Origin of the sequence: Alcanivorax sediminis (assembly GCF_009601165.1) — a bacterium.
GTDB lineage: Bacteria > Pseudomonadota > Gammaproteobacteria > Pseudomonadales > Alcanivoracaceae > Alcanivorax > Alcanivorax sediminis.
The window spans coordinates 2,118,814-2,176,484 of record NZ_WIRE01000001.1 but is presented as its reverse complement, the minus strand read 5'-3'; the positions used below and the strand labels follow the sequence as shown (position 1 = coordinate 2,176,484).

The following is a 57,671-nucleotide window of genomic DNA, read 5'->3' as shown; positions in this document are numbered from 1 at the left end:
CGGGACGCCAACGGTACCGTGCAGCAGTTGCACAGCCCTTTTGTTGAGGACGCTATTCGGCGACAGGAGAAGGCGGCATCGCGGCATGGCTGGAAGGAAGGAACCACGTTTGGTGTCCGCGCCGGTGGTGGCATGCGGAACTTTGATCCCGCCAAGGAGAAGCCGTTCCTCAGCAGTTCGCTGGCCTTCGATCACAATGGAGATCTGCTCTACTTCCTGAAGGATGATACGGTGGGCGGACTGTTCAGGCTGGAGCAGGCGTCCGGCAAGGAGCTGCGGCTGATCCTCAAGCAGCGGCTTGATCTGGCTGATATCACCCTCTCTCCGGATGGCGAAAAGATTGCTGTGTCATCCACTCAGCCTAACGCCACGACCAACATCGCCCTGCTGGACAGCGATGGCGACAACTACCGGGAAGTCACCGGCGGAGACACCCTGGATTCCAACCCCGCATGGGTACCGGATGATCCCAATGCGTTACTGTTCCAGTCTATCGGGTTGGCACGTAACCAGGACGGCTACATTGTGGCCCATGGTAATGCCAGCATTCAGATGCTGGATATGGCATCACGGAGCGTGACGCCTATTCTGGAAGACCGGGACACAGATTATCTGAAGCCTCGTGTCGCCCCCAATGGCGACCTGCTGTTCATCCGCCGGCCGTTCGAACAACCCAGCTATGGCTATTCCGATTCGGCACTGGATACCGTGCTACTGCCCTTCCGCCTGTTGCGGGCCCTGTTCCATTACCTGAATTTCTTCTCGCTGATGTACAGCCGCAAACCGCTGACCAGCGCAGACAATCCGGCGCAGCAAGCCGATGTGAAAGAGATACTGCTGCAGGGAAAGCGGGTGGATGCAGAGAAAGCATTACGCGAAGGCGGCAAGGTACATGGCATCCCCTCACTGGTGCCTGCCAATTGGGAACTGGTCGCCAAGACCCGCTATGGCGATGTGCAGGTATTGGCCAATCATGTGTGTGATTTCGACGTATTCGATGATGGCACCATCATCTACTCCAATGGCCAGGCTGTGTTCTCCGTTCACCATGATGGCACTCAGGGGCTGGTCTTTTCAGGGGAGCTGGTGGCGCAGGTGGTGGCTGGCTGACGGCATCGACACCCTCCTCGACTCTTGAATATGGGGGCAGGTGGATTGTATTTTCACATTAAAAAATAGATACAGGCAAAATACATGTATGGATTATGTATACCTTATACCCTTTAAAGAAAAAATTACTATAGAGACCTTCGAGCAGCGATAGCTACAAGCAGGCTTTGACAGAATTTGCCAACAATACCTTGGCGCCCCAAATATGGAGTGACGACATCATACCAATATCGCCACTCCTGAAAGGATTGCAATGCAAACCTCAAGGGGGGTTTGGGAAGTGTTTATTCATCCAATACATAAACCCATTTTTGTCGAACAATTTCTATTACTGAATAGAGCCTAGTTAGCCACAGGCCTGTCTTCGTCCGTAACTGCGCCATCGTCGTTAACGACTACGGTCTTGCCAGGCTGACATTGTCGACGGTTGTTTGGAGTAATACTACCGTCATCTGCATTAGCTGCAGTCAGGACATCGACATCCCAGACTACTGTCATTGATATTCCATCAATTTCACTCACAAAATTAGTAAACGTTGTAGAGTCCGACTCGTTGAGCCCATCAGGCGAGCTAAATAAACTAAACGAATAGGGTGAAGATGTTTTATTACCAGATTTCGCCGGACTTGTTGGTCCGGTTTCCAGATGTGCAACAGCAGTCTGGGCTTGAACAACAAACTCCTGTCCTGGTTTGAGAATGGTAAACACAGGTCCATACTTCTGAACACCTGATCGACCCGCGCTCTTATTCTGAGAGTAAAGGAATTCTGAGCTAATCGCCGCATCAGTGGGTTTTATATTCAGATCGACAGTCACGTCATTCACATCATTATTTGCACCTGACAAAGTGGTTTCAAGTGTAAATGTGACACCGACACAAACATCATTGGTTTCCAAGGGGTTCAACCCGAGGATCTGCTCTTCTTTATCTGAGAAGACATACTGATCCTCGTCTGTGTTGAATTTATTCGGATCAGTCCCCAAACCTTTTTCAAAGCCATCTGACAATTGATCATTGTCGACGTCATCGAAATTGGGATCAGATGAAACTCTGTATGGTTCGCTACCTACAACAGTAACAAGCCAGCCAAGAATCTCTTCATTATCAGAGAAAACATCATTATCGCTATCCCAGTCGAGAGGATTAGTAACAGGATCCACTTCAGTCTCTTGTTGGTCAGGCCGCCCATCTTTGTCAGTATCGGCCAGCCTGGGATGAGTCAGAATAGAGAACTCCTCGAAGTCGTTAAGGCCGTCGCCATCTGTATCTACGACCGTGGGCTCAGAAGTCGGTAATTGACCAAACTTTTGGCATCCTTGTGAATCAGGAAGAGAAGGGTCACAGACAGACTCAAAGTTATCTGCAGCTACTCTGGCGGTCACAATCCAGCCATTGTTTTCTTCAAAACCCAAAAGCCCGTCCCCGTCAAAGTCACCTATGTCGTCAATATCTTTCACATTGGGGTTTGCGTAAATTGGTAACTCGGTACCATCAGGCACACCGTCGCCATCCGTATCTCTGTCAAGTGGATTAGTGAAGCAGAATACGGCTCTTTTTTCTGGGAAATCACTTAGCGAAAAACCGGCAGCAATAATTTCACTATCCTGCGCATCACGGCATGTAGATATATCATCTGGATTATCATCCAGAAGACCTTCAGTATCGCGCAAGAAACTTACAAAACCTGAAATTTCTTCAAAATCGCCGATACCGTCATTGTCGGTATCCTGACTTGATGGATCAGTAACATATTGATTGGCTGTTCCGTACTCAAGGTGATCCTCTATGCCATCATTATCTGTGTCTGAGGTGTTACAGCTTGAAAATGCTTCGTATGATGGCCCTTCCTCTAGGTTGATAATCCATCGATTAAAGACCGTCTCACTCTCATCTTCATCTTCATCAATAAAGACATAGGAAGGCTCACTGATCCCATTAACCTCTTTCGTGCCAAACACTTCAAAATAGTCTGGCAGTGAGTCTCCATCACTATCTTTTGAAGCATCATCACATGCATGTAGGGATTCAAGTCGAGCAGGTATTTCATCAAGATCCTCATCTTTCACAAGGCCAAAAAGCACACCTGTGCTTGGAGACAACTCCTGGTCGTTGACCTTAACGCTTTGGCCATCACCAAACGAAAGACCTCCATTAAGGATAAGACCGCTCTTTGTTAGAACCATCCAGCTTTTATAAAGGCTTGGATCATTCTTGAAATTTCGAATGCGCGTTATTCTTTCCACGCCACCACTACCAGGAATAATCTCAGTGGCGTAGCTATTGAACCACTCCGATTCAGGCGCATCATTAGCCGCCTCGTAGCGCGTCAGACCGATGACATCTTGCATGATGGTATGAAATTGAACTCCTATGTTCTTTCCATCAAGGTCAAAGGATATAGGACTTACATTGTCGCCATCCTTGATGCCATATGCGTAACGAACCTCTTCCTCGCTTATCCCCTTGTTCAATGCAATTTTCGGGGCAACCACACTAATCGGCTGACCAAAACTGCTTGCAATTCTGTAGGATTCGACAGGGTCCACCCCTCCATAGTCGAACGTTATGGTAGTCGTTCTATCGGTGACATCTTGAGAGCTATACGCAAAGTTCCGTCCATTCTCATCTTCGACATTATAATTTGATATTTTGAAAACAACCCCGCTCGGATCTCGCATCAACCTCTCAACTTGGCCTGGAAATATATCCTTTGCGGTGAAAATGATAGGACCAATTTCTCCTCTTAAGGGTCCGAGGTTATATTCGCTATTAGATGAAGCTGGAACCAGCGTTGCCACAGGCACATAAGTGCCGGGATCATTTGGATCATCTACCAACGCAGACACTTCAATATCTCTCAAAGTGAAGGCCACATCAGAAACAGATGAAAGATAAACAAGGGTACTAATCCTTGCTGCTTCGACAGACCTTGTCAGTGAGGTATTTTCAGTCACTTCACGTGAGGAGGTTAGTGACTTGTTATATTCTTGTTGAGTAGATTTCGCAGTTTCATCTGACCAGGAAGACGACCAACTATGCTCATAGCCAGCAGTCAGCTGGAATTCGGTGGAAAATTTGGTCCCAATTCCCACACCAATGCCAACTGTAGCGTCAAACCCGGTTTTAGCAGATATGCCTGCAGAAACTTTGTCACCTATCTCGGAAGTACGTGTGTTAGTTCTTGAATTACTTTGTGAAAGAGTACTGGAGAACGTTTCTTGTGTTGATGTGACGCTGCCTTGTGAGTCCGTTTCCGAAAATCTGACGTCAAGCTCTAACCCAATACTCTCTACCCTGAATCTAGGCTGCGGAAGGTCGGACAATCTCGGATTTCGGTTTGCGAGAATCACTTCATCCTCGTCCCCAATTTGATCTCCATCGGTATCTGACAGCAGTGGAGAAGTTTTAAAGAATGTCACTTCTGCTCCATCAGACAAGCCATCCTGGTCGCTATCCTGGCTAGTGGGGCTACTAAAGACACCGTTAAACTCATGCGCATCCGACAACCCATCTGAATCCGAATCAAATCTTCTTGGATCAGTCAGTAGATTTCGTTCTACAAGATCACTCAGGCCATCTCCATCAGTGTCCGGGTTGAATGGATCACTACTCACCTCTCGGATATCAAACTCACCACTTGTATTTTTTACCCTCACCAACCAACCAAGTTGCTCATCATTATCTGCCAGCCCATCACCATCAGAATCAGTCACCTCACCAATTCCTGGGGGCGAACCAGCGAAAACAGCTGTATTGGCGGAAACAAATCCTTGCCCATTGATTGGCTCTACCTGTAGAGCCAATCCTTGGCGATCTGTTACATCCACGACAACTACTCGATAAGTCACTTCATTTTGAGACAGGGTGCTTACTATTACCGACGACCTATCAGAACCAACGAACGTAGCGCCAGTAATCTTCAAATAGCCCACTTCACCATTAACTGTTTCTTGAACAATTGAATAATTGTTTATATCAATTGCACTGTTCGACATTGCTTTGCTGAAACTGATCTTGACACTGACGTTGCTAGTTGAGATCGCACCGGTTACAACAGGAGAGACCTTAGGTTCTTCAGGAGGTGGGGCGACATTGACATCATCACCCCCGCAACCTGCAAGGAACGCCATCACTAATAAAAAAACTACTGACAATCGAATCGCCGAAAACATGATAATTGCCTCATTTCACACTCAGGTGCCAGATTTCAAGCAGCAACGCTGACGCTTGAGACCAGGTTCGCTTTTGTCATTAATGTGTTTAGCCCGGATGGCTTTTTGAGTAGCGCCTAACAAGATCGCCGCACGCCTGCGGGTTGTTCAAATAGCGCTCCAGGCCAACCAGAACGATATCTGCTCTCCTGAGCTCACTTTCGGTGTCTACCGGGTCGTAGTAGGATGTCAGCCCCCATTCTCCATATCCGTCTGCAGTGATTCTGCTTAACGAAAATCCTTGTTTGGCGAGATAATCACGAACGGCACGAGCTCTTACTATCGAAAGTGAATAGTTGTAGGTTTCCGATCCATCCCGGTCGGCCTGCGCTCGTATCTCGACGTGAATATCATCAGGTAACTCTTTGAGCTGACTGGCCAGGTCCTCCAGCCTCTCCCTTGACTCTTCATTCAACGCGACAGAAGCCTTAGCAAACTGAATGCCATCAAAATAGATTTCAAAATCTTCGCACTGGTGATTATCGGATAGAGGGACAACGGGATCTGACTCGTCGTTGGGATGTGTCGGCTCATTACCAAACTGAAAATACTTAACAATTCCCAGTGTCATAAATTGAATATCGTTATTAATGAAGGTGTAGTTCGCTCGAACATGCAATGTTTTGTAAGGAAGCCAGTGCATCGATGCACCGAGATAGACGTCTTGCTCGTTTTCGTCGTCCATATCTACATAGTATCGATAGCTGTAACTGGTTTCTGCTAGTCCAGCACTCAAACCAAAATCCAGGTTTGGTCGATAACCAATGGAGTAAGTCGTACCAAGGCCATAGGTTTCCAGCTCTACCATTCCGCGTGTACCACGATCAGGCAAACCCACTACCTCGGCATCACCCAGATCGTGCCAAAAGAACTCTGCAGCCCAAGGCGAAGAAAACTGATACCCTGCTAAAAGACCTTGAGAGAATTCAGAGTTTTTCTTGGACTGATATTCAGCATCATCCAGTTCGATATTGAGAAAAGATATGCCGGCTCTGTACCCCACGTAGAAGCTCTTTTCAGGTGAAGAAGAGTAAGATTGCGATTCGGCAGTGCCCACGAAAAACACCCCAGCCATTAAAACCACCAACCTCTTCGAGGCGAAATCTCCCCCCATACTTTTACCTCGTGTCTTTGCACGGAAAACCAAAAACATCCGTACCGATAACGGTTGAGATAAACTAGATGGAGTCGTTCTGCAGAGCTATAGCAAGTAAAAATTCATGCCTAAAAAATGACATTGTATATTTAAATAAAAACACACCGGTTACAAAATAATCGCACCATCCTCGTACGCGCCGATTGCCCCAATTACGAGCGCGCCCTTATCCTCTTATTTTTCATAAACTTTTTTCTAATATTTTTTCCTAAAATAAAGAAGCTTGAAAAAAATTTGAACAACGTTCAACTCTGTTGCTAATTAGCCGTCCTCCAGACTCTTAAAACCTATACTCGATTTACAGCAATAAAAAAAGCGAACCCCCGAAGAGGTTCGCTTTACTCATCATGATCCACGAACTTCGTGCTGACGGATCAGCCCCGCTTGGGCACTGGCCGATAGGGGTGCAGCCAGCTCAGGAACGCATCGACACCCCGGGTCTGGATCCAGACTTTGCCTTCACCACTAAAGCGACATACGAAGCCCTCGCCGGAGAAGAACAGGGATTTATAGCCACCCACCTTGGACACCTTGTATTCCAGACCTTCAGTGAAGGCGACGATGTTGCCGGTATCCACCACATAGTCGCCCTTCACGTCGATCTCGATCATGGCACCGTAGGTGTTGAACCAAAGGTCGCCCGTACCCTGGGCACGAATAAGGAACAGGCTTTCACCGGAGAAGAAGCCCTTGGTAAGACCCTGCCACTTGCTCTCTACGGCAACCTCCGGTCCTGAAGCCACAAAGGCTGAGTTCTGCAGGTAGATGGTGTCCTCGTTCAGGTAAACGTGGCCCATATCACCGGGAGCTGCGGGTGCAATGCCAATTTCTCCCGGCCCTCCAGGAGAGGTGAACTCATTGATAAAAATGGATTCACCGGTCATCAACCGACCCAGGCCGCCGCGCATGCGCGTCTTCATTTCCAGATGGGCATCCATGGTCGCCATGGCGGAGGCCTCGACCTTGATCATCTGGTTGGCGGGCACCGTGACGGTAAGAAAACTGAAGTCCGGGCGCCCTTCAATCCGGAAGGCGTAGCCGGGGTGATCCTTGTCGCTTTCAATCACCGCAGTATCCGCCACCGCTGCTTCCCCAGGAGGATTCGCAGCCACAGGCGCCTCATTGACCGGCGCAGGCGCAGGTGCCGGCTCCGCGACAGGCTGGCTTGCAGACTGCTCAAAGGTGACGCCGATACCCAAATTCTGCAGCGCGGCTCGAAACTTTTCTGCCACGTCCGGAGATACATTCTTGCGAATAACAACCGGGGCGCTTCGCAGCACTTTTGATGCCTTTTCTTCTTCCGTCTTGAACAACGCCGCAAACCCGGAGATGGCCTGTTGCAGCGCGGTTTCATCGAAATCATGGTGAATGCGAATATTCACTGTCTCATTCATGTCATGTCTCCTATGCGCGACGCTGCTTGAGGCCTGGCGACATGGCCCAGCCGAAACTGCCCGGGTTATGGGACTGGCACCACACCGTTCCCTTGCCCTTGAATTTACACACCATGCCTTCCCCACCCAGGAAAGACTGCAGCCAGCTGCTACCCGCTTTGGTGATGCTGAAATCCAGTGTTTCATTGAAGGCCACGATATGACCGGTATCGACAATGTATTCACCGTCCACTTCCACCGGATAAATCGCACCAAACGAGCTGACGACCAGCTTGCCGCTACCTTTCAGGTTCAGCCAGAAGACGCTTTCACCGGACAGGACAGACTTGAAACCTTGCCATCCCAGATCGATCTCGACCCCGGAATCGCAGCACAGAAACGAACCGCCCTGCACAATCAGGCTCTCGTTATCCAGTTCGTATTCCATCATGTCACCTGACAAAGTGGTGCCCATGATGACTTCACCCTGGCCTGCAGGTACAGAGAAGTGATTCAGGAACAGTGACTCACCTGCCACCATGCGTTTCACAGCTTTCAGTAAACCGCCCTTGCCACGCTTGTGGGTGGTGGTTTCGATGCCCATGTTGCCGCTCATGGCAATCATGGCACCGGCCTCTGCGGTGCAACTTTCGCCTTCTTTCAGGGTAATACGTGCCGCGGCATTGCCGGGGCGATGCAACAATTCAATCTCCATGATTGCCTCCGGTTAACGCAGCTTGGGGTTCACCCAGCTGGTAATGCCACTGATAGAACGCGTCTGAATCACCACACGCCCCTTGCCCTGTACCCGCGTGACCAGCCCTTCGCCACTGAAGAAGCTGGAGAACAGACCCGCCGCCAATTGCAGTTTGAGCTTGATGGTCGGGTCATACGCCACCAGGTGGCTGGTATCGACGATGAACTCGCCATCCACTTCCCGTTCCAGCAACGCACCGTAGGCGCCGTACCAGACTTTGCCGTTGCCTTTTACTTCGAGACGAAACAGGCCTTCACGGGCAATCCAGGAAATGAAGCCCGCCCAGCGCAGCCCCAGTGAAACGGTTTCCTCACAGGCAAGAAACGCCCCCGGCTGAAGGAACAGGCTGTCGCCATTCAATTCATGGCAGCGCACCTCCCCTGGAGTGGGCTGCACGATGGTGAGCCTGGCCGGGCTGTCAGCATTATTGGTAAAGCGGCTGACAAACAAGGTCTCCCCACCGAGAAACTTGCGCAGCAGGCCCCGCAGCAGGCCGCCGTTAAAAATCGCTTTCAGATCAAGGCGGGCATCCATGCTGGACATGGCATCGGATTCGGTGATCACGCTTTCACCGGGTTCCAGATCCATATCGATGTAGGAGAACGCCGCGCCCCCTTTGATTTCACTTTTCATTCAACTCTCCCCCGAGTTACGTTCCGTGTCTTCATTCAGGTCATCCTTTTCCATATCGTCGTTATCATCCCGTGGCATGGCCGCCACGGCTTCCCTTACCTGCTGTTGCAGGGCCAGGAATTCTTTTTCCAGAGTGAGGTACCGACCATCTGAACCCGCAATCATGTCCTGCATGTTTTCAATGCGCTCTTGCGTGGCCGGGTGGCTGCTCAGCAACGGCATGATATTTTCCATTACCGCCTTGCTGTCCTCATCCTCAATCTCCTCAAGACGTGCCTGTTCTTCTTCAATGATTTTTTCAAAGAATGACACCAGCCCGTTCGGGTTGATGTCTGCCTCTTCCAGTAACGCAAAGCCATGCTCATCCGCTGCGGTTTCAAAACCACGGGAATAACTCTGCGACAACAGCGCCGGGGTGGCCGCCGCGATCATGGCCATAATGCCGTTCACATCCCCCACCAGGGCTTGCACGGTCAGAACCAGGCCCGCACGGGCCATCACCTGCCTGACGCCATGCTGTTCGGTCACGTGAGCAATTTCATGGGCAAGCACACCCAATACTTCATCGGCACTCTCGGCACGCTGCAGCAACCCGGAGTTCAAAACGATGTAGCCGCCCGGTAATGCAAAGGCATTAAGCTCGGCATCATTGGCAATGTAGACATGGAATTCATAGCGGTCGTTATCTGCATGCTTCAGCAGGGGCGCAACCAGTGCGTCCAACGACTCGTTGATGGCCTCCGACTCAATCATCGACTGGCCGATCTTGTACTGGGCCAGGGCGCTTTCCCCGAGCGACTCTTCCCATTCGGCAGGCAGCGTTGGCGCGATCCAGCCCGTCACCGTGTCCATATACAGCACCAGCAACAAGGGCACCGCGATAATCAGACCCACCACTGAGCCCAGCACACTCCAATTGAAGATGCGCAGACGTCGGGCTCCCGCGACCTGACGCGACAATGATTTGTGTTGTTGGAAGTGGGGATTTTTGAGGACTGAGCGATCGGCAGTGTAGAGCTGCCAGTCGGGATAATCCGGATGCTCGAAGAACACCAGCCGGTCACTGGCGCCTCCCAGGCGGGCCTTCACTCCACTCAGAGGGAGCGCCACTGAAGCGGAATCATTGGTAAAGCGCACGGTACTGGCATCGATAAGAATCTGGCCAGACGCCCTGCCCTTGGCGAAACCATCATGAAAAGCGTGGCCATCGACCTGCTGTCTTGTCACAGCTTCCTCCCTGAAGCGCAAAAAGAACGACAGTGATGACACTCAAGGTGGCGCCACCGCGTAAAAGAATGGGCTCCAGTTATAGAGAAAACTGCATAGAAGGTAAACCTTTGGCACTATAATCCCAGTAAGAATTATGCATGATCTCCCGCAACACTCTCTCCATGTGCATCTCCGCAATTTAGCCGTTTTTTTGGCCCCATTTCCCACTCTTGTTTGCAGCGGGAAGCAGTGGTTGGCGACTAGACCTATGGCCCTCACAATCAATGTTGATGCCCAATGGAGATGAAACCTCGCAGCTGCTTTTTTTCAGTTCTTGATGCCAACGCCGGGCTATATAGCGGCTAGCTCTAAGTGAGGGCAAAGGGCATTGATTTCGGCAAGCCTTACCTACGAGGGATTAGGCATGAAGATTCAGATGACAATCATGCCAAGCTGGACAGCTGACTAAACTGGCTGTGACCGGCACGACATGCGCGTGTATTTTTTTCAGTCATTCCAGAAGGTTAACGCGGTTGGCATGGTTCCCGCTTGTCTGATATCACTGGCCCAGGGTCGAGCTTTCAAGGAGGACAAATGTTTCCGCTGATTGTGCCCATTGGTGCGGTGTTACTGGGGGTGGCGTTGCTGCTATTGGGCAGTGGGCTGCTCAATACACTGCTGGCTGTGCGCGGAAGCCTGGAAGGCTACAGCGATAGTGCGCTGGGCCTGATCATGTCCGGGTACTTTCTCGGCTACTTCTCCGGCACGTTTGCCGCCCTGCCTTTGATTCGACGCGTCGGCCATATCCGTGCCTTTGCCATGTGCGCAGCTCTGGCGGCCTGCTCTGCCCTGCTACATGTGATGTTTGTAGAACCCTGGGTGTGGATGGTACTGCGGATATTGAACGGCTTTGTGCTGGTAATTCTCTATACCGTGGTGGAAAGCTGGCTAAACGGACAGACGCCGGCTGAACAACGCGGCAGGGTGTTTGCGGTGTACATGGCGGTAAACCTGGGGGCGCTGGCGGCGGCGCAGCAATTGTTGCGGCTGGAGTCGGCCATGTCGTTCATGTTGTTTGCCGTGGCCGCCATGCTGATCAGCGTGAGCCTGGTGCCCGTGACCTGGACCCGCTTTGCACAGCCGCCTGTGGAAACGGTGACGCGGCTTCGCTTCAAGGCACTGTACCGGGCTGCACCGGTATCAGTGGCAGGCGCCCTGCTGTCAGGGCTCGCTATGGGCGCCTTCTGGGGGCTCGGGCCGGTGTATGCCAACCGCGTGGGGCTGGATAGCGCCAGCGTGGCGACATTCATGAGTATGGCCATCCTGGGTGGCGCCCTGTTCCAGTATCCACTGGGCCGCTATTCCGACACTCATGACCGGCGCAGTGTACTGATGGTGATCTGTCTGGCCGCGACGGCCGCTGCATTGCTGGTGTGGCTATCGGATGGCAACACGCCGCTTCTGTACCTGAGCATCGCGATCTATGGCGGCCTGGCTTTTTGCGCCTATCCCGTCGCGCTGGCGCACATGATCGACCGGCTGGATGCGAACCAGATTCTCTCCGGCGGGAGCAGTGCGCTGTTCTTGCATGGTGTGGGGGCGGCCATGGGGCCAGCGCTGGCTGGCCAGTTGATGGAATGGTTCGGCGCTGGCTCCCTGCCTTTCTATTTTATGATCATGCAGCTGGCACTGGCGCTCTATACCCTGATGCGGCTGCATGTGGTGCGCGAAGACCTCTCCGATCATTCCACCCAGTTTGTGCCCATGGTGCGCACCTCACCCGTAGCTCTGGAAATGATGCCGGAGGAAGAAGTGGAGGTAGAAAGCGAGGACGCCCGTGACTCAGATTCCAGCCATCGTGAATCACCCCCGGACAAACCCTCCCTCTAGGAGCGGTGGTTCCACCGCGAAAGGGTTGGCATTTCGATGACCGTTATCGCGGTCGGACGACCGCGCCTACGGGAAGGGCGGCAAATACAAGCTGTTGCTGGCGAGTTTCGAGTTTCGAGTTTCGAGTTTCGAGTTTCGGGTTTCGAGTTTCGGGTTTCGGGTTTCGGGTTTCGGGTTTCGGGTTTCGGGTTTCGGGTTTCGGGTTTCGAAGATCAAAACTCACCCCCTCTGGGTGCAAAAGGTTTCTACGCTTTTGATTTTCGCAACTCGATACTCGTCACTTGCAACTCGCTTTATTACCTCGCTTTGGCTCGGATCGCCTGCGGGCAGGCTCCTACGGAAAATGCTGCAGGCCCGGCTCCACAAAACCACCCGCAATGTCTTCCCTTCAGACTTGGCACGGTTTACGCAGTATCAGGGGTAACAAGCGGCATTTAAGCCGTTATTACCCATTTGAATAACCTGAGAACACTGCGAGGGGTCCACCCATGGAAACGTCTTCTATCAAAGAACTGATGAGCACCCGCTTTGCCAAAATCCACCCGGCCATGCCCGTGGTGGAAGCCTCCAGCAACCTGATCAAGCAGGACATGCTGGGCAGCCCGGTGACCGACGACAGCGGCACGCTGGTGGGCTGGATAAGTGAACGGGAATGCCTGCAGGCCGCATTGCAGGTGGTCTATCACAATCAGCGCGTGGCCACGGTAAAGGATCTGATGCAGACCGAGGTGCTGACCGTTTCCCTGGACAGTGATGTGCTCTCACTGGCCCAGCAGATGCTCAACGCCAAGCCGAAGATCTACCCGGTGGTGGATGCCAGTAACAAGGTACTGGGCGTCATCAGCCGCCGTCATATTCTCAACATGCTGGATGACAAGCTGGCCGAGCTGAGCAAGAAGGCGAGCTAGCCCCGAGGAGATTGCACAATATTGAGGCAGCATTTCAGTCTTTAAGTGCACCACTTTGGATCTTTGCCGATCATTTCAACCGCAATGACCGGGGTGTCTGAACATAAAACATTGAGCATAAAGAAGGGCCAGCCAGGCGCCAGGCTAGCCTTGTTCTGCGTGCACCAGGGAGGCCAGCTCTTCAAAACTGCGATGAAAATGCGCCACCAGGCCCTGAGGATCGGTCATCAGGTTTTGGTCCGCAACCACACCAAACTGGACCGTGCCTGCATAGCTGAGGATGCTGAGCCCCATCCCCACTCCGCCGGACTGGGGAACCCAGACCATGGGTTGCAGGATGCGAGCCCCAGCCAGATAAAGCGGTTTCTGTGGCCCGGGCACGTTGGTCATGACCAGTGACGCTTTGCTGCTGAGGAACTCCAGCGCGGCCTGCTCCAGCGCATCTGGCCCCTGGCCAAGCCCGACAAGCATGCCGTAAAACACCCAGGGCTGAGGCGACGCCTTCAGGTCGCGCATGTGTTTCTGCACTTCCAGCAAGCGACTGCGGGCACTGGCCAGATGAATGGGCAACCGCACCAACACCAACCCAAACTGGTTGCCGAGCGTATCAATGGGTTTGTCCAGCGGGCGCAGATTGAATGGCACAGCCACGTTGAGATCCTGTGTCACATCATCGCCCTGCTCCAGAAGCCAGCTACGCAGCGCTCCGGTGGCACAGGTCAGCAGAACATCGTTAACCGTACCGTCAAGCGCATGGGCCACATCCTTGACGGCTTCCAGATCCAGCGGTTCGGCCCAACCCACCACTTTACGCCCACTCAGCGAACGTTTCAGGCAGGTGGGTGGGTCGCGGGGCTGCAGGGTGACACGGGCCAGTTCAGCACCGGCTGACCAGCCGGCACGCGCCAGTTCGAGCAGCTGATCCGGATGGCGTACCAGCTCCGTGGCCTCTTCAATCAGGTCATGGGCAAGGTGGCGGCCCCGTTCCAGCCAGGAAGTGTGGTGATACGGTCGATCGCCATTAGGCGCTTGCCGATCTCCCTCCCTGGTGGTGTCCGCCACGGACAACAACACCCTGACCAGAGCGAGCCCATCGGCGATACAGTGATGAATTCGGCACACCACCGCGCTGTGCTGACCATCGACCCGATCGATGATATGCATCTGCCACAGAGGATGGTGAAAGTTGAGCGGAGTACTGATCAGGTCTGCGCAGAAGGCCTGCAGCTCGTGCATATCTGCCTTGCCGGGCAAACCCACGCGATGCACATGGTTGTCGAGGTTGAAACCGGGATCGTCCTGCCAGTAGGCATGCTCCTTTTCCATCACCACTCGCTGGCGAAAACGGGAAAATGACAGCAATCGCTGTTCAAGCACGGACCGCAAGCGGCCCAGATCCAGCGGCCCCTCCAGCAGCAGGACCGTCTGTATCATCATCAGATTGTTATCGTTTTCCATCCGTAGCCAGGCAGTGTCGACGGCGGACATGGGCTCGCGGTCTTGTTTCATGGCGCTCGCTCCCTGCAGTATTTTCCCAGCGCGATTCCTTCGCGGGACAAGGTCTACCAGCGTACGCCCATGGCCGGTCCAAGAAGTTGATGTGGGTCAAACCTGGCAACCTGCCAGCGGTTACTTGCTACCGGGAGAACAGGCTAGACTCTGTAGGGTTCCTTTATCGATTTCAGGGCGTTCATGGACGACGTAGCACTCCAGTTTCTCGAAAACAACCAGACCACCCTGCGCCTGGCGGTGGCCCTGTTGCTCGGCGCGATTATCGGGCTGGAACGGGGCTGGGAAGCGCGCGATCAGAAATCCGGCGAACGTATTGCCGGCATCCGCACTTTTGCCCTGATCGGCCTTCTGGGTGGGGTGGCCGCGGTTCTGACACGAGAGGTGACGGAGTGGGCCTTTCCGGTGTTGTTGATCAGCGTGGTGGCCATGTCCATTGCCGGTTACAACGAGCGTCTGGCGCACATCCGCAACTTCAGTATCACCGGCATGATCGGCATGCTGCTTACCTTCTGTTTCGGCGCCATCGCGGTGGCGGTGGACCCGGTGATGGCCGCTGCTGCGGCCGTCATCACCGCCACTGTTCTGGACAGCAAGGAAGAGATCCATGGCTGGGTCAACCGTTTAAAAGAGCATGAACTGGATGCGGGCCTGAAGCTGCTGTTGATCTCGGTGGTGATGCTGCCACTGCTGCCCAATCAGCCCTTCGGGCCCGGCGGAGTACTCAACCCGCGCGAGATCTGGTGGATGGTGGTGATGATCGCGTCCATCTCCTTTGTGGGCTACTTCGCCATGAAGCTGGCAGGCACCCGCAAGGGCATTCTGTTCACCAGCCTGTTTGCCGGGCTCAGCTCTTCAACGGCGCTCACCCTGCACTTTTCCCGCCAGTCCGCCCGTAATCCGGAGCTCAGTGGACAACTGGCGGCGGGCATTTTGATTGCCTGCGGCACCATGTTCCCGCGCATTCTGGCCTACTGCTTCGTGATTAACCGGGACCTGATGCCCAGCCTGATCTGGCCGGTGCTGGTAATGACTGCGCTGCTCTATATTCCTGCTGGTCTGATCTGGAAGCACTATGGCGATCATCAGACGATCTCCAGCCCGCCGCTGAATCAGAACCCGCTGGATCTGACTTCGGCGCTGGTATTCGGTGCATTGCTGACTGCAATCCTGCTACTGGGTGAGCTTCTGACAACCTGGCTGGGTGATACCGGTATTTACGTTTTAGCCGCCAGCTCCGGGATTGCCGATGTGGATGCCATCACCTTGTCATTGACGCGCATGTCTACCGATCAGCTGGCCATGAACACGGCGGTCATCGGCATCGTGATTGCCGCTGCCACCAACAATATGGTGAAAGCCGGTATGACCTGGGTGATCGGCCAACGGCAGATGGGCTGGCTGGTCGGAATTCCCATGGTGCTATCGCTGGTGGCCGGGATGACGGTGGCCTGGTGGCAGTGAACTTTTTGCGTGGTATTCGTTTTTAAGAATAGACATTCGGCCGACCACCGCCCCTTTGCATCAAGACGCCGCACCTTGCCCTGGTTCGGACGTTATGAGTCCTGTGAATCTGGCGCCTTGCAGGTAGAAATCCCGAAGGGAAGGTATGCGGGGCACCAGCGGGTGGTGCCGGTGAACAGCGGGATCAGTCCGATAGCGCCCCACCAGCTCTGGAAAACGATGCCCAGTGCGATAATCACGACGCCTGCCACCAGGCGCAAGGTGCGGTCGGCGTTGCCTACGTTTGTCTTCATGGCGCAATCCTCTCAGAGTCATCTGATCCGAGTATGCGACCCACACAAAGCACCGTCGACATCAATCGTGCGCGAGCTTGATTCACATCAAGCCGCACCGCATCAAAGCTTTTTTACTCGCCGGTTCTTGCCCTTGATCTTGCCGCTCATCAAACGCTGCAGCGCCAGTTCCGCACTGTCTCGCTCGATGGCCACATAGGCCTGGTAATCGGTGACGGTAATCTTGCCGACCTGATTGCCGGGGATACCGGCATCCCCCGTGAGCGCCCCGAGGATATCGCCAGGGCGAAGCTTGTCCTTGCGACCGGCAGCAATACACAGAGTGATGGTGGGCGGCAGCATGGGATCGCCTTCGCGGGGCTTGAGGCTGGACGCCGGATGCCAGTTGAGTTTTTCACCCTGCAGCTCTTCGATGGCCATGGCTCGGCGAGCCTCTTTCGGCGCCACCAGATTGATTGCCATCCCCTTCTCCCCTGCCCGACCGGTGCGGCCAACCCGGTGAATGTGGGTTTGCGGATCGTGGGAGAGTTCGGCATTGATCACCATATCCAGGTTATCAATATCCAGCCCACGGGCTGCCACATCGGTGGCCACCAAAACCGAGAGACTGCGATTGGCAAACAGGGTCAGTACTTCATCGCGCTCGCGCTGTTCGAGATCACTGTTCAGTACGCGGGCAGACAGCCCGCGGCGGCACAACTGGCCGACCACATCGTTACACTGCTGTTTGGTTACGCAGAACACCACACAGCTGGTGGGGCGGAAGCATGCAATGGCATCGGCTACGGCCTCATAACGCTGCAGCGGCTCCACTTCATAGAAGCGCTGTTCGATACGGCTGTTGTCATGCAGCGCTTCCACCTCCACATGCTCGGGCTCGCGCATGAAGGTCTCGGCCAGCTGCTTGATGCCCGGCGGATAGGTGGCCGAAAACAGCATGGTCTGACGCCGGGCCGGCGTCTGGCGAATGACCTGGGCAATGTCATCGTAGAAACCCATGTCGAGCATCCGATCTGCCTCATCCAGCACCAAAGTGTTGAGGCCGTCGAGGCTCAGGGTGCCCTTGCTGAGATGCTTGAGTATGCGGCCCGGCGTACCCACGACGACCTGTGCGCCATGCTCCAGCGAGCCGATTTGCGGGCCGATGGGTTGGCCGCCACACAGGGTCAGCACCTTGATGTTGCCCACACCGCGGGCCAGCCGACGGATCTCCGCTGCCACCTGATCCGCCAGTTCCCGGGTTGGGCACAGCACAAGTGCCTGGCAACCGTAATAGCGAAGATTGAGCGGATGCAGAAGCCCAATACCGAAGGCGGCGGTCTTGCCGCTGCCCGTACTGGCCTGGGCGATTACATCGTGACCTTTCAGCAGTAACGGCAGGCTCGCTGCCTGTACCGGGGTCATGCTGGCGTAGCCCAGGGTATCCAGATTGGCGAGCATATCTGTGCCAAGCGGCAGAGAGGAAAACAGGGAGTCAGTCACGGCAAAGCTCAGGTGGTGGGAATCAGGCGTGCAGTGTAGCAATTGTTGAGCACAAGCGACCGCACTGATTTAGCGGCTTTGCTGAATGCCCTGCAACCGGCGGGAATAAAAAAGGCGCCTAAGCGCCTTTTGGGTCAGATCATACAGCCTTTCTCAGGCTCAGCCGCATCCAGATCGCCAGACCCAGGCCCCAGGCAGCGTTGACGATCAGGCCACCCACAACCTTGGTGGCATTCACCTCAATCCCCTTCATGGGGAACACCACCAGCATGGCCACCAGAGTGGGCCCAGCGGCGCCAATGAGGACCGCACTGAGCCAGTACGGCAGGCCCTGCCAGCGCCGAATCAGCCACCATACCGGCAAGCCCCACAGCCCGCCCCAGAAAGCCAGGGAGATGACCTGCGGAACGGCAAAGGGCGGCACCGGATTCATGTTCCAGGGAGCCGCCGGAATCATGTCGGCCAGCCAGAACAGCGCGAGAACGCCCTGATGGAAAAGCAGCGTGGCAATAAAGCCACCGGTAAAAGCCTGCAACCATTGTTGTTTCGTATTCACCCTGAGGATCCTTGTCTGATTCGGTACCACGCAGGCTACCGAAAGGTGCATTCGAATCCTAGTGTACCTCGGGTGCAACGGGATGATGTGAAGCAACCGGCGAGACTGGCAACAAAACACTGCGAGCAATCTTGAGCGTCACCGGATCGGTGTAGACCATGGCAAATGCCAGTGTTTTCACGTCCGCCGATGAGGTGCTTTCCGGAGGCGAGATATCGTGACAGGTCCACAGTGCAACCGGGATCTCTGCTCCCGGTCGAATATCTCGCATTTCATGGTGATTACACGCCCTGATTCTGCGCACATTGCCATAACGAATAAGCAGCAGGGCGTCATGGATATCCGGCTGTGTCATGGCCTGTTCCGAAAGGACAGACTCAAGACAGTCCGCCTGATCCTGCTCTTCCAGTCGATGACAACTGCCCGCCTGCGCCAGCTTGAAAGCAATGCCATAAAGCAACCTGTCGTTCTTGCCACTTTCCGGGCAAGCCATGACCGCAACAGGAAGGATCAAAAGCAGCATCAGCCAGATTCGAGATTGTATGGTCATCGAACACTCTGCGCAGGTTTGAATCTCTCTTATGTTATGACCTTGCCCCGCAGACACCTCACCTGTTTGGGTGATTCGTCTGAATGCAAACCTCTGATGGGAGGATCAGGGGAACGTCATAAGCACACGTAAATCCGGCGTCACCTGGCTGCTGTCCATATAGCCGATGTACACCTTGTCGCCCGCGCGCAGCAGCACCTTCATTTCAGACAGCCCACTGACCGCACGAGGCGGGGCCCCTTTTCCGGTGAAGATCATGCGCGCCCGGAAAGAGCGCATCTGCGCTGCGTGCTTGTGGAGCAGCCGGTAATAGAAATCATCCCTGATGGAACTCCCCTCTGGCATGTCGAGCAGCGCTACGCGGGTGCCATCCAACGCACGGATTTGCCCTTTGAAAAGGCGGCGTAAATCTTCGGTGGAGACATTATCGACAAGCGCATCCTTGCCGACCACAACGGCTAAATCTGCCCACAGGGGCTGGCCCATCAGCGTCGCAATGAGCAAAAATGTCAGCTTGAATCCTTTCATCGCCAACCTCCCTAGAACACCATTTGCGCAGCGATGCGAAACACCATGGGCGTTTCATCATCATCCGGCTGGCCACTGAACAAGGAACCTGTCTGGAAAGGCACCGTTGTCGGGCCGGGGAATATTACCGAGCCGGCCTGGCTGGCATCCCCCAGATCGTAATAACGGGATACCTCGACCTTGACCGCCAGACTATCGGCCAAGTCGGTACGCACCCCGAAGGTCCAGCTTTTCTGGTGAGTGGCCTGGGTGTTGTAGAGGAAGGCGGCAGCCGGATCATCACTCACCTCGTTGTAGCCACGGTCTTCCACGGTGGCCCAGGTAAGATAGGGCGTCACCGCAGCAACCCGATACCCCAATGTGGTGTAGTACGCTTCATTGGAGGCTCCCCAATTATTGGTAAATGTCACTTCGGCACGTTCGGCCATGAATAAAAGGCTGCCGTTGTCGTACTGGAATCCGACACCATTGAAGTAAGCGTACTCGCCCTCCACGTCGTAGGGGGTCGGACCTCCGAACTGGCTGGAAAGATCCAGATTGGCTTCCGCCCCCGCATAGCTCAACCAGGTGGAAAGGTTGCCCCAGTTGGAGGCTAGATTGATGCCGACAATATCCCGCATGGAGAATTCCAGACCACCAAGATTGGCTTGCACAGCGCCATGGTAGCCATTGAGGCGATGGGCAATGCTGCCGGTATCAAACTGGTAGCTGACGTCCACACCGTCCATGGTGCGAACCGGCGCGAGGTTGTACACCTCTTGCGGCAGAGATACCCAGGGATAGGCGAACCCGACAGTGTAATACTGTGAGTGCATATACAGGGGGATAACCAGGCGACCACCACGAACCGTTAACGAGGGCGTCAATTGATACGCAAGGTAGGCCCACTCAGCATCCACGTCATAGTCTTCCTCCCCCTCCGCCAGCATCTGGATGGTGCCTGATAGTTGATCATTAACCCTGGCGGTAAGCTGAAGGCCCGCGGATGAAAGAGAGCGATAATCCACCTCCTGCCCGACACCACGGTAAGTCAGCTCGTTTCCTGCAGCGTCCTTGACGTTATTGGTAGCGACCGCCGCCACATTGATATAGCCGCTGACATTAAGATCAATGGATGAGATGGGGTTCTGTTCACTGAGGCGCGCGGACAGGGCCGCGATTTTCGCATCCTGCTCCGCCAGACGGAGCTCAAGGTCTTCTTCGGCCGCCAGGGCTGGCAGCCAAAGACTTCCCGCCATGGCAGCAACTGCCAGGGACATTGGCTTCATAAACACTCCTTGTTCTTTCATACAACCGGTTCCATCCGTTGTATGAAAACTATCCGTCAAAGCCCGGACAGGGACAAGAAAATGTGGTTGATTGGGATTGATTAGCGGATGAAGCGCACTTCGGCCAGGACAGGGGGCAAGCAGTGCCTGCCACTTTTGAGGCAGTCTTTATGTGGCCAGTTTCGCGACCGATGCAATACATCAAAGGAACACCGCCCAACTCAAACATGGACAACTGTTCACAATTGGTTTTACTCTCGGTAACGAAGCACTTTTTCCCAACAGGGGCTGACGCCACAACAAAGCGGAGGATGATCCACGCCAACCACACTGATAGGGCAACGATTATTACGTTCAGATGCGTTTCCGTACTGATTGCGTACACCCGTTGGAAAAGCCCGACTGATCAGGTGGATACTCAGACTTGAACTACTGCTCTCAGCACACTGGATCACCGCCAAGGGCTGACAGCCGAACGACATATCGACGCTACAAGAACCTCAAATAACGACAATGAACGAGGAAATGCTATGCGCCAACCCGTCCCAACGGAGCACAATACGACTCCGTCCATCTGGTCACGACTGAGCACCATTACTGACTATTTCGCCTGGCCCTTGCGCACCTCCCATTATCTTGAGCTGGTAAACCCTCTGTGGACCACCCACAAGATGCAGGCGCGAGTGGAGAAGGTCTGGGATGAAACCAGGGATGCTCGCACGATTACCCTGCGCCCGGGGTTGAACTGGCGAGGTCACCGGGCGGGTCAGCATGTGCGGGTCGGCATTCCCGCCAACGGCAAACATTACACACGCACCTATACGATTTCCTCACCGCCTGAACGAAACGATGACTGCTTCACCATCACGGTGAAGGCCATCGACAAGGGCACCATTTCCCATCACATTGTCCGCAACATCAAGGTGGGTGATTATCTGCCGATTGGCTTGCCGCAAGGCGATTTCTATCTGCCCGATGCCAATCCGATCCAGCCTCTGTTTATCACGGCCGGTAGCGGTATTACCCCGGCCTTCAGCATGATCAGCAGTCTGATTGCCCAGGAACGTCTCCCTGACACCTGCCACCTGCATTACTCGCCACATGAGTTTGATGTGGTACTGGGCAAGCAGCTGAAGGAGATGGATGCCAAACATTCCCGCTATCACCTCAATCTGCTCTATACCCGCGAGGGTAAGGACCAGCATTTCTCTGAAGCCCAACTCGCGGCGCTTTGCCCGGACTGGAAGGAACGTGACGTGTACGCCTGCGGCCCCCCTTCCCTGCTGGAAGCCATCGAAGCCTGTTTCGAGCAGGCCGGCTGCAGCCGCAACCTGCATATAGAACGCTTCCGCGCACCGTTCACGGAGATCCCCAAGGATGCCGTGGGCGGCAAGGTACGCTTTGCCCAGAGTGGCATCGATACCGAAGCCGACAGCGAAACCCCGCTATTGAAGGTGGCCGAGGATGCGGGGATGAACCCGCCCCATGGTTGCCGCATGGGGATCTGCCACACGTGCAACACCACGCTGGTGTCAGGCTGTGTTCGCGATCTGCGCACCGGGGAAGTGTTGAACGAGGCAGGCAGCATTGTGCAGACCTGTATTTGCGCCGCTGCCGGCGATTGCGAACTTGACTTGTAAGGGGCCCGAGATGAAGACACATAAGTTGCCGGTGAACCTGACCGATGAGCAAATTGAAGATTTTGGCCGCGAACTGGATGCCATTCGTGACGAAATTCTGGACTCCCGCGGCGAGCGGGACCGCGCCTACATTCTCAAGGTGATCAAGACACAGCGGAGCATGGCGCTCGGCGCACGGGTGCTGATCTATGCGTCCCTGTTCTTCCTGCCCGCCTGGGGACATGCCCTGGCGGTCTGGCCCGTGATGTTGACCCTGCTGGGGCTGGGCACCTTCATGCTGGGCATCGCCAAGATTCTGGAAAACATGGAAATTGCCCACAACGTGCTCCACGCACAATGGGACTGGATGAAAGACCCGGAGATTCAATCCAACATCTGGGAATGGGACACCATGAGCCCCTCCGACCGCTGGATGCATTCCCACAATGTAGTGCATCACACCTGGACCAATGTGCTGGAAAAGGACCTGGACGTAGGCTACGGCATCATGCGCGTAACCCCCATGCAAAGATGGAAACCGGCCTACTTGCTGCAGCCGGTGTATTTCATCCTGCTGATGCTGTTGTTTGAAGAAGGAGTGGCATTTCACGAGCAAGCCATTGATGACCACATTAAAGGCAAGAACAAATTCGCCGACTTCAAACCGCTGCTGAAGCGTATTGGCTACAAGATCTGGCGTCAGGTAGCAAAAGATTACATCGCCTGGCCGCTGGCCGCAGCGTTGGTGGCTATTCCGATTTCCTTCTTTGTGGATTTCTCACCGCTGGCGGTGTTCGGTATCGTGGCGGGCGCCAACGCCATCGCCAATGTGATCCGCAACATCTGGGCGTTCATGATCATTTTCTGCGGCCACTTCCCTGCGGGAGTGCATAACTTCACCCTGGAGCAGGTGGAAGGCGAGACTCGTGCCCGCTGGTACCTGCGTCAACTGCTTGGTTCCTGCAACATCGAGGGCGGCAAACTGTTTCATGTGCTGTCCGGCAACCTGTCCCACCAGATTGAGCACCACCTGTTTCCGGACATGTGCAGCAACCGTTACAAGGAAGCCTCTCCCCGTGTACGGGCGCTGGCCGACCGCTACGGCCTGCCCTACAACAGCGCCTCCTTGTTCAGGCAGTTCGGCACTACCTGGCTTAAGAATATCCGCCTTGCCTTCCCAGGCGGAGGCGAGCCCTATCAGCGCAACCCCAGTCAGGCCACCTCCTCCTGACACACCACGCGGCCTTCGGGCCGCGTTTTTTTTGCCTGTTTCTCGGCTGCATCAAGCTTCACACGAGACGCTGCATGCGAAACTTTTTAGGGTGTTGAAACTGCGTGACCCCAAGGCCAGCCGGATACCAGATTGAAAGGTCTTGTTTGTTCAGCAAGCTGAATCTCCCACAACGACATTGCCTGCTTGCGAGGCATTGGGATAATGATTGTTTTGTGGGAAATCCAGCTTGCCTGGATGAATGCAGCCCTTCCCGTTCGCACTGCGGATGCATCACCAATTGCTTGAAAAAAGACTCAGAAATACACCTGCCAACGCAGAGTCAGGCTGGCGGGGATAGCGCCGAATTCCGAATGGCCGGCGCCGCTGCTGTTGATGCCTTTGCCACCGCCGGTGGCCAGTGACAGCAGCAGTTCGGATTCGTTGCTGACGGAATAATGCAGATTGATTTGATGGAGAAACGATGCATGCAGCTCTCCTTCTTCATCCTCCAGCCCGCTGGTGAGCAAGAGGTAACTACCACGCCATAATGGGGAGAGTTCCCTTTCCAGCGCCAGACCGAGCACATTGCGGGCCAGCTGTTGTTTGAGAGTGAACGGGATGAACGGATCGGTTTGAAAGCTGAGTAGTTCGCCTTCTGTACTGGCGCCCGTTGACTGGTAATACCATTCGGCCACCGCCACCCACTCGCTGGCAAAACGATAGTCCACGCCGGCAACAGCAAACACCGGCGTTTCATCGGCTTCTTCCAGATCATAGACCGATGTTTCCAGCCGCCAGCCCATACCGCCAATCGCACTTTCCCAACCTGCGCCAAAAATCTGGTCACGATTCACCGAGGCAGCCAGCAACAGCAGCTCGGATTGCTCCCCCACCTGGCCACGATAATAGGCTGCTCCGCTTGCAGCATGGTCACTGTGTTCCGGCGCCGCCACGGCAGCAAAGGCAAGAGAGGAAAAATCCGCTGGCCAGGTTTCCACCTGCAGGGCATCCACCCCGGGTTTGAATTCGGTGTCCAGATCCGTGGGGGCAAAGGCCCCGAACACATTGAGCGGTTGCCACAGCCGGCCCGTGCCCCAATCGATGGCCTGACGACCTGCAGTGACGGCAAACACCTCCGTCATATAGCGCCATGACAATCGATCAATCTCGTGCCCGGCACGGGTTTGCCGATCCGCTGCGGTTTCATTGACCCAGTCACTGGACAGGTCGCGCCAGCGAAATTGATTTATTGAGGCATCATTGAACGACACCTTTTCCTGACGCAACCGCACCAGCCGCAAGTGCGCAGAAAAATCACCGAAGTCGGTCACCGGATCGGCCATCAGCCGGGCCGTCTGCTGATCTGCGCTGAGGGTACGGTTATCTTCATCCACATAACCAATGTCACCCGGTTGTGCATAGCCGGTAGTGCCCGTGAGGGATAGTCGCGCAGTAAAGGGCGCGGCCTGCGCCAACGGCACTGCACACAACAGCAGGCAGGTCAGCCCCGCGCGAACAGGGCGGAGAGCAGAATTACACGGCGTTCGCATCCGCTATCACCCGATCCATTTCCACCTTGCCGTCACGCAGCTGAATGATACGCTCTGCCCGCTCCATGACCCGCGGATCATGAGTGGAGAAAAGGAAGGTGGTTTTCTCCTCGTGGGAAAGCTTGTGCATGATGTCCAGCAAGGCTGTCGCGTTGTCGGAATCCAGATTCGCGGTGGGCTCATCTGCCAGCACCAGCCGCGGCCCGCTGGCCAACGCTCGCGCCACTGCCACCCGTTGTTGCTGACCGCCGCTGAGTGCGGAGGGACGCCGGTCCATGACCTTGCCCAGTCCCACCAGATCCAGATAATGGCGCGCTCGCTCCCGACGCTCTGATTCAGCGCGCCCCTGCAGCACCATGATCAGCTCCACGTTTTCCAGCGCGCTGAGTACCGGCACCAGATTGTAGGCCTGGAACACGAAGCCCAACTGGAACAGTCTGAAATCCGACAGCTGCGATTCATTCAGGGCGGTCACGTCGGTGCCATTGAGATGCACCTTGCCGCTGGTGGGACTGTCCAGCCCGCCAATGATGTTCAGCAACGTAGTTTTACCTGACCCGGAGGGCCCAACCAGCGCCGCGAACTCCCCTTCCGAGACATCCAGACTGATATCGGTCAGCGCATGGACTTCGATATCGCCCTGGCGAAAAGTCTTGCTGATATTTTCCAGTCGGACCAGCGTCATGGTGTGTGTCCTTTTCCATTAATCCCCATTATCAAGTCCTCAGTGCTGCGACTGGCGTGACTCTGGCCGCTTTGATGGCCGGATAAATGCCGGTGGTAAGTGTGGTCAGGAATACGATCAGGGTAAGTTGCAGCACGCGGGCCTGTGACAGCTCCGTACGCACTACCGGATCCATGAAGGTGCCCGCTACAGCGGTGCTGTCACCGAGCACCCCGGTGAGATCCAGACCATGCTGGGAGAACCACAGGTGCACCAGCCCACCCAGCGTCCAGCCTATCCCCACTGCCAATACGCTCAGCAAGGTGGCTTCCAGAAAGACCATCAACAGTAGATGGGAACGACTGAGCCCGAGTGCGCGGAGCAATCCGAATTCCCGGGTGCGTTCCAAGACACTCATCAGCACCGTATTGACGATGCCAAACACGATCAGCACCAGAATGACCGCGAGAAACACATAGGCACCGGCGCTATCCAGGACTATGAACTGCACCAGCTGCGGCATCATCTGCTGCCAGTCCAGCACCACAACAGATGATGTTGGCAGCTCCCCGTCGATGCGCCTTTTCCAGTCTGCCAGCGACTCGGGATCATCCAGAGAGACGGCAAGGCGAGTCAAAGGCTGGCGGTTAATATCGGCGCCTTCCGCCACCAGAAAATGCCGGGCCAGCTGCACGTTGCTGATCACCAGAAAGTTATCCAGCTCGTCCATGCTGGAGTCAAAGATCGCCCGCACCCGGCCAAGCTGGGCCTCGGAATCGCCACCCCGCTTGCCCGCCATCAGCACGATCTTGCCGCCCACTTTCACCTTGAGCTTGCGGGCCATGCCTTCGCCAATGACCACCCCTCTTTCGTCATCGGCTTGCAGCCATTCACCCTTGATGACAAAGGGCTGCAGCATCTGTGCTCGCTGATCGCTGGACGCCATCCCTTCCAGCCCTGCGCCCACGGAGTTGTAGGGGGAGCTGACCAGCACCCGCAGGGAAATGCGTGCATCCACTTGTCCCGGCAGATTCAGCGCCAACAATTGCTCGCGCAGCGCTGCGCCATCAGCCAGATATTTGTCATTGGCAGGGGCTTCCAGGTACCCCTTCGGTTGCACGGTGATATAACCCTCCCCCAGCTTGATGGCATTGCGGATCATGGCATTGTGCGAACCATCGTTGAGGCCGATGAAGAACACCGCCAGCACAAAGCCGATCCCAATGGAGCTCAGGGTGATCAGGGTCCGCTTCGGATGACACCAGAGATTGCGCCAGGTAAGACGCAGCAGCAGGGCCGGATGCAGACGGGCATGGCGCTTGAGTTCACTCATCGCATGGCCTCCACCGGTTTCAGGCGAATGCTGCGCCAGGACGGTATCAGTGAGGCCAGCAGCGCCACAATGATCATCATGACGCTGGCATAGAGCACGTGCGTTGGCTCCAGATAGCCTTTCATGACCGGCTCAAAAATGAGCCCGCCCCAATCATAGCCATCCGGCATCATGTCGCTGAAGTCAATGCCGGTCTCTTCCATGCGCAGGCCCAGCCAGCTACCCAGCAAGGCACCTATAACCGCAGACAGCAACGAGAGGCACAGTGCTTCCAGCAACACCATCACCAGTATCCAGACCTTTTTCATGCCGATGGCCATGAGGATACCGAACTCGCGGGTGCGTTCGTGGACGGCCATCAGCATGGTATTGAGCATACCCAGTGATGCCAGCGCCACAATGATCAGGCCGATGATCAGCGTCATGCTGCTGCTCACTGCCAGCATCTCCGACACAGCGGGATTCAGTTCTTTCCAGGTACGTACTTCGATGGGGCCGCCCCACTCGTCCAGCGGGTTCTGCTTCGCCAGTTCCGTCAGGCGAGCTTGCAGTGCCAGCCTGGTCGTTTCCAGCTGATCCAGATTGTCCATCAGGATAGCCAGCTCGTGGAAACCGTCTTCGAGGAACATCAATTGCTGGTAGGCCTCACGGGACATGACCACACCCATGCGGTCAAAATTCAGTTCCATTGGCGTGAGAACTGCTGTCACCACAAAAAGGGCGTTGCCGATGCTGCCATCGGCGGCCTGGGTGACCAGCACAAGCTCATCGCCAGGCGCTATTCGCATGTTCCTGGCCAGCTGTGTCCCTACGGCAATGCCGTAGCGTGCGATCCCCTGAGGCGTTTGGTCTATGATGCCCAGATCCACTTCGCCCTGACGCACCTGACGCAACATACGCGTTACCGCCAGCTCCCGCTCGGCATCCACACCACGAATCATGACCCCGGTGGACGTGTCAGCGGTACTGGCCAGCCCGGCCGCATAGAGTCGTGGTGCCACCTTCAAATTCGGGAAGTCCGCTTCTATATCTTCCAGCCATGGCCAGGGAAGAGTCGCGTAAAGATCCTGATCATCGGCAAACGCCTGGCGGTGCACTTGAATGTGGCCGGTGGACACTTCCGTGGCGTACACCACCATCTGCCGGGTCATCCCGGTCATCAATGAAGCGTTGAAAATCACCATGGCCAGACCACCAGACAAGGCACACACGGTGAGCAGCGAGCGCACGGGGTAACGCCAGAGGTTGCGCCAGGCCATGAACAGAAAGATCCGCAGCCGTGAGCCGGACAAATCCTGGCTTCGGTGCGACAGCCGGCTCATGGCGATATTTGTCCGCGCTTGAGGGTTTTCAGGGAGAAGAAGTCGTCGTCCAGCGGCACATCGAAGACGATGTCATGGTAGGTGATGACGGTGGATTCATCGGGTTTGTCTTCCGGCTGCAGTGACATGCGCATGGGCACGGTTCGCGCGTCGCGCTGCTGCCACTGATCGAACACCATGGTGCGGATCAGGGTGCCCTCCTCGTCGTAGTACCAGGCCTGATACGGCGCGAGTTCTTGCTGATCGATGGTCATCACCACCTTGCCCCACACCACTGCCGCATCCGGCTTGGGTATGGAGGTGATCTCGATAATGGGTTTCCCGTCGCGCTCGCCCTCAAAGGAAATCCTGGAGTCGTAGTCGTCCTCGAAGGTACTTTCCTTGACCAGATCATCGTTGGTGAAATGGCTGCCCATCCAGGAGCCGGACATCATGCTCGATGGCACTTTGGTGACACGGTTGATCTTGGGAAGATAATTCCAGATGTTCTGTTCCACCTTTAGGGTGGCCACGCCCTTGTCCTTCACCGGCGCCTTGATGACGATCAGCGAATAATCCTTGCCCCTGGACCAGGCCTGCATGGTCATGGCCCGCTCATAACGGCGGGTCGTCACGGTCATGGTCATGGACGCCTGGGAAGTGTTGCCACGCCACAGGCCATCAATATGGCGCATCAATTCATCGGCATCCCACGCTTGCGCCATGGCGGGCAACAGCAACGCGAGCAAGCCGAAAAAAGTAAAAAACCGAAAAGGTGCGTTTGTGTCTCTCATTGCCCCTCCCTGGATGCGTTTCAAGACCTTATCACTATGCCAAACACCGTCCCTGACCGGTATCAATGATCCGCACGGTTAAACCGCAATCATGGCAGCCAGGGCACCATGACTGACAGCACCAGGGCCGCAATCACATTCAATATAACCCCGGCCCGGATCATGGTCTTCTGTGGCACGTGGCCGCTGCCATACACCATCGCATTGGGGGGCGTGGCCACCGGCAGCATGAACGCACAACTGGCGCCGAAGGCTACCAGCAGGGCAACGGCAACAGGATCCGCACCCACAGTGGCCCCCACTGGCATCAGAAGCGGCACCAGCAAGGCAGCACTGGCCGTATTACTGGCCACCTCGGTCAGGAAAATAATGAAAGTGCCGAGAATCAGGTAGACCAACCACGGGTGGCCTTCTGGCAAAATGCCGCTCATACCCTCTGCCAGCCAGGCACTGGCGCCAGAGCTCTGCAGCAAGGTAGAGAGCGTAATGCCACCGCCAAACAACAGCAGCACCCCCCAGTTGGCGTGCTGCTCCACCTGGGCCCAGGTCACACAGCGGGTAACACCCAACAGCACGATGGCCAGCACAGCCACCCAGGTATCAAACCCCTTTTCGATGGCCAGTACGTCGGCCAACGGCGCACCCAACACCCACAGCATCACAGTGAGCAGGAAAATAGCCAGTGTCATACGGGCACCCAGCGTGGAGGGAAAGGCTACCCGGGACAGGGTGTCCACCCGCGGCAGGTTTGCCTCCGGTCGACAGATGAAGAACAGCACCAGCAGCGCGATCGGGAACAACACCAAAAAGACAGGGACACCCGCTGCCAGCCACTCGTTGAACGACCACTCAAGCGCTGCTGCCGCAATGGCATTGGGTGGACTTCCCACCAGTGTGGCCATGCCGCCGATGTTGGCGGACCAGGCCAGCGCCAGCAGTAGAAACACCCGATAACGCGGATACTGGTCTGCCAGGGGGGCGGACATGCCAAGGGCTATCGGCAGCAGCATGGCCGTGGTCGCTGTATTGCTGATCCACATGGACAGCAAGGCGGTAGTAAGCGACAACAGCAGTACTGCCGGTAGCGCCCTTCCCCCGGCCAGCAACAAGAGTTTCTGGGCCAGCCAACGATCGATGCCGTGCTCGCCTAACGCAGCGGCCAACGCAAATCCCCCGAGGAACAGCGCAACGACCGGATGGGCGAAACCTGCCAGTGCGGCATTGATATTGGACAACCCCAGCGCCACGCCCAGCACCGGCACCATCAGGGCGGTGAAGGTCAGCGGCAAGGCTTCCGTCAGCCACAACAGACCGATCAGCACCAGCAGGGCAAAGCCAACCCCGGTAGCCGGCGCTTCCGGAAGTGTGTAAGCCAGCGCGGCTGCCAGCACCGACCCCGCGATCAAACCCAGTCGCATCATCATTAGCGATCACGTCCCTGTTGTGTGGTCAGATGAACTGGCGCCGGTAATCCAGCGGTGTCATTCCTGTCCAGCGAATAAAACTCCGTGTAAAGGCACTGTGTTCTGAATACCCGACGAGCAGTGCAATATCTACCAGCCCCAGACGCGTCTCACGCAAATAGCGCTCGGCAATTTCCCGGCGTACCGCCGCCAGTTCCTTGAGGAAACTGGTCTCCGCGTCAGACAGCTGCCGCTGCAGGGTTCGCACTGACACGCCCATGGCGTTGGCGACGGAGGCTATATCGGGGTTGTGATCCTGCAGAATCCTGCCGATGCGCCGGCGCACCTCATCCACCAGCGGCGATTCGCTGGGCAACTGTGCCAGCAGCGAATCCGCCTGCTCTTCCAGCATGGTGAGCATGGCGGGATCCGCCGTATGCAACGGCTGCATCAGAGTCGCCATGTCCAGCCGAATCACGGTTTCCGGCTGATCAAATTTCACCGGGCATCCGAAGTATTCCTCGTAGGGAGAAAGGTCATCGGGCCATGGGTTGATAAAGGCTACACACTGGGGAGTCAGATCGGTTGTAGTCAACCTTCGGCAGAGATGGACGATCACAGTAATGGCCGTTTCATCCACAAGCGGTCCGGGCCGGCCATGTTCCGCGTCCCAGACCAGCTCAATACTGCTACCAATGGCACGGACTTCCAGTGGTGTGACGTCATAGATCAAACGCTGGTAGCGATGCAGGCGATCCAGCGCCTCACCCAGATTCTGCGATGCCATCACCACATAGCCCAGAACCCCAATATGCCGTGGGCCGAGGGTCTGCCCCAGATTGAGGCCGAGGCGCGGATCCTGCAGATGATCGCCCGCGCATTCGAGCAGCTCGCGCCAATCCTCGATGGGAATATCCGCATTAAGAGGGCTATCCGCTCGCGGCCGCGGCAGTCTCAACAACGCCTCACTGTCGATGCCTTTGTGATCCAGATACTCATACAGTGCCAGTACAAAGCTGGCCGGTATCCGGCGGCGGGGGGCCGCTTTGGGGGGCGACAGGGAGACGGGCATGACGCGCTCTGTTGAATGGCCAATTTGGCGTAAAGTGTTAAATTTGGTGGCAGTCACTGTCAAGTCAGGCAGATTGTAAGCCGCCATACTGCCGGGCCAGCTGACACTGCGTTTTCATCTGACAGAACAAACCGTTACTGGTCGCGGGTGCAGGCAAGACTGCATCATGGACACCGAAACGTTTCTGCCGCGCAGTCTGGTTTTACGTATCAGGGAGAAAATAATGACAACGTTCAAACAGATCACCGATTTCGACGGTTCCCGCGACGCTCATGGGCAACAAAGCCGGGTAGAAGATACCCGCGCCGCCGCCGGCGATTTCCGCAAGGCCATGCTGGCTGGCCCCAAGGCCCGCTACTTCCGCTCCTTCGATCTGGTGCGTGTCCCCTACCCATCCCGTTATGGTCTGCGTAATGCCTTCTCCCGCGAAAGGTGGGTGGAGTTCATCCATCTTCAGAATCGCCTGTTTGTGGTTCAGTTTGATACTCCAGAAGGGACCAAGACCTTGCTGGTCTCCCCCTCCGACCATGAGCGAGGTGGCGAGACGCCTTTCTTCCGACGCCTGCAGGACAAGAACCCTGAGGTGCTGTCCAATCTGATCGTGAAGCGTCAGACCACCGTCCCGGAGATCATTGCCTCCATCGGACTCAAGCCGGAGGACATTGACTACATCACCTATGATCACCTGCACACTCAGGACGTGCGCCGCTGGCTGGGTACCAACATGGAACCGGCCCTGTTCCCGAATGCCAAACTGTTGGTGCACTGGCGTGAGTGGGAATCCACCCTGGATCTGAACCCCTATCAGGCAGACTGGTATTGCCCCAATGGCATTGCCGGCATCCCTGACGACAAGGTTATCAAGTTCGACGGTTCCATCATGCTTGGCGATGGCGTGGCGCTGGTACACACACCTGGCCACACCGAAGGCAACCACTCCATTGTGGTTCATACCGATGAAGGCCTCTGGGTGACCAGTGAGAACGGTGTGAGCGTGGATGCCTACGCGCCGGAACTGTCCACTGCCAGTGGTGTAGCGGACTACGCCAAGACCCTGGGAACGGAAGTGATCATCAACGGCAACACCCTGGAAAACTCTGTAGATCAGTACATTTCCATGGTGCAGGAAAAGACCATTGCCGGCCCATCAAAACGGGATCCACGCTTCCCCAACGTATTCCCGTCTTCGGAGATGACACCGTTCTGGGCGTTCCCTGGCACCAAGCCCGCTTTCTATGTGGGTGAAGCCCATCACGGCCAGCTGAAACTCCCTGACTGATCCGCAGACACATCAGGATTGCCCCGGGTTTTTGCATGCCTCATATTGAGGACCAAAACCCGGGGAATCATTCATGTCAGCATCAGCCATTCTCACCGGAGCTGTCCTGGTTCTGGTGGCGTTCATTCTGTGGCGCGAACATAAGAAGCAGGCTTCAACTTCCACACCTGGCAGGCAAGCAAAACGCCTTACCTTGACGGATGACGCTGCGGATCAATGGCTGAAGTCCCTTCCTGCACAACTTGAGCCACACCGCCTGCCGGTGGTGCGCATTACCCCCATTGCCGAGGCGCCGGCAACACCCCGGCAAAGCCGGTTTGGCGGCCACGCCTGGTGGCCTGAAGACTTGCCCTATCCCACTACCCCCGACGGTAAGCCGCTGCATCTGCTGGCGCAGCTGAACCTGGACGAAATGCCATCGCTGGAGGGCTATCCTGATACCGGGATGTTGCAGTTTTTCATTGCCAATGAAGACTTGATGGGATTGCAGTTTCCGTCTGCCGGTCAGGACATCGTTGCCGTCTGCACAGCCCCTTTGGGGTTTCGCGTGGTCTACCACCCAGAGGTGGCTCAGGAGCCGTCGCTGCTGCGACGTCATGACACCAGCGATGAAAACCAGGAAGTGTTTTTACCGGTGGACGGCTGCTATGCCCTGCGATTCGAGGCTGACAGCATGCTACCGGCGCCGACAGATCACCGTTTCGATGCGCTGGTGGAGGGAAGTCAGGATCTTCCCGATGAAACACTGGATGCGCTTTATGATCACTACAGCGCCGAGGGTTGCCACCTGGGTGGCTATGCCACCTTTACCCAGGACGATCCCCGTTACGGGCAAACGCCAGGCGACTGGCTGCTTCTGTTCCAGATGGACACTACCGAGGGAGAAGGGGTGCACATCATGTGGGGAGACAGCGGTGTGGGGAATTTTTTTATTCACAAAGATGATCTTGCCCGCCGGGATTTTTCACGGGTCTGGTACAACTGGGATTGTTGTTAGGCGGCTCGACGTCCCAGGCCTGAAGCCCAACGCTCGCCCCCGGCGAATCAATCAGCGTCGCTTCAGGTTCTTGGCGGCAAGCTGCAGCGCAGGGCGAGCTCGCTGTCGGGCACCATGGCCGGCAGGGTATGGGTATCGTAATGGCGCTGGTCAGGCGATGCCTTTAGCGCCCTCGCCAACGCCACATAACAGGTTTGAAAGGCCCCCAGCGTCCACTGACCATACACCGTATGCCCTCCTTCATAGGCCTGCTCCTGATACTCTTCAAACGTGGTGACGTATCCCATGTAGTCATTGCAGTAGGTGTTGATCAAACAGATGTCGTCTTGCCCCAAAGAGAGGGCGCCAGTCACTGCTGCCACCAGACGCGCGCCCGCCACCGTGGTGAACTCCCCCGGCGCACAGACCAGACGCAAGTTGCCCAGGCGCACGATTTGCAGGGGCAGAACGGACGGCACCATCGGGCTGCGGGCTAATGCCCCCCGCTTTGCCTGGCGCTTGAGTTCTGCCACCAGTGGATCAGCCAGATCGGGCAGCGGAATGGCATCCAGTGTATAGCCCAGCACGGTCTTGCGCCCGGCATTGAGCACAATGTCCTTGGGGCCCTGACTGTCATACAGCTTGCGATGTTCGGCTTGCTCCGCGGCGCCGGATTTGAGTTTTTTACGTCGTTCAGCACGTGCCAGCCGTTTTGCCGCGAAGCCCAACGGCGCGGGCATGCCCGGTCCATCAATGGGAGTCCCCAGAAAGAAACCCACCCCATGGCAGGGTGCGCTGGTGCGGGCGCCCATCTCGCCGTTGGCAAATTCCTGAGCCACGGCCTGATCACTCATGTCCACATAGGTCAGCACCCCATCCAGCTCACCCGTCACTGCCTCGCCAGGCTCTTTAAGCATGGCAAAGGCGTGCTCGCTCTGTCGCTGACCATTCTGCCGGGCATAGGCGTACTCAGCCTCTCCGCGAAGCTTGCGGCGACGTTTGCGGTCCCCCGGACCGTGATAGTGCGGCGACACATCACCGGCAGTGCCCTGGGCAAAAATGGCCACAGGCTCCTTAACCCCCTGAGCGCGAAGGCAGGACTCCGCATGCAGGGCCGCGTAGCCCTTGTTGTCGCCATCGTAATGATCAAGCTGATTGCCGAGGCAGGTGGCATGGACACCGAACAGCGACAACATCGCTTCTACCCTGCCCTCACGGTGAAAACTGACCAGATGCATGGTGCGATCCAGCGCCAGATGGGTCTGATCAGCCGGGTAAGGGGTGATGTCGGGATTACGGTTATAGGCCCGTAGGGAACGGTTCCAGGCCACCGGCAGCTGATCCGGCAGGGCCTGGTGACGATAGTGGATCTGTGTGGCGGCCTGACGCTCAAGCGCCGTGTTCAGGGCACCTGCCGCAGCCTCCACCACGGCATCCAGGTGGGCGGGCACAAACCCGGGAGTAACCAGGTTATAAAGCCCTTCATGGGCACAACCACCCGGCCCCGAATGGGTGTGGGTACACGTCAGCACCAGACGACTTTCATCAAACGCCTCATCAAGCCGCTGACGTAGCGCCGCCACTACTCCCTGACGCATGGCATGGGTGATGTAACCCAGGTCGAGACAGCAATACAGCAAGGGCGCACCGTCATCTGAAGTGATGACGATGGCGCGGGCAAACAGCGGATTGCGGGTGCCGTAGGCACGGTGCCCGGGCTGACCATACCCATGCATGGCATAGCCACAGGCAACGATGTCGATTTTCTGCTTAGCCCAGCCCACCTGATAGTGCATGATGCTTCCTTGTCCATTTTTTTGGACGAACGTACCAGAAACCAATTCCCATCTTCAACCCATTTTTTTATGGCGGGCTATGGCATGCACTCGTTATCAGGCGCTACGCCGCTTTACCAGTCCGTCATCCAGTACTTGCTCGAAGTGGTCCTTCAACGTTTCACCCACAGAACGATAACGTACCCCCAGCGCTTTGCTGCGGCTGTTATCAAAGTTCACCGGATAGCCCACGTTACGGCTGATGAACTTGCGTGTTACCGGGCCCATCATGGGACCAAACAGCCACACCACCGGCTTGGGAACTTTCATCTTCGGGAACGGATAATGGCGACCAAACTGCTTCCGCAAGAGCGCTGCAATATCGAGCATGGAGACCGATTCGCTGACCAGAATGTAACGGCCCGAGGCCTCCGGGGTGAAGGCACCCAGCAAGTGGGCCTGTGCGACTTCGCGAACATCAACCGCCCCGTAGACCAGATCCGGCACCCCGGTCCTCAATTTGCCGCGGCCCATATCCAGCAAGGTGCCGATACTGGCGGAGTTGCTGGCATTGGTCAGTGAGGGGCCATAGACCATGCCCGGGTTGATCGTGACCAGATCCCAGCGAGACTGTGCATCGTGGATCTTCCAGGCCTCACGCTCCGCCGCCACCTTGGAATACTGATACGGGTTGTGATTAACACTGCTGGAGGTATTCCAGTCTTCTTCGGTGAAAAATGCGCCTCGCTTCTTGTCGGTGGCATCACCGTACACAGATGCCACACTGCTGGTAAGCACCACCCGCTTGACCGTCTCGCAGCGATTGGCCGCATTCAGCACATTGCGTGTACCTTCCACTGCTGGCCGCACCAGGGCCTCATTGGCATCGGTGAAACCGTCCAGCACAAAGGGGGAGGCGGTATGCATCAGAATGTCGCAGCCCTGCATGGGCGCATCAAAACTGTCGGCATCCAGCAGATCGGCCTTGAACAATTTGAGGGTGCCCGGGGACTGCTCCGCCAGTTGGTGGAGGTGAGCCACACTGGAAGCCTTATCCGGGTTTCGCACCGTACCATGAACGGTATGACCTGCTTCCAGCAGGTACTTGATGATCCAGCCAGCGATGTAACCGGAAGCGCCGGTGACCATTACGGTGGAAGGGGCCTGGGACATGGGGTTCTCCAGCAAAATTCAAGGGAAACTGAAACTAACACCCCCCTGGCGGGTAGCACAGGTGTGGCTGTGCCAATTTGGCAGTTTTTACACGTTCAGTACATGACCGGGCCCGGGCTGCCGACAGCTCACTCGTTAGTATGAATCCTGTGATTTCAAACTGTGTTCTAATTGCGGCATAAGGATAGCGCGGGGTGAACATGCACATTCTGGTCGTTGATGATCATCAATTGTTTCTGGATGGGATACGACATTTGCTGGAAAAGCTGGAGCCCGGCACCACCATCACCGAGGCCAATACAGTGGAGTCCGCCCTGGATGCACTGGATCAATCCAGTCAATTTGACCTGGCGCTGATCGACCTGTGCATGCCGGGCATGGATGGACTCGCATTGCTACAAAGCATGAACAACCGTCGGATTCGGTTGCCAGTGGTGATCGTGTCCGGAGAAGAAGAGCTCGCCAAGATCAAGGCGGCCATGGATATGGGCGCCTTGGGTTTTATTCCGAAACGTTACAGCAGCCAGCAGATGCGGAGTGCCCTTTCCCAGGTGCTGGAAGGTGATATCTACCTGCCTGAGCACCTGGAAAGCCAGCTCGACAGGCTGGCCTCACGACGCGAACCTCGCACCGCCGAGCATAACCCTGCGGTCAAGGAAAGCGGCATCACACGCCGTCAGTACGAAGTATTGAAGCTCCTGGCCCAAGGCTTATCAAACAAGCAAATTGCCAATACCCTGTTTCTCACCGAGCACACGGTGAAATCCCATGTCAGTGCCTTGTTTGTATTGCTCTCTGCCAATAACCGCACTGCCTGTGTTCAGAACGCAGAGCGTAGAGGCCTGTTATCAAACTAGACGCTCTTTCCCGGCAACGCGTTGTGCATTGTTGTTCTCAACTGTGCAGGCCTGACCGGTTTTTGAAGAATTTCATAATTGCTCTTTGCTACCTTGTCGAGCTTGCCCGGATCTGTGTCCCCGGTAATCAGGATGCCATGAAGGTGGTCACCGAATTCCCCGCGTAGCGCATCGATGGCATCCACCCCGCTTTCGCCATCTCGCAAACGAAGATCGGACAACACCAGCTCCGGTGGTTGATCGCCAAGCGCCAGGGCCTCCCTCGCTTCCGCCAGACTGGCTGCCGCAGTCACCTTGCAGCCCCACTTGCCAAGCAGTGTCTTCATGGCAGCCAGGATCTCGACCTCATCATCAATAATCACAACATGTCGCCCCCCCAGCTCCCATCGCCGGTTTACTGGCTTGCCAAAACCAGACTCCACCAGCGCCGAATTTCCTCGGGGCACCACTACCTCAAACAGGGAGCCTTTTCCCTGGGTTGAGTTCATTCGCAGTGGCAACTGCAGCAAAGCGCTCAGGCGGCGCACCAAGGCCAGCCCCAACCCCAGCCCCTGATTGCGATCACGGTGGACGTTATGTAACTGGTGGAACTCCAGAAAAATGTCGTCTTTACTTTCTTCCGGGATACCCATCCCGGTATCCCAGACCTGTACCACCACTCTGTCCTGCCGCAGCCGGCACCCCACCAGAACCCCGCCGCGATCGGTATAACGCACCGCATTCCCTATCAGGTTGCGAAGTATTCTTTCCAGCAGCAGCCGGTCGCTGACCACCACAGCCGGGGATGTCCAAAGCCTCAATTCCAGCTGCTTCTTCTCGGCTTCAGCTCGATATTCCTCTGCCAATGCCAGCAGTACCGGTTGCAGATCAAAATGACTGTAATCCGGTTTGATGATGTTGGCGTCCAGCCGGGAGATATCCAGCAAGGCATCAAACAGCTTGCGCAGAGCGTCCAGTGACAGCTGTACTCTGGGAAAAAGCGTCGCACGTTCTTCGTCACTGCTCGCGTCCCTGAGCACATCAATAAAGAGGGACAAAGCATGCAACGGCTGGCGCAAATCATGACTGGCCGCCGCCAGAAAGCGAGACATGGCCTGCGTCGCCTGCTCTGCCTCACGGCGCTCCTTACTCAGCTCCCGGGAAAGAGACACACTCTCCAACCGCATACGAATCTGGTCGCGCAGTGATTGATTGAGAATCCGCGCAAATCCGGAGCCGGCCAGATACACCCACACCATCACCACCGCAAGCACCGCATAGAGGGGGGCGCTTGTTGCGACAGCCTGATAAATAAAACTGCCACCAAGAGCAATGAAGATGGGCGCTGCATAGACATGAAATAATGGCAGGCAATAATGGGCAGGAATGATATTCCCGGTTCCCAACGCCAACGCAATGGTCACCAGAAAGATCTGCTGGACCTGGGAGTCGGCCTGATACAGGCTGGCAATGACGATCCCCCAGCACGTGCCCATGTACAGCCAGCTTCGCACAAGGCGGCGCTCCCACCTCATGACCTTGTCGGCGGATACCTCTTTCGCCAGAAATCGCCTTGCCAGCATTTCCTGGTACAGGATGCCCACCAACATCACCAATGACGCGACCATCAGCCCGGGTAACGGCACTCTGTCGTAATGCGCCGCTGCCGCCAGAAACACGACCGCAAATTTCGGGAAGGTTGTTCCCTTGGCCAAAGTCATTAACTGGCCAACGGACTCCAGCGTGATTTGCCGATCGATGGCATCGGTGTCTGACGTAGCTGTGAACTCGTCCGCTGAGCCACTCTGCGTATCCACCGGTAACTCCCCCCAGAACTTCTTTCCCATTACCCCTCCCCTGATAAGCCCATCTTATCCGGGTTTCTCATTAATCACAGATCCACGAACCAAGTTCATACTTTTGCGGGATAATTTACTGTGTCTAAACCGGTATAACCCCCAAGCAAACCACTTTCTCAGCGAAGACCTTGGGGGGATACCATGTTACGTCGCTGCGCCATCCTGACCAGTGCAACCACGCTTGCTCTACTGGGCTGCAAATCGGACATACCACAACTCAATCACAACAACGCTGCCGGTAGTACGTTGAGCATCAGCCGTAGCTTCATCAACACAGATGGCCCTGTGGAAGGCGTGGCCTATGCCTGCATCAATGCGCCCACAGCATGGGGCGGCCCCACCGGGGCGTTTGTCAAAGGCACCCTTTCTTCGGTGTCGTTTACCAGCACACCGGGGGAGAACTCCGGTCGAAGCACCTATATGCAAGATACCCTGCCAAGGGATGGGTACAGCTGGTACTGCCACGACGAACCCGAGCGCGACTATCAGCTCGGTGATCAGGGTGAAATCACCTGGCAATTCGCCGGACAAAATGATTCTGCACTGATCTTCACCATTGTCTCTGGCAGCAAGGAAAACCCGGGGCTAACGCGCTTTGCCGCCCAACAGGTCAATGCGGCAGGCACCAATGCACCCTTTTACTGGGAGCCTCTCAACCTCAGCGGCGCCGGCCCTGAAATTGGTGACATTACTGCAGGCCCAAATGCCTTCAACGATGGTCTGGCTTTCTACAATGACGATGACGGACATTTCTATCTGCGTGCTGCTGACGGCACGCTCACCTCGGCTGAGCCTGAACTCCTGAGCTCGGCCCCCCTCATCCGCAATGATCGCCTTGTCGGGCTGGGCTTCACTGAAAACGGACTGCAGGCCCAGGTCAGCACCGATGGCCAGGCATGGCAGTTGTCCGAGGTGATCGATACCGGCGATGGCGGCCTCAACCTGCACGAGAACCCGGTCACCGGTGACTATGTCGCCAGCCTGGGCGGCAATCTCTACACCTCCGCCGATGCCCTGGCCTGGAGTAACAGCACCGATACCGGACTTTCCTTCGTCCAGCATTATGCGGTACTACCGGACGGCACCCAGATCGCCGCCGGTGATGGCCAGGTCAGCAGCGAAGTCGCCGAGGGTAACTGGAGTCCGGTGCTGGCCATGCCGGAAGGCAGCACCGCCAATGTCTTTCAGTTACAGACCGCTGGAAACGCCGTGTACTTGCTGCGGGAGGAGACTGTGGATGGCCCTCCCCCTACCACTCATCTTTACCGCTCCGAAGACGGCCAGGCGTGGACCGAGTTGCTCCCGGAGAGACAACCTGGCTACAACCTTGCCCTCTTTGCCGAAGGGGAACGAATTCTCATGCTGGTCAAAGACGGTCCCTATGTGAGCAACGATGGCGGCATTAACTGGGCTCCCCTGTCGGTGTTACCCGAAGCGTTTGAAGATCAGATTTTTGAGTGGTACCCGGTCCTGGCCGGTCAGCAGGACGGCCTCTATTTCCTGTCGCTTTCAGTCAGAATCGGGGACTCGTTCGGCTCGAGTGTGGAGCTATTCCTGGCCAGCGAGGACCTGGAGACCTTCCATCTGCTGGCAGGCAAACCGAATATAGAGGGTGATTTCGGGCAGCGGGCAAGTGCATCGTCTGCCGGCATTGTCACCGTGGGAGTGGATAGCCAGGGCACTCATATGCACAAGCTGGTCAAGGCAGGTGAAAGTGGAAGCACACCCTCCGCGACCGGCAGCAGCGGTGGCGGTGGTGGTGCCAGCACTGTGGGGCTATGGCTGTTTGCACTCATTCTGCTCGGCCGCCGCAGGCCATTGCGGTAGTCGGATTATTGATCTTCAGGGTGACGGCCCTCGCCAGTCACCCTTTCTTCCGTCCATTCCCTGGTTCCTACGCACCCAGACATTCTGACGCGCTCCGCGCTTCTTCTCTATCCCAGCCCCACAACCTCTGATAGCATAAAAATTGCGCAATAGTGGCGCAGGGATATCACATTGCCTTCAGGAACTGCCATCACAATGCTCACTCAGCCCGGTTACCAGCAACACCTGGCTCGCCCCTATCGCAAAGCCCTGTTAAACGCCCTTCTGATCATCACTTTTTTCAGCGGACTGCTGTTTGCGTGGATCAATTTCGGCCGCCACAATTATGTGGTCGCCATTGTAGAGCTGTTCATGGCCGGCTACTCAATGGCACTACTCTTCATTATTCGTGAGACCCAGCGGCTTGAATTCTGGGCCATGGCTTACTTGTTCCCGTTCTTCACCATCATGATGGTGGCGATGGCCTCTCCCCAGTCCACCGCCAATATTTTCATCTGGATTTTCCTGATTCCCATTGTTGCCCACTTGCTGGTCGGGCGGGTAAAGGGGCTTGGCCTGACGCTTCTGTATATCGGCATAGCTTCCGCTATCTTTTTTCATCGTTTCGGTCATGATCCCGACATGATGCAACCGGTTATTCTTGCCAATATTGGCGTGCTGACCCTTTGCCTGATCGCCTTTTCCCACGTATATGAAATTACCCGCGAACAAACCGAGCAGCGGTTAACGCAGCAAGCCCATTCCGATCCCCTGACCCAGTTACCCAACCGGGCTCATCTGCAAGGCCGCTTCGATCTCGAGCGTCTTCGCCATCAACGACAGGGCACGCCGTTGTCTCTGGTATTGCTCGATCTGGATTTCTTCAAGCGAATTAACGATACCCTGGGGCACGCTGCTGGCGACAAGGCCCTGCAATACTTCGCCAACCTGATGCGCACTGCCGTCCGACAGACCGACCTGGTCGCCCGTCTGGGAGGCGAAGAGTTCTGCCTGCTACTGCCGGAAACCGACGCGGAGCAAGCGCGTCTGGTGGCCGAAAAAATTCGTCACAAGCTGGCCAGAGCAGCCATTGATCTGGAGGGTACCCCCGTCACCATGACCGTCAGCGGCGGTATCGCCCAACTGGGCGCTGACGGAGACACGCTGGATGCCATGACACGCAATGCCGATGAAAAGCTGTATGAGGCGAAGGCCACCGGTAGAAACCGGATAGTGAACTAAAGGCATCCCTACATCAGCATGTCCTCGCAGATGGACAGCGGGACAAGTAGTATTGCGCTCCAGTTCTTTTAATACTTGAGTGGCCACTCTCCACTGGACGGCATGACTCCCTGAAGCAGGTAACGAAACGATGGCAACCCAGTTTCATCCGGAAACCGAACACCTTGCCGGAATGCTGAGTCGGGCGTTCTACCAGGATCCTCTTTTTGTCTACTTTTTCCCTAACGATGCGAAAAGGGAAAGGCAAAGCCTGCACACCTTCCGCTTCATGCTTCGCCATGCCCACCTCAATGGAAAAGTGGTCTGCTCCAGCAACAACAGGGATGGTGCGGCGCTCTGGCTGCCCTCCGACGCCATGCAGCACAGCTGGCTGGACCTGATGCGCCTTGGCCTGTTACCAGCTTTTTTTGCACAGGGCCCAATGGCGGTGCAACGGCAGCTGGACGCCGTAGAAGACATGCAGGCCATGCACAACACCATCATTAGCGAGCCGCACTACTACCTGACTGTTTTCGGTGTAGAGCCGGACAAGCAGGGAAAAGGGGTTGGATCATCCATCCTGAGGCCAACACTGGAACAATTTGATCATGAGGGGATGCCTGCTTATCTGGATACCCACAACCCTGAAAACGTATCGCTCTATCTGCGTTTCGGGTTTGAGATAGCCCATCATGGTTACCTGCCCGGAGGAGCGGTGATGCACTGGGGAATGTTGCGCAAACCCCGCTGACGCCACTCAGTCATCCCTGAACGGCACCAGTTCATCAAAGTGCTGAATCACGCTGTCTGCCAGGTGGCTATGCTGGTTCGTCCCCTTGGGATCGTAATAAACGCCGGCCATGTCAGCATTGCGAGCCGCTTCAAGATCAAACCGGAAGTCGCCCACGTAGGCCAGCTGCTGCGGTGCTTGCCCCCATTCACGGGCAATGTGCAGCAGTCCATCCGGTGCGGGTTTGGGCGCAGCATCTTCACGGGCCAGCAGGCATTCGATGCTGCCACCCAGGCGGCTCAGTGTCAGTCGTGCAATATCCCGTGCATTACGTGTCAGCACCCCCACCGGAATACCCGCCGTTTTTAGCCGCTGAAGACAGGCCTCTGCCCCCGGCATCCATTCTGCCCGCTCCGCGCCTTCACGCTCATGGCGGAGCACCACCTCATGCCCCCTTGCCTGATCGGCCTCAGGCAAACTGTCGATGTACTCCAGCACGTCCACCCCTGCCGGGCAGCCCAGCTCAGCGCGAATGGCAGAAAAGTCGAGACGGGAATCCACCAGCGTGCCATCCAGATCAAAAATCACCCCTTCAACCCATCGTCGTTGCAGATACAAACCCGGTCTCACGGCCATCACTTGCCCTCTTACACATGACTGTCATCTTGAGTAATACTGTACAGGACCATCACACAGGGAGAGTCAAGAATGAAACAACGCTACTCGCTATTGCTTGGTGCCAGCCTGCTGGCCCTCGCCCCACTTGCCAGTGCCGAGTTTTATATTGGTGCCGGTTTGTACGATATCTCAGTGGACGAGAATATCGATAATGTCAGTTTCGACGACAACGATACCACCGGCGCCCTGTTTCTTGGCTGGCGACCGCTTGAGCTGGTTGGTGCCGAAGTGGGTTACTACGATTTCGGCGAACTGGAAGCGGACGATGGCACCACGATTGAAGGGGGAGCCCTCACTGTCGCGGGGCTGCTCAGTTTCGAACTCGGACCGGTAGGTCTGTACGGCAAGGCCGGTATTGCCAGCACCGATGTGGATATCAAGAACGGCGCTTTCAGCGACGATGATTCCTCATCTGATCCTTTCGGCGGCATTGGTGCCACGGTGGATGTACTGGACAAACTCTACGTCTATGCCGAGTACCTGCGATTCGATAACGACGCCAAGCTGGATGCCATTGGCGCCGGCGTACGCTATCAGTTCTGATCCACGTTTCAGCATAAAAAAGGGCGCCGAATGGCGCCCTTTTCATGTCGCTTGCGGCGATAAACAAAGAAAAACCCACCCTCAAGCGCTGTCGACCACCGTTCTATCCCGTTCAACCCTGACAGTGGTAGCTTGCCCGCAAGCGATATGTGCCGTGGTGAAAGCAGCGAGTTCCGAAATGCAAAAACCGGAAATGCGGAACCTGTTCTTCTCGCTTCTCGCTTCTCGCTTCTCGCTTCTCGCTTCTCGCTTCTCGCTTCTCGCTTCTCGCTTCTCGCTTCTCGCTTCTCGCTTCTCGCTTCTCGCTTGTAGCTTGTAGCTTGTAGCTTGTAGCTTGTAGCTATTGTCCTTCTACCACCCTCTCCAGCAACACCCGGTTTGGCATTTCACTAAACTGATCTTCCCCAAACGCTGCCACCAGACTCAACCCCGGCTCCAGTCGCATCTTCTGTTGGATGTGGCGACGGACTTCACCGGTCTGATATTTAAGGTCCAGCTCGAATCCGTCCGAGCCCAGCTTGTCGACCTTGAGCTCAAAGTTGGAGCCGCTGGCCTGCCAGTGAGTCTGCCCCGTGTCATGGAGGGTGATGTACCAGTCGACCCCGTCACTACTGCGCTGCTGTACGACCTTTACGCCCCCTTCAGGAGGCTGGCCCTGTTGCCAGACAAAGGTGTAGTACCACATGCACAGCACCACCGCGAGTGCCGCACTGGACAAGATCAAACGCCATTTCATCATGGCTGTGAATTCCTTGATTGCGTACGTTAAGGCCGATTTCCGGGCCAGAGCGTAGGGAAAGTTTCGGGTTCTTTGCGTTGCTGCAGGATTGCCTGACGCCGGAAGCTCGAAGCCTGATGCTGCAACCCACCACCTGGCCAAAACACCCCGCCCGATGCCGAAGCGTCAGGGGGGGCATGTTTCCGTCTGGCCTGCGGCCTCAGGCGTCACTCAAGCTAGCGATTCACTTCCACCCACTGGCCCTTGCTGCGCGCCTGGTAACGACCATCGTACATGGCTTCCACTGTCCAGGCCGGCAGATAGTAGCGCCCCGCGAAGGATGCGTTAAGTTCCACTGGCAAGGTCAGGCTGTGTTGGCTGCCCGGCTTGAGGTCGAAGTAATGCATGATGCGGTCATCACGAAGATCCTGCCAGGTTACCCGGTCACTGTTCTCGGCACTGCCATCCAGGCGGCTGCTGGTGAGCTGCCAGCCGGAAGGCAGGATCTGGGTCAGTGCCACATCCTCAAGGGTTCTGCCGGTGAGGTTCTGCACGGTGACCACAGCGGTGAAATCCTGTCCCTGTTTCAGAGCCACCGGATTTACCGGATTACCGTCCGCCAGGAAACGCACCGACAGGGAGATTCCCTCACTGACGGGCTGCTCGTTACCCGGCGCCGGAGTCCCGGTCTGGCTAAGCGTGACGAACAGCTTGCGATCACTGTCATTTCTCACTGTCAGTCCCTGCTCACCGGATGCCAGCGCCTGTTGCGTCACCGGTGACGTGGCCGCGATATCCTGCCAACCTGTTTTGCCCTCTTTCACGGCATAACGATAGGACTTGTCATCACTCTGGCTCCCCGCGTAGCGGGCCATGGCCATTAACGACCAGGCCGTAGTCTGGGTGCTGTACCAGCTTTGCCCTGACAGTTGATCCGCAATATCACGGGCCAGTGCCCAGGCTTGCTGGTCATGACCTTGCGCCTGTGTCACGGTCAGGCGGATCGCCTGGTCACGCAATGCAGACCCATAGGTGTAGCTGGCGCCGTCCTGCAGCAGGTCGTTGCCCTTCAGCGTAGTCAGCTCAGCCGCCACATCAGACAGCCCCATCTGCTGGTAGGCGGCCGCCAGCAACCAGCGGCCATTGTGGTAACTACTGCTGCGCCGGTAATCCTTCTCTGCTACCTGCAGACGCTCACGCAGGCGGTTCATGACACCCACCTGCGGCTTGCCGGACAGCGCCAGAGTGTACTGGCGGTAGGCTTCCGAACTCCACTCCCAGGGCCGCTCGCCCAGGCTCTGGCTGCGACGAATCTGCCACGCCTGCCAGCTGTCCAGCATGTCGGCAGGCACGGCATAACCAAGACGACGGGCTTCCAGCAGGAAGTGACCTGCATAGGTGGAGCCCCAGTCGCTGGCCTCCGCCAGACCCGGCCAGTAACTGAAACCACCACTGGCCAGCTGGAAACGCTGCAAGCGGGAGATCGCTGCGTCGATATGGGTCTGAATATCCTGCTTTTGCTGATCGCTGAGGTTCATCAGCTGTGGCAGGTACAGCTGCGGCAGCGCCGCCGATGTCGTTTGCTCAATGCAGCCATGGGGGTAACGCAACAGATACTGCAAGCGACGCTCCAGCCCCATGGCCGGGAGGGTACTGACCGCCAGGGCGGCACTGTTGGTACCGGGCAAACCGTGGGGCGTCGTTTCCAGCGCCCAGAGCTCGCCCTTCTCCAGCACCTTGAAAGTATCCCGTGTTGTGGGCGGATTAGCCGCACGCACCGGCAAGTGAACGGTCTCACTGGTCTTGTGCTTGCCCGCCCTGGCCGTGACGGTGATGCTACCAATACCGGTTTGCTGCTTGGCCGTCAGCGTCAGCATGGCAATCTGATCCGATGGACCGGTGAAGGTGAGGCTGGTCGTGTCGCGATCGACACTGAACAGTTCCTCATCCACTTCCACAGACAGTTTTACCTTGCTGATGCTGTCTTCCGTGACAAACACCGTCACTGGCAGCGACACCGTTTCCCCCGGACCAAGCACCCGTGGCAGGGTGCTCAGCAAGGTCAGCGGCTGGGTCACCGTAATAGAGGTATCGGCCTTGCCGTAAGCGCCGTTATCACCCGCAACGACCATGACACGCACCTGGCCCATATAGGGCGGCAAGGTGATTTCGTGGTTGGCGGTTTCTCCGCCCTCAAGTGAAAACGGCCCAAGGAATTTCACCACCGGCGGAAAACGGCGACGCTGTTTGTCACGACCATCATCGCCGCTGTCAGACCCGCCCAGCGCCAGCAGCTGGTCCAACTCGGCACCATAGGCACCGGCGACCAGGTCAAACAGGTCCCAGGTAAGGACACCCAGTGCCTCGCGCTCATAGAACCCATCATGGGGATTGGGGGTACGGAAATTGGTTAGCCCCAACAGGCCTTCGTCCACCAGTGCCAGGGTGTAGGTCATCGCTTTTCCCTGTTGCTCTTTTACCGCCACAGAGAAAGTCTGCTCCGGCTTCACCGAAGCCGGCGCCTCGATTTCCGGCTGCAGACGGGTCGATGGATCATCCACCAGCAACGGCACTACACCGTACAGACGAATCGGCCGATCATTGTCACGCTGATGAGGCTGCAACAACGCCACATGCACATAGACGTTGGGAGCCATCTCTGCGCTGACAGGAATTTCAAGAGTCTGAGCCTGGCCCGTGGCCGATTTCCAGAATTGCTCAAGCACCTCGGATCCGTTTTCCATGCTGACCAGCAGACGACCTTCTGCAATAGCTGGCAACTCAATACGGGCAGTTTCGCCAACCTGATAACGCTCCTTGTCGGCACCAAGACTCAAGCGTGTAGCCGCATCCTGACTGCCGGACGCCTGATCCCAGCTCCAGCCCAGATACACGGACCGGGAAGCACAGTGCTGACTCTGCTGATCGCACACGCGAATCAGGTGGCGCCCCCAATCATAATCCTCACCATTCAAGCTCCACTGGCCACGCCCCTGAGCATCGGTGGTGATCTGCGCTTCACGAATCACCTTGGTGTGAGGATCGCTGATGAAATGCGTCAGGTCATCACCGGAGCGATCCCACCACCAGCGCCAGTCAATTTCATAGACCGTCAGCATCAGGGGACGTCCCGCAACCGGCTTGCCATCACTGTCCACACTGATCAGATCAATGCCATGCTGCTCGTTGCGCGCCAGGGCACCGCCCCAGCCGCTCCCCTGCGGCACGCGCATGCCGACCCACTGGCTATAGGGGTAAACAGGCACACTGCGGATCTGGGTACTGTAGTCACCACTGTTCTCGAATACCCGCGTGGTCAGGGTCGCTCGCATCATGCCCGGCGGTTGCTCAGCTGGAATGGTGAGCGGGAATGTGGCCTTGCCTTCGCCATTCACGTTGGCATCAAACGCGGTAAACGGTTCACTGCCCAGGGCGCGGGTGCTGTCGTCAAACTCGTAGGCCTCAAGACCTGAAAAACGAGTCGTGACTGCGCGGCTGCGCACCTTCACATCCGCCTTCAGGTTGGCTGCGGTGGCACCATTGAGCCATTGAGTGAAGAGCGTGACGGGCTCGGCCTCGTTGGCCGCCACTTTTTCAGGCAGGGCCAACTCAATTTTCAGACGATTGGGCTTGATCGCTTCCACCCGCACCGGCGTATCAAAGTAACGCTGGCCCAGCCGGGCCACCGCCCGCCAGTTTCCGGTAGGCGCGTCGTCCACCGTACTCAGAGTAAAGGCATAGAAACCATTAACCGGTGCTTCCAGGGCATAACTGTGGATCTTGTTGCCGCGCGGATCGAACCAGTCCAGCGTCAACGGGTGATCATCCGGAATCTGGTCATTCTGGTCTTCGAGAATAAAGGTCAGGTGGATGTCATCACCGGGACGCCACACATCCCGTTCACCGTAGAAAAAGCCTTTCAATCCGTCACGAACGCGCACCCCGCCGGTATTGAACTGGTTGGTGGGCAAGGCACGGTTGCGAGCCAGCTTGAGGAACCCGGTATCGCGTTCCTTGCTGGCCTTGAGATAAAACGGAGTGCCATCCAGCTCAACGGTGACCATGCCATCACCATTGGTCAAACCCATGCCTATCTGCTGCTGCTGGTAGTTGTAGACCTTCACCACCACATCGTCAGCAGGTTCATTGTCGTTGAGGCTGGTGGCGACCACATATAATCGCTGGTCTTCGCCCTGCTTGGCGATCAGGCCAATATTGGACGCCAGGAAGGCGCGGGTGCTGGAGGCCAGATCGTTGTATTTGTAGTAGCTGTCGGAACAGGGGTTGTCCTGTTCGTACCAGCTTAGATAACCGGCATCATCGTAGTAACGGCTGAAACGGTCTTCTCTGTCATCCTGCCCGGGGCCTTCATAATTCTCGGGCAAGGTTGTCTTGCGCGTCAGTGCTTCGGCAGGACAGTCATAGTGAATGTCATCCCCGTCGATGGTCAGGGTCAGCATGACTAGCCCATTGGGGTGTTTCGCCATCAGTTCGGTCAGGTCAAGCTGATAACGCTGCCAACCATCGCCATTGGCCGGCAGGGCCAACGTCTTCTGCCACAGATAACGGCCGGTGCGGCTATCCGTATCCCCTTCATCCAGATCGTTGCCCTGAAGGTAGATACCCATGTTGTCATCGAAAACACGGAACGCCTGCACCTTGACGGAACGGATCGCGGCCGCCTCAAAAGGCACGCTCAGCGTCTTGCCCTCTGGCAGGATGGTGCCCTCCCCCACAAAGCGCACGCCAGGCCGCGACATCATCAGGGTAACGGTTTGCTCCAGTTTCTTGTTCAGCCGGATGCCCTTGGCCGAGCGCACTCCCCCCTCGATCACCAGCTTGACCGTTTCCTCACTGTTCTCATCGGGGTAAATACGCAGTCGGCTGCCGTCTACTTCGGTACGCGGCTTGAGATTACGATCCAGTGTTACCAGCCCCAGCAGGTTCTGTGTACCCTGCAGCGGCTCGGAGAAATTCACTTCCACATGGGGCTTGGGGTAATTCACTGCCCGCACATTGGTGATGGCAAAGATCGACCGGGCCGGCACACCATAATGGCGCTCCCCCTGATTATCGACGCCCAGCGGCGAACCATCCCAACGCAGGGTCAGCTTGCCTTCACTGTCTTCCCGGGCAATACCCGTCACGGTAAAGCGGTGCTCAAGACCCGCGCTGTCATGCTGCCAGGTCAGGGTCGGTGCGCCCGGCCCGGTGGCAGACAGGCTGCTTTCCACGGCGACGCTGTCAGCCAGATCGCGGGTCTGCAAGGTGCCAGACAGGGTCATGTTATTGCCATCGTCTCCCGGCAGCAGCGATTCCACCGTCAGGCTGAGCTGCTGGCGCAGTACCTGCAGATCAAACACCGCAGGCGGAAGCTGGTCATCCACGCTTTCCAGCCCCTGGGCATAAAGATTCAACTGCAGCGATTGTCCGCCTGGCAGCGGGTTTTCGGTACGGATCTCCAGTCGATCCGCCGCCACGGCAATCACCTCATGGGGAAACTCGGGCTTCAGGCTGACCACACCCGAAACCGTCTTGCCCACCGACTGCTCATCAAACACCGGATGGCTGAAGCGAACGCTGATTGGCGCACGAGCACTGATCGTACCCGCGGGGCTCGCCGCCAAATGTTGTTGCCAACGATCATCAAGGGGGGGCAGCGATGAAGAACCCGCTCCTCCCTGCTCTTGTTTCACTTCCGCTTGCGATCCTGTTTGAGGCTTGTCCTCACAGGCCACCAGCGCCAGGCTGAGCGTAATCAGCCAGAGGCGAAAAGCCGTTGCGAACGACGTTGGCATCAGTCATTTCCCTTAGTTCAATGAATCGGACAAACATAGCACATCAGTACTGCAAATCGTTGTAAGCCAAAGACTACAAATCAATGCGCTACCCACCGCGCACCGGAAACGGTAAGCATGCCATTCCTGTTTTAGACGGACAGTCTCCAGAAATGAAACATCACCACGAGAGCCACAATGAGAAAAGCTGGAAAAACAGTGGCTTGGATAGCTGAATGCACGTTCGTGCAATTATTGACCTAAGGAGCCAACCGAAAAGTCTGCAAGGCGAATGCGAATGCGAACACATGTCCACATAATGATTGTGTCGATGAGGTCCCATCCATCGGCTGCGGAGTTCGCTCCGTGTAGCTCTCCCGAGCCAAACTTTAATCGGCGCCCTCTGGGCGCCGTTTTTTTTGGCCGCTCTGCGGCTGCTGGACGCTCCACGCAACACCCAACACGCGAAAACAATCCGCTGCGGAGAATACGGTGGGAGTGTGCCTGCACGCGATTGGAGCTATAAGCTCCAAGGAAGTTCAAAAGCCAGACCGACAGTGCAAACGCCCCACATAAGGGCCGGAGCCTGGCAGCCCCTCCCTGTTTTTGTGGGAGCGGTGGTTCCACCGCGATTTTCAGGTTTATGTCATTTCGAGGTCGAACGACTGCTCCCATACAAGGGCGACGAAAGCGGCGGGAGCATGATGTTGCGTGAAGCGTGCTGCGTCACTGCAGCATAAACGTCACGTATTCCAGTTCATTCATGCGTCGGTTGACCAGCCATAAGCCCACCAGCACACATACCCCCAGCGCGGCCATGTAACCGAAGCCAAAGAACTGAGGCCCAAGCGTCAGGCTGATGGCGGTAAAGACAATATTGAGTACCAGGAACAGGCCAGTGAGCATCACCAGCATGCGCCGCTGATCCAGATAACAGAACACATTGATAATGGCGAGGAATACAACCTGCAGGGCGGCCGCCACCAGCTGCACTTTCAACAACGGCAGGTATAGCTCGGAGATACCCAGCGCCGCAAAAATCTGCGCGCCGGTGGCCATGATAACCAATGCGGCGATGGCCTGAATCTTGAGGATCTGGAACACCCCCTGGCGGATGACAAACACCATCTGATTGCGCATATCCTCAATGTAGCTCAGGGATCCCCCTTCACGCACCGCGCCATAGAAGTTGTTGTAGTACTCCACGAAGTCCGTTTCCATGCGCACCAGGAACACCGCCATGCCGGGAATGAGCGACAGGTAGGACAGAAATACCGGAATATCGTAAATCAGCGATGAGCGTAACGGCCCAATCACCTCACTGCCGGTACCGGAGAAATACCAGAACATAACCTTGTCGGCCCAGACACCGGCGTTATAAAACAGGCCAACCAGAATCAGTGATGGAAAAAGGTATTTTTTGCTGAAGAGCTCAAAGGAAACGATTCTGACCGAGGGATAGCCCCGAACAATCATGACCAGCATGCCGGTCAACAGCGTAACCTGTCCCAGCAGGAACCCCAGCAGCAGCCCTTCCAGATTCAGAAAACGCAGCCAGTAAGCCGCAAACACGGTAATGGAATAGCCGAGCGCGTAGAGCCAAAGGATTGCCTTGTACTGTTTCATACCAGACAGGAAAACGGTGGCAATCCAGATATTGCACAGCACGACAAAGCAGGCCACCAACAGCGCGCGAAACAGGATGCTTTCGGCGTGAAACATGTACAACGCCACACCCAGCCCCAGCAGCCCAGCCACGGCGGTCACCAGCAGCGTGACGCCACCAAAATTGGGCAGGATCAGCTCTTCCTGTCGTTCGAAAGCGCGGTCTGCACAGAAACGGGTGAAGGCGAGTTGAATGCCCCCGGTCAAAACCAGACTGGACGCAATCAAATAGGTGACCGATACCTGGAATTGCGCAACAGCCACATCCGGAATCACGGTCCCCAGACTGAAGATACCGATAATCAGAATGCCAATGATCGACAATACCCAAGGCCCGGAACTGATGACTCCCGCATAGGTATAGGCACGGATCAGACCCAGCAGGGTGTCTTTGCGAAGCAGTTTACGAAGCTCGAACCCGATCCCCGCCATCAGCTGTGCCCCTTCAGTTTGCCAACCTCGGCAACACTCTCAGCACTTTTCGCCATCAAACCTTCGTAAAGGTTGCGGTAGGAAGCAAACATGAGCTCCTGAGTGTAAAGGGCTTCCACACGTCGAATGCCAGCCTGCTGGGCAGCATCCCATGCAGGCCTGTCCGTCAGCAAACGAGTCACGGCTTTGCCAAGCGCTTCAGGGTCGGCAATGCCGACCACATCTCCCGCTTTACCCAGTGCTTCGTCCTCGGCCCCGAGCCCCTCGATCAACTGACGACAGGAACCCACATCCGTGGAGACAGTCGGGACGCCCGCCGCAAAACCTTCAAGAATAACCAGGGGCAGGGCCTCGCTGATCGAACTCAACACCAACACGCCCACTTTCGGCAATAGCTCATCAATTTTCTGAAACCCGAGAAACGTGACGTTCTTGTCCAGTCCCAGACTGGCGACCAGGCCCTGACATTCCTTCACGTATTCAGGGTCTTCATCCTGCGGCCCTGCAATCCAGCCTTGGGCATCAGGGATCTCGTTCACCACCGTTCGCATGGAGCGCAAGAAGGTCTTCACATCCTTGATCGGCACCACCCGCCCGATCAGGCAGGCGACTTTCGGTACATCATTTCCCCTGGCTTCGCGCACGGCTGCGAAACGCGGTAAATCAACCCCATTGGGAATATTATGCGTGCGCTCCGCTGGCGCTCCATCAGTCACCTGTCGCTCACGGTTACGTTCGTACAGGGCAACAATTTCGTCAGCAGCCAGATAACACTGCTTGCCAAGTTCAGAAAAAAAGTTCACCCACTTTTCACGAAAATAGGCCATCTCCGCGTTGTTCTTTTCAACCAGACCACGGTTGTCGCTGATCCACTCACTCTGGAATAGATCAATCTTTCTTTCCTTGGTATAGATACCATGCTCGGAAAGCAGCAGGGGCCTGCCGGTGCGCCGCTTGAGCAGCGCACCGAGGAAACCTGCATATCCCGTTGAGATGGTGTGGTACATCTTTGCCGGGATCAGGTTATCGGCAATCTCATTCAGTGCCCAGATCGGCGAGTGCATGATCCTCACCGTCCAAAAGTAATCCACAAAGGAAGGATCGCGGCTCTGCTCCCGGTAACAGCGGGAAATGTATTCCCAGCTGGCTCGACTTCGCAGGAAAGAATCTTCAGAGAGCGCTTTACCGTCGCCCAGCTGACCAACCATGCTTTCAAACATGGCCACTTTCTGCTCCGTGTTCTTGCCACTTTTTACCAGCTCATGAAATTTGCCAACCTGCTGATAGGCTGATGTATCACCTTTCATGGGGCGCTTCTCTGCGCCACGCTTGAAATTGTGCAGATAGTGGGTCTCCAGGTGCACCACATTCGGCGGCAACTCATACTTCATTGAGCCATAGTCTTCAGGGCGGCTACCGATAAAGCAGCAGGCGAATGTATATTCGGGGAAACCCCGAATCATCTGGTTAACCCAGCTGGACACCCCGCCACTGACGAAAGGGAAGGTGCCTTCAAGCAGCAGGCAGATATCGGCCTTGTCAGCGGTGGGAAAGCCCATGACCTCTCCAGTATTCAACGGATTTATTCAGGTGGGTGAACTGACTGTTATCGGAGATCTCGCCCATCAGACGACGCACCAGCGAGAACTGACGACGTTCCATGGCAATCTCAGCCAGCCACGGGTTGACCTGGTTGGCGGACAGCCCCAAACGACGGGAAAACACCAGCGACTGCTGAGCCTCTCCGACACTCCCTTGGGCTAACTGGATACGCCCACGCAAGACCCAGAGCCCGGCATCCTGCGGCGCTTCCATCAATGCCATATCGGCATAGAAAGCGGCCTTTTCCAGCGTCAGCTTGCGGATGTCCCCGCGCACCAGATCCTGATAGGTCAATTCCCAATAGAGTTCGGCAAGGCGACGGGCCAGACCATAACGGCGCGAGGATTTGGCCCGCTCCAGCAGCTGCAACAGCCGGTCGATATCGCGGGTGATGGTCTTTTCTTTCAGATCCAGAATGCCATAGGACAGCAGACGCACATCCTCGTAACGATCGCCGAGGGACTCACGCAACACCTTGCCGGTGACCCGGGCGGGCATGTCTTTAAGCACCAGCATGCCCTGCATCCGCAGCGCATCCGGAGAGTCCGGACTGGACAGCAGGCTCTGGATATCAATCTGCCGGAAGCTGCTGCTTGAGGCTGCCTGCACCGGCGTGTAGTAAGGCTCCCCGACCAGCGAGAAGGGTCTATCGCGGAAAATGGCCGGTAGCCAGACCCCCACCACAATCCCGATCAGCAGGGTCAACAGCCCAATGGCCGGGATAAAGAAAGCGAATCCAAAAATCAGTAACAACGAGAGCATCTTTGGCGTGCGAAAGCGCGCCGGCAGGAATCGCCACGCTACCACCGACATCAGCCCCGAGGCCAATGCATGAGCGAGCAGATACACGATGAAGTACGCCACGGAGGTGTCGTCACTCAACAGCAGCATCAGCGAGGCTATTTCCGAGCTGATGGCATAAAAGAGCAGCTTCAGATTAGACACCCCCAGCCTCCAGCAGCTCGGCCAGCTGCACTTCGGTGGAACGGGTATCCATGTGGCGGTAGAAGAAGCGTACCCCTGCCTGGCGCAGGCTCATAAAGGCAAATTCGTCTTGCAGCCACTGCTCGGTTCGCAGCACGTAGCCCTCAAGACCGGACACTCCCGTCATCGGCATCATGATCAGCAGCGTGCGATCAGAAACCCACCAGGCCAGGTCCAGACTGCGCAGGCCACGCGCGAGAGCATCCAGAATCAGGCCGGCCTGCTCGCTGTCATCCGCCACAAAAAGTGTCAGGGAAGTCTCTACCTTGCCCTCTTCCCGAAGCCGACCCAACGCAACCAGTTCACGGGCCATCTGGAAAGGCAACGCAGACCAGCGCTCCAGCAACAGGTGGGTATCCTTGCCAGCGTAAACCACATCCGCATAGAAATTCAGCAGTACGGAAAGCAGCTGCAGATTTTCAAAATTCACGGACAGGAATGGCATCCGCTCCACCACCAACACACCAATGATTTTCCCGGCACTATTGCTGATCGGTGCCGCCACCAGATATGCCCCGTGGTAGCTCTCTTCCTTCTCCTGCTGCACATGGGCCAGCAGCTGGTTCTCCATGGCGTAAGCCAGGAGGCTGTTGTCCTTTTCCAGCGGGCGGTTCTCGCCCAGTACAGCCACAGGCCTGTCATCAATCACGCCATCGCGACAGGGATACAGTGCCGCCCGCTGCAACTGACAATACTCCGCCAGAATACCCAGCAGGTCGTCTCCGGCAGGCAGCGCGGTATCACTGCTTTCTTCCAGCGCCAATGAGCGAAGCCGGAACAGGGCGTCTCGCACCGTGTAGGGTTTGGTAAGCAGGTTCTCCTCAAGGCGATCGTGGGACAGGCGCAGCAGTACAAAGCGTTGCGTCAGGTTTTTCAGGCGCTCAAGGGAGTAACTGGCCGCACTGTCCGCACGCATCAGACGTACACGCCAGAGATCCGAGAACTCCCCCGCCACCAGAGTGAATACCAGCCCTCCGAGCATGGCGCCCTCCGGGAAGGACTGCTGGGCGTAGAGGCCAGAGGTCTTGAGTACGTACCAGCAGCCAATCAGACACAACATCGCCCATACGCCCACCAGGCCACCGTAACGCATGGCGATCACCAGCGGCACCAGCAGAATCCAGCGAAAGTCGGCATCCAGCGTCATGGGATCTTCCGGGCGCAGCCACAGACCGATTCCCACCGCCGCAGCCGTCAGCAGCACGGTTTCCACCATGGACCAGCCCACCCGCATGGAGGGGGCAAGCCACTTTGTCAGTTTGCCGTTGGCGACCTGTTCCAGCATTAGTCGACTACCGGCTTGAGCAGTTTATCGATGACTTTCTGGCCCGTTTCACTCAGGGAATCACGGGCCCAGCCGGCTCGGGAAGCGGTGCCACTGTAAACAATCTTGCCCGATGGCAGCTCACGAATTTCCAGCATCACCCCCACCGCCGGCTCACCATCAACGCCGGTTTTGTAGCGCCATTCATGCACCACACCACTGACCACATAGTTGGCGTTCTGGGTATTCACCCACTGCGCCATCTTGTTACGGCTGGCACTGGATGAGGCTTCAAACAGCACGCCATCGCTGTCGGTCTCGGGATAGACTTCGACGCGCTCCGCACCACGGCGATACAACACCGCCTCGACAATGGCAGAGGCTCTCAGGCCAGCCTGCGGAGTCGCAGTACGGTTAACCAGAGGCAGAACCAACCAGGTTCCCTCCCCTGACAGGTTGACGCCCTTGCTGCTGCGAACGTGGGTGCATCCCGCAACCGCGATCAC

Annotated in this window: 44 protein-coding genes (2 of these 44 only partly in view); 13 read left to right on the top strand and 31 right to left on the bottom strand. The window is 56.4% G+C overall.

Going from position 1 to position 57,671, the window contains the following annotated elements:
* On the top strand, positions 1-1,110 hold the 3' portion of the coding sequence (locus GFN93_RS09915; protein ID WP_153500943.1) for a TolB family protein. It extends 156 nt beyond the left edge of the window; 1,110 of the gene's 1,266 nt are visible here — the last part of the coding sequence; the start codon falls outside the window, past its left edge; the stop codon is at positions 1,108-1,110.
* Positions 1,111-1,452: 342 nt separating this feature from the next.
* Here the strand turns inward: GFN93_RS09915 and GFN93_RS09910 are convergent, their stop codons facing one another.
* The 6 genes from GFN93_RS09910 to GFN93_RS09885 form a co-directional block, all read right to left on the bottom strand.
* On the bottom strand, positions 1,453-5,283 hold the full coding sequence (locus GFN93_RS09910; protein WP_153500942.1) for a binary toxin-like calcium binding domain-containing protein: 3,831 nt from the start codon (positions 5,281-5,283) through the stop codon (positions 1,453-1,455).
* Positions 5,284-5,371: 88 nt separating this feature from the next.
* Positions 5,372-6,436, bottom strand: coding sequence for an OmpA family protein (locus tag GFN93_RS09905; protein ID WP_194285783.1), 1,065 nt, complete (start codon positions 6,434-6,436; stop codon positions 5,372-5,374).
* A 416-nt stretch (positions 6,437-6,852) separates the two neighbouring features.
* The gene (locus GFN93_RS09900; protein ID WP_153500940.1) at positions 6,853-7,872 is read right to left on the bottom strand and encodes a TIGR00266 family protein; all 1,020 of its coding nucleotides are present in this window, start codon (positions 7,870-7,872) and stop codon (positions 6,853-6,855) included.
* A 10-nt stretch (positions 7,873-7,882) separates the two neighbouring features.
* Entirely contained in the window at positions 7,883-8,566 is a 684-nt protein-coding gene (locus GFN93_RS09895) for a TIGR00266 family protein (protein ID WP_153500939.1), read from the bottom strand.
* Between the two features lie 12 nt (positions 8,567-8,578).
* Complete coding sequence (locus GFN93_RS09890; protein WP_153500938.1) at positions 8,579-9,241, bottom strand: TIGR00266 family protein; 663 nt, start codon at positions 9,239-9,241, stop codon at positions 8,579-8,581.
* Complete coding sequence (locus GFN93_RS09885) at positions 9,242-10,468, bottom strand: M48 family metallopeptidase (protein ID WP_328594494.1); 1,227 nt, start codon at positions 10,466-10,468, stop codon at positions 9,242-9,244.
* Between the two features lie 576 nt (positions 10,469-11,044).
* On the opposite strand from GFN93_RS09885, the gene GFN93_RS09880 reads away from it, so the two are divergent.
* Both GFN93_RS09880 and GFN93_RS09875 read left to right on the top strand, forming a co-directional pair.
* Entirely contained in the window at positions 11,045-12,340 is a 1,296-nt protein-coding gene (locus GFN93_RS09880; protein ID WP_153500937.1) for an MFS transporter, read from the top strand.
* A gap of 488 nt (positions 12,341-12,828) precedes the next feature.
* Entirely contained in the window at positions 12,829-13,248 is a 420-nt protein-coding gene (locus tag GFN93_RS09875; RefSeq protein ID WP_153500936.1) for a CBS domain-containing protein, read from the top strand.
* A 144-nt stretch (positions 13,249-13,392) separates the two neighbouring features.
* Here the strand turns inward: GFN93_RS09875 and GFN93_RS09870 are convergent, their stop codons facing one another.
* Positions 13,393-14,757, bottom strand: a complete 1,365-nt coding sequence (locus GFN93_RS09870; RefSeq protein ID WP_153500935.1) for a WS/DGAT/MGAT family O-acyltransferase — start codon at positions 14,755-14,757, stop codon at positions 13,393-13,395.
* 183 nt (positions 14,758-14,940) lie between these two features.
* Here GFN93_RS09870 and GFN93_RS09865 point away from each other — a divergent pair, with 183 nt between their 5' ends.
* Positions 14,941-16,221 carry an MgtC/SapB family protein gene (locus GFN93_RS09865; RefSeq protein ID WP_153500934.1) on the top strand — a complete coding sequence of 427 codons (1,281 nt, stop codon included), beginning with the start codon at positions 14,941-14,943 and terminating at the stop codon, positions 16,219-16,221.
* A 92-nt stretch (positions 16,222-16,313) separates the two neighbouring features.
* Here GFN93_RS09865 and GFN93_RS09860 read toward each other — a convergent pair whose 3' ends face one another.
* From GFN93_RS09860 to GFN93_RS09835, 6 genes are all read right to left on the bottom strand, one after another.
* Entirely contained in the window at positions 16,314-16,514 is a 201-nt protein-coding gene (locus GFN93_RS09860; RefSeq protein WP_153500933.1) for a YgaP family membrane protein, read from the bottom strand.
* Positions 16,515-16,616: 102 nt separating this feature from the next.
* Complete coding sequence (gene dbpA / locus GFN93_RS09855) at positions 16,617-17,996, bottom strand: ATP-dependent RNA helicase DbpA (protein WP_328594492.1); 1,380 nt, start codon at positions 17,994-17,996, stop codon at positions 16,617-16,619.
* Between the two features lie 139 nt (positions 17,997-18,135).
* Entirely contained in the window at positions 18,136-18,552 is a 417-nt protein-coding gene (locus GFN93_RS09850; protein ID WP_328594491.1) for a hypothetical protein, read from the bottom strand.
* Positions 18,553-18,610: 58 nt separating this feature from the next.
* Positions 18,611-19,102 (bottom strand): hypothetical protein, encoded by a 492-nt coding sequence (locus tag GFN93_RS09845; protein WP_153500931.1) that lies wholly within the window; start codon positions 19,100-19,102, stop codon positions 18,611-18,613.
* A 105-nt stretch (positions 19,103-19,207) separates the two neighbouring features.
* Positions 19,208-19,630, bottom strand: a complete 423-nt coding sequence (locus GFN93_RS09840; RefSeq protein ID WP_153500930.1) for a type 2 periplasmic-binding domain-containing protein — start codon at positions 19,628-19,630, stop codon at positions 19,208-19,210.
* A gap of 11 nt (positions 19,631-19,641) precedes the next feature.
* The gene (locus GFN93_RS09835) at positions 19,642-20,898 is read right to left on the bottom strand and encodes an outer membrane protein (protein ID WP_153500929.1); all 1,257 of its coding nucleotides are present in this window, start codon (positions 20,896-20,898) and stop codon (positions 19,642-19,644) included.
* A gap of 530 nt (positions 20,899-21,428) precedes the next feature.
* Here GFN93_RS09835 and GFN93_RS09830 point away from each other — a divergent pair.
* Positions 21,429-22,538 (top strand): ferredoxin reductase, encoded by a 1,110-nt coding sequence (locus GFN93_RS09830; RefSeq protein WP_153500928.1) that lies wholly within the window; start codon positions 21,429-21,431, stop codon positions 22,536-22,538.
* Positions 22,539-22,548: 10 nt separating this feature from the next.
* Positions 22,549-23,748 (top strand): fatty acid desaturase family protein, encoded by a 1,200-nt coding sequence (locus tag GFN93_RS09825; protein ID WP_153500927.1) that lies wholly within the window; start codon positions 22,549-22,551, stop codon positions 23,746-23,748.
* Positions 23,749-24,044: 296 nt separating this feature from the next.
* Here GFN93_RS09825 and GFN93_RS09820 read toward each other — a convergent pair whose 3' ends face one another.
* The 7 genes from GFN93_RS09820 to GFN93_RS09790 all read right to left on the bottom strand — a co-directional run bounded on the left by GFN93_RS09820 (position 24,045) and on the right by GFN93_RS09790 (position 31,847).
* Positions 24,045-25,280, bottom strand: coding sequence for a hypothetical protein (locus tag GFN93_RS09820; RefSeq protein ID WP_153500926.1), 1,236 nt, complete (start codon positions 25,278-25,280; stop codon positions 24,045-24,047).
* On the bottom strand, positions 25,264-25,965 hold the full coding sequence (locus GFN93_RS09815; protein ID WP_153500925.1) for an ABC transporter ATP-binding protein: 702 nt from the start codon (positions 25,963-25,965) through the stop codon (positions 25,264-25,266). The genes GFN93_RS09820 and GFN93_RS09815 overlap by 17 nt, the downstream gene beginning before the upstream one ends.
* A 31-nt stretch (positions 25,966-25,996) precedes the next feature.
* Positions 25,997-27,277 carry an ABC transporter permease gene (locus tag GFN93_RS09810; protein WP_153500924.1) on the bottom strand — a complete coding sequence of 427 codons (1,281 nt, stop codon included), beginning with the start codon at positions 27,275-27,277 and terminating at the stop codon, positions 25,997-25,999.
* A complete protein-coding gene (locus GFN93_RS09805; protein ID WP_153500923.1) occupies positions 27,274-28,599 on the bottom strand; it encodes an ABC transporter permease in 1,326 nt (441 codons plus the stop codon). The genes GFN93_RS09810 and GFN93_RS09805 overlap by 4 nt, the downstream gene beginning before the upstream one ends.
* The gene (locus GFN93_RS09800) at positions 28,596-29,372 is read right to left on the bottom strand and encodes an outer membrane lipoprotein-sorting protein (RefSeq protein WP_153500922.1); all 777 of its coding nucleotides are present in this window, start codon (positions 29,370-29,372) and stop codon (positions 28,596-28,598) included. The genes GFN93_RS09805 and GFN93_RS09800 overlap by 4 nt, the downstream gene beginning before the upstream one ends.
* A gap of 89 nt (positions 29,373-29,461) precedes the next feature.
* Positions 29,462-30,796 carry an SLC13 family permease gene (locus tag GFN93_RS09795; protein ID WP_153500921.1) on the bottom strand — a complete coding sequence of 445 codons (1,335 nt, stop codon included), beginning with the start codon at positions 30,794-30,796 and terminating at the stop codon, positions 29,462-29,464.
* Between the two features lie 25 nt (positions 30,797-30,821).
* Positions 30,822-31,847: an AraC family transcriptional regulator gene (locus tag GFN93_RS09790; protein ID WP_194285782.1), complete on the bottom strand. Its 1,026-nt coding sequence runs from the start codon at positions 31,845-31,847 to the stop codon at positions 30,822-30,824.
* Positions 31,848-32,070: 223 nt separating this feature from the next.
* Between GFN93_RS09790 and GFN93_RS09785 the strand changes: the two genes are divergently transcribed.
* Both GFN93_RS09785 and GFN93_RS09780 read left to right on the top strand, forming a co-directional pair.
* On the top strand, positions 32,071-33,126 hold the full coding sequence (locus tag GFN93_RS09785) for an MBL fold metallo-hydrolase (RefSeq protein WP_153500919.1): 1,056 nt from the start codon (positions 32,071-32,073) through the stop codon (positions 33,124-33,126).
* A gap of 73 nt (positions 33,127-33,199) precedes the next feature.
* On the top strand, positions 33,200-34,123 hold the full coding sequence (locus GFN93_RS09780; RefSeq protein ID WP_153500918.1) for a YwqG family protein: 924 nt from the start codon (positions 33,200-33,202) through the stop codon (positions 34,121-34,123).
* A gap of 62 nt (positions 34,124-34,185) precedes the next feature.
* Here the strand turns inward: GFN93_RS09780 and GFN93_RS09775 are convergent, their stop codons facing one another.
* Positions 34,186-35,898: a neutral/alkaline non-lysosomal ceramidase N-terminal domain-containing protein gene (locus GFN93_RS09775; RefSeq protein WP_153500917.1), complete on the bottom strand. Its 1,713-nt coding sequence runs from the start codon at positions 35,896-35,898 to the stop codon at positions 34,186-34,188.
* A 96-nt stretch (positions 35,899-35,994) separates the two neighbouring features.
* Positions 35,995-37,050: an SDR family oxidoreductase gene (locus GFN93_RS09770; RefSeq protein WP_235901779.1), complete on the bottom strand. Its 1,056-nt coding sequence runs from the start codon at positions 37,048-37,050 to the stop codon at positions 35,995-35,997.
* A gap of 200 nt (positions 37,051-37,250) precedes the next feature.
* On the opposite strand from GFN93_RS09770, the gene GFN93_RS09765 reads away from it, so the two are divergent.
* Positions 37,251-37,907: a response regulator transcription factor gene (locus GFN93_RS09765; RefSeq protein ID WP_153501937.1), complete on the top strand. Its 657-nt coding sequence runs from the start codon at positions 37,251-37,253 to the stop codon at positions 37,905-37,907.
* On the opposite strand, the gene GFN93_RS09760 is transcribed toward GFN93_RS09765, so the two are convergent.
* Positions 37,904-39,733 (bottom strand): ATP-binding response regulator, encoded by a 1,830-nt coding sequence (locus GFN93_RS09760; protein ID WP_153500916.1) that lies wholly within the window; start codon positions 39,731-39,733, stop codon positions 37,904-37,906. The two genes, GFN93_RS09765 and GFN93_RS09760, sit on opposite strands and share 4 nt — an antisense overlap.
* A gap of 153 nt (positions 39,734-39,886) precedes the next feature.
* Here GFN93_RS09760 and GFN93_RS09755 point away from each other — a divergent pair, with 153 nt between their 5' ends.
* From GFN93_RS09755 to GFN93_RS09745, 3 genes are all read left to right on the top strand, one after another.
* On the top strand, positions 39,887-41,572 hold the full coding sequence (locus tag GFN93_RS09755; protein WP_153500915.1) for a hypothetical protein: 1,686 nt from the start codon (positions 39,887-39,889) through the stop codon (positions 41,570-41,572).
* A gap of 195 nt (positions 41,573-41,767) precedes the next feature.
* Positions 41,768-42,793, top strand: coding sequence for a GGDEF domain-containing protein (locus GFN93_RS09750; RefSeq protein WP_153500914.1), 1,026 nt, complete (start codon positions 41,768-41,770; stop codon positions 42,791-42,793).
* 130 nt (positions 42,794-42,923) lie between these two features.
* Positions 42,924-43,523, top strand: a complete 600-nt coding sequence (locus GFN93_RS09745; protein ID WP_153500913.1) for a GNAT family N-acetyltransferase — start codon at positions 42,924-42,926, stop codon at positions 43,521-43,523.
* Positions 43,524-43,529: 6 nt separating this feature from the next.
* Here the strand turns inward: GFN93_RS09745 and GFN93_RS09740 are convergent, their stop codons facing one another.
* Positions 43,530-44,138: an HAD family hydrolase gene (locus GFN93_RS09740; RefSeq protein ID WP_153500912.1), complete on the bottom strand. Its 609-nt coding sequence runs from the start codon at positions 44,136-44,138 to the stop codon at positions 43,530-43,532.
* Positions 44,139-44,210: 72 nt separating this feature from the next.
* On the opposite strand from GFN93_RS09740, the gene GFN93_RS09735 reads away from it, so the two are divergent.
* Complete coding sequence (locus GFN93_RS09735) at positions 44,211-44,723, top strand: outer membrane beta-barrel protein (protein ID WP_153500911.1); 513 nt, start codon at positions 44,211-44,213, stop codon at positions 44,721-44,723.
* Positions 44,724-45,063: 340 nt separating this feature from the next.
* On the opposite strand, the gene GFN93_RS09730 is transcribed toward GFN93_RS09735, so the two are convergent.
* The 7 genes from GFN93_RS09730 to GFN93_RS09700 all read right to left on the bottom strand — a co-directional run.
* Positions 45,064-45,462, bottom strand: a complete 399-nt coding sequence (locus GFN93_RS09730; RefSeq protein ID WP_153500910.1) for a hypothetical protein — start codon at positions 45,460-45,462, stop codon at positions 45,064-45,066.
* 215 nt (positions 45,463-45,677) lie between these two features.
* Complete coding sequence (locus tag GFN93_RS09725; protein WP_153500909.1) at positions 45,678-51,239, bottom strand: alpha-2-macroglobulin; 5,562 nt, start codon at positions 51,237-51,239, stop codon at positions 45,678-45,680.
* A gap of 705 nt (positions 51,240-51,944) precedes the next feature.
* Positions 51,945-53,315, bottom strand: coding sequence for an exopolysaccharide Pel transporter PelG (gene pelG / locus GFN93_RS09720; RefSeq protein WP_153500908.1), 1,371 nt, complete (start codon positions 53,313-53,315; stop codon positions 51,945-51,947).
* Positions 53,315-54,874, bottom strand: coding sequence for a GT4 family glycosyltransferase PelF (pelF, locus tag GFN93_RS09715; RefSeq protein ID WP_153500907.1), 1,560 nt, complete (start codon positions 54,872-54,874; stop codon positions 53,315-53,317). The genes pelG and pelF overlap by 1 nt, the downstream gene beginning before the upstream one ends.
* Entirely contained in the window at positions 54,855-55,862 is a 1,008-nt protein-coding gene (locus tag GFN93_RS09710; RefSeq protein WP_328594482.1) for a hypothetical protein, read from the bottom strand. The genes pelF and GFN93_RS09710 overlap by 20 nt, the downstream gene beginning before the upstream one ends.
* Complete coding sequence (locus GFN93_RS09705; protein ID WP_153500906.1) at positions 55,855-57,186, bottom strand: PelD GGDEF domain-containing protein; 1,332 nt, start codon at positions 57,184-57,186, stop codon at positions 55,855-55,857. The genes GFN93_RS09710 and GFN93_RS09705 overlap by 8 nt, the downstream gene beginning before the upstream one ends.
* A protein-coding gene (locus GFN93_RS09700) for a hypothetical protein (RefSeq protein ID WP_153500905.1) crosses the window boundary here: on the bottom strand, positions 57,186-57,671 show its 3' portion. The gene runs 27 nt beyond the window's last position; 486 of the gene's 513 nt are visible here — the last part of the coding sequence; its start codon lies beyond the right edge, outside the window — the gene reads right to left on this strand; the stop codon is at positions 57,186-57,188. The genes GFN93_RS09705 and GFN93_RS09700 overlap by 1 nt, the downstream gene beginning before the upstream one ends.

Bases quoted from the DNA above. Each gene is read 5' to 3' on its own strand.
- GFN93_RS09795 (WP_153500921.1), bottom strand. From the start codon at position 30,796: ATGATGATGCGACTGGGTTTGATCGCGGGGTCGGTGCTGGCAGCCGCG.
- GFN93_RS09835 (WP_153500929.1), bottom strand. From the start codon at position 20,898: ATGAAGCCAATGTCCCTGGCAGTTGCTGCCATGGCGGGAAGTCTTTGG.
- GFN93_RS09845 (WP_153500931.1), bottom strand. From the start codon at position 19,102: ATGACCATACAATCTCGAATCTGGCTGATGCTGCTTTTGATCCTTCCT.
- GFN93_RS09825 (WP_153500927.1), top strand. From the start codon at position 22,549: ATGAAGACACATAAGTTGCCGGTGAACCTGACCGATGAGCAAATTGAA.
- GFN93_RS09830 (WP_153500928.1), top strand. From the start codon at position 21,429: ATGCGCCAACCCGTCCCAACGGAGCACAATACGACTCCGTCCATCTGG.
- GFN93_RS09900 (WP_153500940.1), bottom strand. From the start codon at position 7,872: ATGAATGAGACAGTGAATATTCGCATTCACCATGATTTCGATGAAACC.
- GFN93_RS09865 (WP_153500934.1), top strand. From the start codon at position 14,941: ATGGACGACGTAGCACTCCAGTTTCTCGAAAACAACCAGACCACCCTG.
- GFN93_RS09840 (WP_153500930.1), bottom strand. From the start codon at position 19,630: ATGAAAGGATTCAAGCTGACATTTTTGCTCATTGCGACGCTGATGGGC.
- GFN93_RS09730 (WP_153500910.1), bottom strand. From the start codon at position 45,462: ATGATGAAATGGCGTTTGATCTTGTCCAGTGCGGCACTCGCGGTGGTG.
- GFN93_RS09860 (WP_153500933.1), bottom strand. From the start codon at position 16,514: ATGAAGACAAACGTAGGCAACGCCGACCGCACCTTGCGCCTGGTGGCA.
- GFN93_RS09805 (WP_153500923.1), bottom strand. From the start codon at position 28,599: ATGAGCCGGCTGTCGCACCGAAGCCAGGATTTGTCCGGCTCACGGCTG.
- GFN93_RS09765 (WP_153501937.1), top strand. From the start codon at position 37,251: ATGCACATTCTGGTCGTTGATGATCATCAATTGTTTCTGGATGGGATA.
- GFN93_RS09810 (WP_153500924.1), bottom strand. From the start codon at position 27,277: ATGAGTGAACTCAAGCGCCATGCCCGTCTGCATCCGGCCCTGCTGCTG.
- GFN93_RS09790 (WP_194285782.1), bottom strand. From the start codon at position 31,847: ATGCCCGTCTCCCTGTCGCCCCCCAAAGCGGCCCCCCGCCGCCGGATA.
- GFN93_RS09785 (WP_153500919.1), top strand. From the start codon at position 32,071: ATGACAACGTTCAAACAGATCACCGATTTCGACGGTTCCCGCGACGCT.
- GFN93_RS09760 (WP_153500916.1), bottom strand. From the start codon at position 39,733: ATGGGAAAGAAGTTCTGGGGGGAGTTACCGGTGGATACGCAGAGTGGC.
- GFN93_RS09725 (WP_153500909.1), bottom strand. From the start codon at position 51,239: ATGCCAACGTCGTTCGCAACGGCTTTTCGCCTCTGGCTGATTACGCTC.
- GFN93_RS09910 (WP_153500942.1), bottom strand. From the start codon at position 5,283: ATGTTTTCGGCGATTCGATTGTCAGTAGTTTTTTTATTAGTGATGGCG.
- GFN93_RS09890 (WP_153500938.1), bottom strand. From the start codon at position 9,241: ATGAAAAGTGAAATCAAAGGGGGCGCGGCGTTCTCCTACATCGATATG.
- GFN93_RS09705 (WP_153500906.1), bottom strand. From the start codon at position 57,186: ATGCTGGAACAGGTCGCCAACGGCAAACTGACAAAGTGGCTTGCCCCC.
- GFN93_RS09815 (WP_153500925.1), bottom strand. From the start codon at position 25,965: ATGACGCTGGTCCGACTGGAAAATATCAGCAAGACTTTTCGCCAGGGC.
- GFN93_RS09780 (WP_153500918.1), top strand. From the start codon at position 33,200: ATGTCAGCATCAGCCATTCTCACCGGAGCTGTCCTGGTTCTGGTGGCG.
- pelF (WP_153500907.1), bottom strand. From the start codon at position 54,874: ATGGGCTTTCCCACCGCTGACAAGGCCGATATCTGCCTGCTGCTTGAA.
- GFN93_RS09755 (WP_153500915.1), top strand. From the start codon at position 39,887: ATGTTACGTCGCTGCGCCATCCTGACCAGTGCAACCACGCTTGCTCTA.
- GFN93_RS09800 (WP_153500922.1), bottom strand. From the start codon at position 29,372: ATGAGAGACACAAACGCACCTTTTCGGTTTTTTACTTTTTTCGGCTTG.
- GFN93_RS09895 (WP_153500939.1), bottom strand. From the start codon at position 8,566: ATGGAGATTGAATTGTTGCATCGCCCCGGCAATGCCGCGGCACGTATT.
- pelG (WP_153500908.1), bottom strand. From the start codon at position 53,315: ATGGCGGGGATCGGGTTCGAGCTTCGTAAACTGCTTCGCAAAGACACC.
- GFN93_RS09870 (WP_153500935.1), bottom strand. From the start codon at position 14,757: ATGAAACAAGACCGCGAGCCCATGTCCGCCGTCGACACTGCCTGGCTA.
- GFN93_RS09875 (WP_153500936.1), top strand. From the start codon at position 12,829: ATGGAAACGTCTTCTATCAAAGAACTGATGAGCACCCGCTTTGCCAAA.
- GFN93_RS09770 (WP_235901779.1), bottom strand. From the start codon at position 37,050: ATGTCCCAGGCCCCTTCCACCGTAATGGTCACCGGCGCTTCCGGTTAC.
- GFN93_RS09880 (WP_153500937.1), top strand. From the start codon at position 11,045: ATGTTTCCGCTGATTGTGCCCATTGGTGCGGTGTTACTGGGGGTGGCG.
- GFN93_RS09745 (WP_153500913.1), top strand. From the start codon at position 42,924: ATGGCAACCCAGTTTCATCCGGAAACCGAACACCTTGCCGGAATGCTG.
- GFN93_RS09905 (WP_194285783.1), bottom strand. From the start codon at position 6,436: ATGGGGGGAGATTTCGCCTCGAAGAGGTTGGTGGTTTTAATGGCTGGG.
- GFN93_RS09820 (WP_153500926.1), bottom strand. From the start codon at position 25,280: ATGCGAACGCCGTGTAATTCTGCTCTCCGCCCTGTTCGCGCGGGGCTG.
- GFN93_RS09735 (WP_153500911.1), top strand. From the start codon at position 44,211: ATGAAACAACGCTACTCGCTATTGCTTGGTGCCAGCCTGCTGGCCCTC.
- GFN93_RS09740 (WP_153500912.1), bottom strand. From the start codon at position 44,138: ATGGCCGTGAGACCGGGTTTGTATCTGCAACGACGATGGGTTGAAGGG.
- GFN93_RS09775 (WP_153500917.1), bottom strand. From the start codon at position 35,898: ATGCACTATCAGGTGGGCTGGGCTAAGCAGAAAATCGACATCGTTGCC.
- GFN93_RS09750 (WP_153500914.1), top strand. From the start codon at position 41,768: ATGCTCACTCAGCCCGGTTACCAGCAACACCTGGCTCGCCCCTATCGC.